The sequence below is a fragment of the Paenisporosarcina quisquiliarum genome (assembly GCF_027563315.1).
Classification (GTDB): domain Bacteria; phylum Bacillota; class Bacilli; order Bacillales_A; family Planococcaceae; genus Paenisporosarcina; species Paenisporosarcina quisquiliarum.
In genome coordinates this window covers 57672-115342 of sequence record NZ_JAMKBJ010000001.1, presented here as the reverse complement: position 1 = coordinate 115342, position 57671 = coordinate 57672, and the positions used below count along the sequence as shown (strand labels likewise).

Here is a 57671-nt window from a genome sequence, read left to right as displayed (position 1 = left end):
TGTTCGATATTCTCATGAATATTCTTTTGTTTTTTGGCACGTGCCTTGAAAGGAAATGCTTCTTTCAACTTGGCTGTCATTTCTTCTACATCCACGTCACCTACAACATAAATATCCAATTCATCTTCTTCAAGCATTTTTTTGTAGGCATTAAATAATGATTCCTTGGTAATCGCCGAAACATCTTTTATCGTCCCATTCGCGCCAATGGAAGCCGGGTGGTCCGGACGCATTAATTCAACTAATCTTTGCTGGGCAAATCGGGTTTTATCATCGTATATCGATTCAATACGCTGAATGACAGAATCTTTTTCGCGTTTTACAATGGATTCTTTAAATGTCCCCTGCTCCAAATTTGGACGGAAAAGAATCGTTTGCATCAGATTAATAACCTGGTCCAAAACCCCGCCAGTAGTTAAATATTGATCATTTACTGATTCAGCAAGCAAAGTGATTGAATGATCACTGCCTTTTTTGCTTGAATCCAAGTACATGATCGTCCCGTAAAGTTCATCCAAATGACTTCGGAATGCCGGGTTGGAAGGAAAAAGTTCATTGCTGTGCAACAATACATTGGCAAGTACAGAACGCTCTGAAGCAGCTTGATTACTTAATTTTTGTTTAAATTTGAATGAAAAGTTTACAGTTTTAAATTGATCCGTTGGCCGAATATGTAGATGGATGCCTTGTTGTAACTCGATTGTTTGAAACATCGAAATCCCTCCTATTTCATTAATATGCCATACCATATCTTTCACTATACATGGTGCTGGTAAATGATTGCAAATAGGGTGTATAAAATAACAGTTTAAAATGCAACTTCGGATAGATATGGTGCATTAACAACTAATACGAATGTCTTTTTCTCATATCATGTCTTTCATTCAAAGGCTGGGATTTTCTAAATTTTAGCTATTAAAAAAGGACCAGGCATAATGCCTGATCCTTCCATAATCAACCTTATCGTTTCCCTTTAATATAAGGTGTACCCAATGCTTTTGGTGCATTTGCTTTACCAATAAATCCTGCTAAAGCTAGGATTGTTAATACATAAGGTAAAATTAGCAAGAATACACTTGGGATTTCACTGATTACTGGCAATGAGCCACCGACAATACTCAACGCTTGAGCAAATCCGAAGAACAGAGCTGCTCCCATCGCGCCAAGTGGATGCCATTTACCAAAAATCATCGCAGCCAAAGCCATAAATCCTTGACCATTAATTGTAGAGTGACTGAAGTCTAATGAAATTGATTGTGAATAAATTGCTCCACCGATACCTGCTAAACCACCAGAGATCATGACAGCGATATAACGCATACGTGTTACATTGATCCCCATTGTATCAGCCGCCATTGGATGTTCACCAACAGCACGAAGACGCAGACCGAATGGAGTGTAATATAAAACAATCCATGCAAGAACAGCTATACCGATTGCTAATGTTGAAGTCCAATAGAAATTCTGGAAAAACAAAGGACCGAAAAATGGGATTTTTTCTAATATAGGAAAGTCTGTGCGTAAGAAACGTTCTTGAACGAAGTCAGTTTGACCTTTTCCGTAAATCATTTTTACAAGGAACAAACATAACGCCACAGCCAATAAGTTAATCGCTACACCCGATACAACCTGGTCCGCACGAAATGATACAGAAGCCACGGCATGAAGTAGTGAAAATAATGCAGCGACAACCATAGCCGCAAGCAGTGCCATCCACTCAGTACCAGCTCCGAATACATTGACAAAAGTTAAGTTGAATAATATACCGATGAAAGCACCCATAACCATGAGACCTTCCAAACCGATGTTAACTACACCCGAACGCTCAGAGAATACCCCTCCGATCGCCGTTAATATTAGAGGCGCTGCATAAGCAATTGCGGCAGGAACTAGAAAATATAATACTTCCAAGAAACTCATGTTACTTCGCCTCCTTTTTCTTGCTGAAGCGTTCAACAAATAATCGAATGACGTAGCCTGATGCTACGAAGAAAATGATAATTGCAATGACAATAGATACGATTTCTGTAGGAATGCCAGCTTCGTTTGGCATATTCAATGCACCATATTTTAAAGATCCAAATAATGCTGCCCCGAAGATAACCCCAAGTGGCGTATTAGCACCAAGTAGTGCGACCGCAATCCCATCAAAACCGATCCCAGTAAAGCCACCTTTTACAGAAGCGTACTCAAACGTACCAAGTGCTTCCATCGCTCCGCCTAAACCTGCAAAAGCACCAGAAATGACCATTGCTAGAATGATATTTTTATTGACGTTCATACCCGAATATTCTGAAGCATTGTGGTTTAAACCTACTGCTTTCAATTCAAATCCGCGCGTTGTTTTCTCTAAAATCAACCACATCACAAAAACCATTGCAAGTGCAATAAGAATACCGTAATGAAGACGAGAGAAATCCGTCATGTTCTCAAGGAATTCCGAACGAAGTGATGCAGAAGGATTAATTGGTCCCGTATTATCTCCACCATCAGAAAACGTTTTGATTAAAGCATTTGTAGTATGAAGAGCGATATAGTTCATCATAATTGTGACAATTACTTCATGCACTTTAAAGCGAGCTTTCAGGAGACCAGGAATGAAGCCCCATAGCGCTCCTGCACCAGCTGCAGCAATTAATGCAAGTGGCAAATGGATGTACTTCGGAAAGTCAAAGGCAACACCAACATATGCTGCTGCGAACCAGCCAACAATTAACTGTCCCTCAACACCAATATTGAATAGGCCTGTACGGAATGCAAATGCAACCGCTAAACCAGCTAAAATGTATGGAGTAATTTGTCTGATGGTTTCGCCAATTGTATAAACATCACCAAAAATACCGTTCCATAATGCAGCATAACCAGCCACTGGATCATATCCACTGACTAACATAACAATTGCCCCAACAATTAATCCCAAAATTACGGAAATAACAGGGACAAGAATATTTACTAAACGATTAGACATGAGAGCTGCCCTCCCCTTCCGCTTGATTTGTCATAGCGCCTTTTTTGGTTTGACCCGCCATTAACAATCCAAGTTCTTGTTCGTTGGTTTGAAGAGGATCCAAAGTATCCACGATCTGACCATCATAGATTACTGCGATACGGTCAGAAACGTTCATGACTTCATCTAATTCAAATGAAATTAACAAGACCGCTTTTCCTTTGTCGCGTTGTTCAATTAAACGTTGGTGAATAAATTCAATCGCACCTACATCCAATCCACGAGTAGGCAGAGCTGCAATCAGTAAATCTGGATCCCGATCAATTTCACGACCAATAATTGCTTTTTGTTGATTACCGCCTGATAAAGCACGTGCTGGTTCATGATCACCTTGAGTACGTACATCGTATTTTTGAATGATTTCGTTTGCTTTTTTCGAAATGGTTGAATAATTCATAAAACCATTTTTTGAAATAGGGCCTGTATAGTATGTTTGCAACGCAATGTTATGTCCAATAGGGAAATCAAGTACAAGACCATGCTTATGACGATCTTGAGGAATGTGACCTACGCCTGATTCTGTAATCTTGCGTGGGCGTTTGCCCGTAATATCTTGACCATTTATAAAGACTTGACCACTTTTTACTTTTCGCAAACCTGTGATGGCCTCAATCAGTTCTGACTGCCCATTTCCGTCAATACCGGCAATTCCGACAATTTCACCTCTACGGACATTTAAGTTAAGACCTCTTACTTTTTCTATTCCACGGTAATCAGTGACTACTAAATCTTTCACGTCAAGAACATCTGTCGTTGGGTTAGCAGCTCCTTTGACAGTTTTGAATTCCACTTGACGTCCGACCATTAATGAAGCCAGTTCATTTGGATTTGTCTCCGCAGTTACAACTGTACCGATTCCTTGTCCTTTACGAATTACCGTCACACGGTCGGAAACATCCATAATTTCTTTTAATTTGTGAGTAATTAAGATGATGGATTTTCCTTCTTCAATTAAACGACGCATAATTTGAATTAATTCAGTAATCTCTTGAGGCGTTAAGGAAGCAGTTGGCTCATCAAAAATTAAAATTTCAGCACCACGATATAATGTTTTCAAAATTTCTACACGTTGTTGCATTCCTACTGAAATATCTTCTATTTTTGCATAAGGGTCTACGTCTAATCCATAAAGTTCAGATAGTTCTTGTACTTTTTTTGCAGCTGTTTTCACCGAAATCATTCCGACTGAAGTTGGCTCACTACCTAAAATAATATTTTCTGTAACAGAAAAATCTTCAACTAACATGAAATGTTGGTGAACCATCCCGATTCCAAGATTATTCGCAACATTTGGATCCGTAATCTTGACTTCCTGACCACGAACACGGATTTCTCCACCCTCTGGCTGGTAAAGACCAAAGAGTACGTTCATCAACGTCGATTTCCCTGCACCGTTCTCACCGAGAAGGGCATGAATTTCGCCTTGTTTAAGTTGAAGGGTAATGTTGTCGTTAGCAACGAAATTTCCGAACTCTTTACGGATATTCAGCATTTCAATAACATGTTCCAATCTATTCACTCCCTTAGGCACTTTTTAAATGTAAATTAACACAGGAAAGGCTTTATCTATAAAACCTTTCATCTATTAACTTATTAAGGGCAATAAAAACATCATAAAGACCGGATTTCCGGTCTTTATGATGACTTATTAAAGTGTTTAATTACTCAACAGTTTCAGGAACTGTTACTTCGCCATCAGCGATTTTCTTAGCATATTCATCGATTTGAGCCATAACATCGTCCGGAATCGCTCCACGAGAATCCGCTAAGCCAACACCTTCTTCAGCTAAACCGTATACAGTAGTTTCGCCACCTGGGAATTTGTCTTCTGCAGCCAATTTAGAGATGTTTTGTACAGCAACGTCAACGCGTTTTAACATAGAAGTTAAAGTAACGTTCGTATCGCCAACAGCACCTTCTTCATATTGGTCAGAGTCAACACCAATTACCCAAACGTAAGCATCTGGATCTTTAGTTTTCAATTCTTTAGCTTCTGCAAATACACCATTACCAGTACCACCAGCAGCGTGGAAAATAATATCTACGCCTGAAGAGTACATACGGTTAGCTGTTGTTTTACCAAGTTCAGCTTTGTCAAATGCACCAGTGTACTGAACATCAACTTTGATACTTGGATCTACAGCTTTAACGCCTTCAAGGAATCCAGCTTCAAAACGCTCGATTACAGGGATATCCATACCGCCAACGAAACCGATTTTTTTCGATTTAGTCATTAATGCAGCAGCAACACCTGCAAGGTAAGAACCTTCTTGCTCTTTAAACAGTACTGAAGCAACATTTGGTTGTTCTACAACTGCGTCAATAATAGCAAGATGATTATCAGGTTTTTGAGATGCGATTTCATCTACAGCAGCTTGCATTAAGAATCCAATTCCGAATACTAAATCAAAGTCACGGCGAATTAAGTTATTTAAGTTAGTGTTGTAGTCAGCGTCAGATGCTGATTGTAAGTAATCAAAGCCACCCTCGCCTTTTGTAAGACCATTTTCTTTACCAAATGCTTGTAGACCTTCCCAAGCAGATTGGTTGAAAGATTTGTCGTCTACTCCACCAACGTCAGTTACCATTGCTACTGAGAAATCAATTGCTTCTTTTTCTCCAGCAGAACCGTTACCATTTTTCTCTTCTTTGTCTGTACCACAAGCTCCTAGAATTGTACTAGCAGCTAAAACCATCGATAAAGCTAGACCAAATTTACGCTTTGTCAACTTGAGACCCCCCAAAATGTTTTTTCATATTAGCAGGAAGTTTGGTGTTTTACACCCGTTTACGCACTACATGGAAACTGAATTTGTCAGCTCTAAAATAGTTTTTTGAATATAACACTACTTGATCGTCTTCATTATAATGTAGCTGTTTCAGAACTAGTAACGCCGTTTCAGGTTCACACTCTAAAATCGGTGATGCCACTTCGTGGTAACCAGTTGGATCGATAAAAGCAACTGCATAAGAAACGCGGATTTGACCGGATTCTTCAATTGCAGTAAATATCGAACCTTCTTGCCTGCTCAAAAAATCTGAGGGCAAATATTTTGTAGGAACTTTGTCCACACAATATACAACCGGTTCACCATTCGCTGTTCTTACACGTTCGATCATAATGATAGACTCGTCCTCTTCGCAATGAAAGCGTTTTATATCTTCCTCAGACGGATGCGATTCCGAAGAACTTAAATAAATAGTTCCCGGTTCCATACCCGCCTTACGAATCATGGAAGATACACTTGCTAAATGTTCAATCCCCGAAGTGAATACAGGTTTTGGGTTCACAAATGTACCAACACCATGTCGTCTGACGATGACATTTTCTTCTTCCAACAGTCTAAGTGCTTCACGAAGTGTAGCACGACTGACTCCAAGTGATTTGGCGAGTTCAAATTCTGAAGGAAGTTTTTCCTTCTCCTGAAACACGCCTTTTGCAATATCGTCTTTGAGACGATCGATCACTTGAAGATACAAATGACGATGATCTGTTTTTATTGTCATACATATCACCACCAACAGCAGAGATCAGACATCTGATGTAAAACTTTCCTACTAATCAGACATACTATACCACTTTTATTTGTTTAAATAAATAGATTTTTGGGTAATAACTAAAAGTTTCGTAAAATTTTTAATTTATTTGTAATGCTTTTGTCATATTAAAGCTTAAAGATTATCTTCATGCTTTGCTTGAAGTACCTGACGTGGCTTACTTCCTTCATATGCTCCAACTACACCGCGCATTTCCATTTGATCAATAATTCGTGCAGCTCTGGAATAGCCGATGCGGAATCTTCTTTGCAATAAAGAAACTGAAGCAGTTTGCATATCGGTCACCAGTTGTACGGCTTCATCATACAAATCGTCCGTTTGTTCATCAACCGACACTTCTTCAATTTCCGTTGGAATCATTTCTTCCTGATATTGTGCTTTTTGCTGAGCAATTGCGAAATCAACTACTTTTTCTACTTCCTGGTCCGATAAAAATGCGCCTTGCACACGAACAGGTTTCGATGCGCCAGCTGCTAAAAATAGCATGTCACCTCGGCCTAGTAGTTTCTCAGCGCCACCCATATCTAAAATGGTACGTGAATCGATGGAAGAAGATACAGCGAACGCAATACGGGAAGGGATATTCGCTTTAATAACCCCTGTAATAACATCGACACTTGGACGTTGAGTAGCAATAATTAAATGAATTCCGGCAGCACGAGCCATTTGGGCAAGTCGTGTAATTGAATCTTCGACGTCATTGGAAGCTACCATCATTAAATCAGCCAATTCGTCTACTATGACGACAATATAAGGCAATTGTGGATGCTTCTCTTCATTCTCTTCATTCCACTTACGAATATGATCGTTATAGCCTTCAATATTTCGAGTTCCTGTATGAGAAAACAGATCATAACGACGTTCCATTTCCGACACGACTTTTTTAAGTGCCTGAGATGCTTTTCGTGGATCTGTTACAACAGGTGCTAACAAATGAGGGATTCCATTATAAACATTTAATTCCACCATTTTTGGGTCAATCATCATCATTTTCACTTCATGTGGTTTCGCACGCATAATGATACTGACAATAATTCCGTTAATACAGACACTTTTCCCGCTTCCCGTCGAACCGGCAACGAGTAAATGGGGCATCTTGTTTAACTCCGCAAGAACTGCTTGACCGGTAATATCACGACCTAGACCGATCATCAATTTCGCATCCGGTTTATTGTTTTCTTTGGCTTCCAGCACTTCTCGTAAACTTACAATGGCTACTTCCTGATTTGGAACTTCAATACCTATTGCCGATTTGCCAGGGATTGGGGCTTCAATTCGAATATCTCGAGCTGCGAGCGCCAATGCCAAGTCATCACTGAGACTGACAATTTTACTTACTTTCACTCCCGTATCAGGCAATACTTCATATTTGGTGACTGCAGGGCCAAGGTGCACTTGTGTCACACGTGCTTTAACTCCAAAGCTACTAAACGTTTGCTCGAGTTTTTTTGCATTGGCTTGAATGATTGAATATTCACCACTTTGGTCACTATGAGGTGGAGAATTCAATAAAGAAGCTGCAGGCAGTTGATAATCTTTGTTTTCCATTACCGCTTCAGAAACTGCATCAAAAACCTTTTCATTCAATTCTTCGTTTTGTTCAATTTCCGGCACCGGAGCTATTTCAACGACTTTCTCTGCCCGTTCCGTAAAAGCTGAAATAATTGGAGATGTATGAACGGTTTCCACTTCAGGTTCACGGAGAGTGGTTGCAACTTCCAGGTCTTGAGCGGCTGGAGGCAAACTTTCAACATTTTTACGCTTGTCACTTCGTCGTTGCACTCTCGGGGTGGTAGCTTTTGTCTTTTTCTTTTGTTCTCTCGAGACCAGCCATCTGTCTCTCCATAGAGGTGCTTGGGTAGCTAAAAAAGGAACAAGTGCTTTTCCAGATAACAGAATAAACCCAATCATGACTAACAGCCATGCCGCAATGGTCGCTCCGCCTGAATCAAATAAAACATGGAATGTGGCGAAAAGAAATGCGCCCATCATCCCCCCGCCTAATGATTGATCACGATTAACAATTCCTTCACTTTCAATCAATATTCGCCATGTCTCACGGAGAACAGAATCACTTATCAGCGCTCCACCTTGAAACAATTGTTCAAAAAGAGCGAGATGACTGAATAATGTCAAGCTGGCTAAAATACTTAATAGTCCCATTACAATCCGATTATTCATACCTGGAACTGCTCGCTTAATCATCATCATCAAGGCAATCACAATACACAATAATGGAACTGCGAAATGCCAATTCCCAAAGAAGAAGCGGGCAATGGAAGACAGACTGAATCCAACAGCGCCTAATTCGAAAAAGGTGATGATGCCGAGTCCAATTAATAATAAGCCAGCTATTTCATACATGAGTGGATGTATCGGTGTGGGCTTTTTCTTTTTTACAACTTTTTTCTTTCTTCTTGTCACTTCGTTCACCTACTTTGGTCAGTTAATTAGTGAAAAGCGATTTTATGTAGATTAATATTTCTTTATTTCCCTCTGAGAGGCTTGAATTCGCTTTCATCTTTTGTGAAAGAAAAAGGATTTCCTGCCGCTTCATATGGCGAGGAAATCCTTCCGCTTTTACACCTTAATATTCCATAATAATCGGGATGATCATCGGACGTCTTTTCGTTTTTTGGTATAAGTACGAATTTAAGGTATCACGAATTTCTTGTTTAATGTTTGTCCATTCAAACGTTTCTTTGCTGACATATTTCTCAACAATTTTCTTTACAAGCTCAGCTGACTCATCCATAAGTTGTTCAGACTCACGTACATAGACAAATCCACGGGATAAGATTTCAGGACCAGATGCGATTTTCTTTTGTGCACGGTTTAAAGTAACGACTACGATAAAAATACCATCTTGTGAAAGAAGTTTCCGGTCACGCAATACAATGTTCCCTACGTCACCCACACCAATTCCGTCTATTAACACATTACCAGCTTGTACACGACCGCTCATACGCATTTTACCGGCTTTATATTCGACGATATCCCCTTTGTCTGCAATAAAGATTTGGGACTTGGCCAAACCAGTAGACTGGGCAAGTTTCGAGTGCGCCATCAACATACGGTACTCCCCTTGAATCGGGATAAAGAATTTAGGTTTCATTAAGTTAAGCATCATTTTCAAATCTTCTTGACTACCATGTCCGGAAACATGCACTTTTTTACTGGCTGTTAACACTCTTGCACCAGTTTTCGCTAAGTGATTCATTGTTTTGAACATCGCTACTTCCATACCAGGTGATGGTGTGAACGTAATTAATACAGTGTCAGTATCTTTGATTTTCACATCTTTATGATGTTTTCTAACCATCTTTTCAAGAGCCTCTAGAGGTTCCCCTTGGTTACCTGAAACGATAATGACCACTTCATCATCAGCATAATTCCCAATTTCTTTGATTGAAATTAACGTCTCTTCATCAATTTTCAAATATTCAAGACGCTTACCTACCTCAAAGACGTTTTCCAAAGTTTTACCCACTACCGCTACTTTGCGTTTTGACTCAATCGCTGTGTCAAACACTTGTTGGATACGAATAAAGTTGGAAGAATACAAGGAAACGAGAATACGGCCTTTTGCTCCGTGGAATGTTTCCGAAAGTTGTTCTTCAATCACTGATTCGGATGTAGTATAACCAGGTCTTTCCGCTTCAGTTGAATCAGACATTAAAATAAAGACGCCTTCTTCACCAAGTCCAGCCATTTTAGCAATATCCGGACGATAGCTTCCTTTTGCAGATTGGTCGAATTTAAATTCGCCAGTATGCACAATGGCACCTTCAGATGTATGGAATACAATCCCTAAAGAATCGGGAATACTATGTGTTGTATGGAAAAACGTGACATGAGTCGATTTGAAGTTCATACGACTTTTATTTGTCACTTCAAAGAATTTAACTGGTTGTGCAGCCGGCAGTTCTTTCAAATGCTCTTTAGCTAAAGCAATCGTCAAACGAGAACCGTAAACTGGAGCATGAATCTTATTTAACAAGTAAGAAATGGATCCGATTGCATCTTCGTGTCCGTGTGTTAAAAAGATCCCTTTTACTCGCGCTTTGTTTTCTTCTAAGTACGTCACATCTGGAATGACAATATCTATTCCAAGCATTTCATCTTCAGGGAACATAAGTCCACTGTCTACTACAAAGATTTCTTCATCAATTTCTACTACATACATTGCTTTTCCGATTTCCCCAACTCCACCAAGGGGAATAATACGGATGGTTTCATTTATTGTTTTAGTCACTTGCTTTCCTCCTAAAAATTACCCGATCAACATCCACTAGTAATCATTATACGGGACGTATGACAACAGTACAAACAAAAAAAGGTCAGTTGAACACTGACCTTTCAAAATTTATTTAAAACTTTTTCTTTTTCCTTCATATTTGGCCCATGCTTGATCGAAATCCTGCTTCTCTTCATCTGTCATATCAACAAGTGGCAGGCGAACAGATCCCACATCTAAACCAAGTTTAGTTAAAGCATATTTCACTGGCACTGGATTCGGTTTTGCAAAAAGTGCACGAATGAGTGGTAACATCGCATGGTGAATTTCCGCTGCATCTGTGTGTCTGCCTTCTTCAAAGGCACGAATTAATTTTTGCATATCTTCTCCTACAATATGGGATGCCACAGATACTACCCCTGCCCCACCGATTGAAAGCAATGGCAACGTTAATCCATCATCTCCGCTGTACACTGCAAAATCAGCCTGGCATTCGGAAATAATATCAGACATTTGCTCCAAATTTCCGCCAGCTTCTTTGATTGCTTGAATGTTAGGGATCTTACTTAGTTTCAGAACCGTTTCAGGCAGCATGTTCACTACTGAACGACCTGGGATATTGTAAAGAAGCACAGGCAACTTTGTTTCATTGGCAATTGTTTTGAAATGTTCGTACATTCCACGCTGATCAGGCTTATTGTAATACGGAGTTACGAGCATAATCCCGTCGACTCCTGCCTGTTCTGCTAGTTTAGTCAATTCAATCGATGCTTTCGTGCTATTACTACCTGTGCCTGCGTATACAGGAATTCGGTTATTGACAGATTCTACAGTAAATCTAATTAAATCAGCTTTTTCCTGATTCGTCAGTGTTGGGGATTCCCCGGTAGTTCCACAGACCACAATTGAATCAGTTCCAGTTGCGATTAAATGTTCGATAAGTTTTGCGACCATTTCAAAATGTATAGAGCCATCTGGCAAAAATGGCGTGACCATCGCAGTAGATACGCGACCGATATTCATTTGAATCTCCCCTTTTAAATAATTCCGTCTTCAATCATTGCTTCTGCTATTTGAATCGAGTTCAGTGCTGCACCTTTTAATAAATTATCTGCAACAATCCACATATGGAACCCTTTATCATTGGATAGATCTTTTCTTATGCGGCCAACGAATACTGCATCTTGCCCTTCAGCATATAAAGGCATAGGATACTGTTGTTTTGCGGGGTTATCAAGAACTTCAATCCCTTGTGCTGCTTCTAAAATCGAGCGGAGTTCCGTAACGCTTACGCCTTCTTTATCCACTTCAATGAAAACTGATTCAGAATGGCCGGAAACTACCGGCAATCGTACACACGTTGCAGCAACCGATAGGTCCGGGGTGTGCATGATTTTCTTCGTTTCATTAATCATTTTCATTTCTTCCAAAGTAAAGCCATTATCATCAAACATATCAATTTGCGGAATGGCATTGAAGGCGATTGGATAATGTGTCTCTGCACTCTTAACTGGCAATACTTGAGCGACTGCATTTTTTGTGTCACCAAAAGTGGCACTTTGTGCTTCTAACTCATTTATGGCAACAGCGCCAGCACCTGAAACAGCTTGATAAGTGGATACGATTACTTTGTTCAATCCAAACGCTTCTTTAATTGGTTGCAATGCACAAACCATTTGAATCGTTGAACAGTTTGGATTCGCGATGATGCCGTTGTGTGATTTCAGATCTTGACGGTTTACTTCCGGTACAACAAGTGGAATGTCTTTATCCATTCGAAATGCACTTGTGTTGTCAATTACGACAGCCCCACGTTTCGCGGCTTCTGGCGCAAGTAACTTAGAAACTGAGCCTCCTGCGCTGAATAATGCGATATCTACACCATCAAATGCTTCAGGAGTAGCTTCTTCTACAAGATAAGATTGCCCTTTAAACTCAATGTTTTTCCCTGCTGAACGCTTGGAAGCAAGGAATTTTATATGTTGAATAGGAAAATTTCGTTTTTCGAGCTGTTCCATCATTTTTTCTCCGACTGCACCGGTTGCACCGACAACAGCTACGGTATAGCTTTTTGCCATGACACTCACTCCCTCTAGCCAACTAATTAGTCATAATGACGGTATTGTATCATAATCTTGCGTGAATGTGCATGAAAATTAATCCGATTGACCGTGTTGGATTAATAGGGGTTGAAGTTGTTGGTGTTCAAGAGCTTTGACAATCGTTGGTAAAATCAGATTGAAATCGGAGATGAGGGAGTTTGGTTTTTTCAATGGATCATCCTGACCGAAAGGAATGAAGTAAATGTGTTTGGAGTTTAATAATCTCATGACGTTTACCCCATTTAATCCAAGTGCATCATTGGTCGAGATACCAAGAACGACTGGTCGACCGATCCGCATGGTTGCTTTGGCAGCCATCAGAACTGGTGAATCCGTTATCGCATTTGCTAAACGACTGATTGAATTACCCGTTATCGGCGCAATCACCATGCAATCAAGTGGTGCTTTTGGTCCTAGAGGTTCCGCATCGGCTATAGTGGAAATTACTTTTGCTCCAGCAGCTTCCTCTATTTTTCTTACCCATTCATCTCCAGTTCCAAAGCGAGTGGCAGCCACTAGCACGGAATGTGAAACGACAGGTACAACCACTGCACCCTGTTCTCTTAAATAATTGATTTTCGGCACCACTTCTTCATACGTACAATGTGATGCTGTTATACCGAAACCTATTCGTTTACCTGTTAGCACACCGTTCCTCCTTATAAATCTTTTGCTGATTCTGTCAAACATTGAAATAAAATCTTAGAAGCGTCTTCTTTTAGAAACTGCCCTGGCAAAGACGTATAAAGTCGGTAGCATTCAGAATAATCGCCTTCCAACTCTAAACAACCTGGGGCGGAAGCAATATCATAAAACCGTTTGCTGGTTTTTAATAACGACTGATAATCATCGGTTAACCATTTTGCAGGAATTGTGTTGATGAATATTGCTTGATTACACGAAATTCCTTTTTCTAATTTTCTTACCTCATACCCCATCGCTTGAGCTTCAGCTAACTGGACTGGTGAGCGTACCACTATCAACGGATGTGCATCCATTCGTTTTAGCTGAGTCGCCAGCAACTTCGCTACACGACCAAAACCTGAAATCATAAATTGTTTGCCTGCCACGGTTTCGTGTTCTTCTAGATAATAGGCAGCAATAAATCCTTCCGCCGTTAACTTTGCATTCAACCAAATAAATTGCTCATTTTCAAGGTAAGCTTCGGTATTCAGTTCACTCGCTTCAAAAAAGCGTGTCCACTCTGGAGATAATTTTCCGATGAAGCATTTTTTAACGCTTTGAAAAAATTCCATTCCGATTGAATCGGTTACAATTTCAAGTGGCTGAATAGGAAAAACCATGATTTCTGGTTGAAACGCCAGCAAATCTCGTTCCACTTGATAACTCCATGCTTTGGTTGGAATGTATAACACTTGCTCATCGATGTTTTTTAATAGCGCTGCAAGTTTTTCCATGCGAGGATCAGTCCCAATGACACACCACTTTCGTTGGGTCATATGGTTTGTTCCGCATGCAAATGAGACGTCTTTGTAAAGAGTATTCGATGTTCACCGATAAGGACAATATCTTCCCAAGCAATGTAGACATTTTGATGAGTTGATTTCGATTTAAATGGCCGACTACCTTGCTCTTTTAGTATGAGAAATCCAATGATTTTTCCACTTGTTGGTTCAAAGAGCAATTCAGTATCAGCAAGTATTCCAAACCGTTTACCATCTTCTACTTGAATTAATTCTTTCACCGCCAATTCTGATAGCAACATATGACTCCTCCTCCATGTTCATCTCCTTAAATATATGCAAAGAAAGAATCACATGTTCATAGAAAAGTGTATTGCGCCGATTTAGCTAGATGCCAAAAACCTTTTGTCCAATCATCAACGGTTTTCGTCCAGGTAGAATCATTTTTTATCCAGTCGCATGCCCTTTTTGTCCATTCAACTCCCACTTCTGTCCAATCGCTATAAAACATCTTTTTAGAGCTCCGAATACTCCTTCTAATTTGAACAAAAAAAGACAATCGCAAAGGATTGTCTTTCAGACTTTAGAGAACCAATATAATGAGTTAATACACTGCATACTCTTGAAAAAGTGCAAATGCACGAAAATGTTGATTTCCGTTGCGGCGGACGCGTTTCGCGGGCATGGCTTTAGTCTCCTCGTCACTACGTGACTCCGGGGCCTTCAGCTCATGCTGTTCCCGCTGAAGTCGCCGCCTCCACTCCAATCAACAGAACGCGCTCTGTCAACGATTTTCTTCAAACTATTTAAGTAAGAAAGCGGTCGGGTATTTCTGAAGACTCCTGCGGAAAAAACGGAACAAGCTAGACCCCACAGGCTCAGCTGTCATAGACAGCTGAGCTGAGGAGGCTGGGGTTTCGTCAGTGGAAAGCGAAAGAAATAGCCGACCACCTTCTTTATTGATCGAGTGTAAAAATAATAGAAATGTATCTTAAAATTGACATATTAATATAAATTCTTTTGTCATAAGTCTAAAAGACAATCACAAAGGATTGTCTTTTGGTGTGATGATCGAGATAGCAGGTTTAATGGTGAATATATCCGTTACAAGTTTTTGTACTTGGTGAATGTTCACTTCATCAATCGATTGCAATACTTCGTCATACGTTTTATGTTCATTGAAAACTAATTCATTTTTCCCATTACGGTTCATACGAGCATTGGTGCTCTCTAAACCAAGCATTAAATTCCCTTTTAATTGCTCTTTCGCATTGTTTACTTCTGTATCGGTAACCCCTTCATCTACCACTTTTTGAATGGTTTCATAAATGGTTTCCTGGAGTTTCTGCAATTGATTGCTGGAAGTGCCTCCATAAATCGCAACCGATCCCGAGTCTTCATAAGAAGAATGATACGAATAAATGGAGTAGGCCAATGCTTTTTCTTCTCGGACTTCCTGGAACAAACGGGAAGACATATTTCCACCTAGAATATTATTCAATACTACGAGGTCATAAATATGTTTATCTTTTACGCTTAGACCTGGATAGCCAAGACAAATATGTCCTTGTTCTGTTTCACGAGATTTACGTGAATCACCCGGATTGAAAACCGGCATTTCAAACGGAGGACGTTCCGACCTAGTAGAACTTGAACTGAATTGACCGAATAAAGAATCGGTGTAATCGATAAAGCCTTCTGGAATATTCCCAGCTATTGAGATTACGATATGTTCAGGTCGATAATGATGATCCATAAATTGTTGAATCGAATCCTTATTGAATGTTGCGAGTGATTCCTTTGTCCCTAAAATGGATGCACCAAGCGGTTGGTTCGGATACATCACATTCCACAATTGTTCGTGGACATCATCATCTGGTGTATCTTCTACCATCAATATTTCTTCCAGCACGACTTGACGTTCTTTTTCCAACTCCACTTCATCAAACTGGGAATGGAAAAACATATCAGCCAACACCGAAATGGCATGTTTCGCATGGTGATCCAATACTTTTGCGTAATAGCAAGTTTGTTCCTTCGATGTAAATGCATTGACATGCCCACCAATGCGATCGAATTCTTCAGCTATCTGACGCGCTGAACGAGTAGCAGTCCCTTTGAAAAGCATATGTTCAATAAAATGAGTTAAACCATTTTCTTCAGGCGTTTCATGCCTTGATCCAACATTGACCCAAACACCAACAGCAACTGAACGTACGTGTGGAATGTGCTCATAGACAATACGCACACCATTTTGACTTGTTCTTTTTTGTAACACAGTAAAAGCCCCCAAACTTTCGAGAAAAAAGGTTGCCATACATTGATTGGCAACCTTTTTTCTTTCTTTATGATTAAGCTTGCTCTTTTTCTGCCGCTTCTTTTTCTTCTTTTACGACAATTTTACGAGACAAGTTCACGCGACCTTGGTTATCGATTTCAATAACTTTGACGTACATTTCATCGCCAAGTTTCAATACATCTTCAACCGCTTTCGTACGCTCTTCCTGGATTTCAGAAATATGAAGAAGTCCATCTTTACCTGGGAAGATTTCAAGGAAAGCACCGAATTTTTCAATGCGCTTCACTTTAGCCATATAGTATTCACCAACAGCCGCTTCGCGCACAATATTTTCGATGATTTCTTTCGCACGTGCATTCATTTCTTCGTCAATAGAAGAAATGTAAATCGTACCATCTTGCTCTGTATCGATTTTCACGCCGGTTTCATCAATGATTTTGTTGATTTGTTTACCACCCGGTCCAATAACGTCACGGATTTTATCAGGATTGATTTTAACCATGATAATTTTCGGAGCATATTTAGACAATTTCGTGCGTGGTTCAGAAATCGTAGCCATCATGCTATCTAAAATATGCATGCGCCCGATTTTTGCCTGTGTCAACGCCTCTTCTAAAATGCTGCGTGACAAACCATCAATTTTAATATCCATTTGTAATGCCGTAACACCTTTAGCAGTACCAGCTACCTTAAAGTCCATATCGCCTAAGTGATCTTCCATCCCTTGAATATCCGAAAGAACAGAATAATGTTCACCACGTTTGATAAGACCCATTGCAATACCAGCTACTGGTGCTTTAATTGGAACACCGGCATCCATCATAGCAAGAGTTGATGCACAAATACTTGCTTGAGAAGTAGAACCATTCGATTCCAATACTTCTGAAACTAAACGAATTGTGTATGGGAAATCTTTTTCATCAGGAATAACGGCAACAAGTGCACGTTCACCTAAAGCACCATGACCGATTTCACGGCGACCTGGTCCACGGATTGGTCCAGTTTCCCCAACACTGAATTGTGGGAAATTATAATGATGCATGAAACGTTTAGATTCTTCAATTCCCAGGCCATCAATGATTTGAACATCGCCTAAAGCACCTAAAGTAGCAATGCTCAGTGCCTGAGTTTGTCCACGAGTAAACAATCCAGAACCATGCGTACGTGGTAGGACACCTGTTTCAGATGATAACGGGCGGATCTCGTCTAATTTACGACCATCAGGACGGACTTTATCTTCAGTTATTAAACGGCGAACTTCTTCTTTCACCATTTTATCTAAAATTTGGCGAACTTGTTTAAGTGTCGCTTCATCTGCTTCACGTTCAACATATGTCGCGATAACTTCTTCTTTAACTTCGCTAATCGCTAATTCACGTGCATGTTTTTCATACACTTGAATTGCATTGTTTAATTTAGTTTCACAAACGGCTTTGATTTCAGCAGAAAGGTCAGCATCTAGCTCATAAAGTTGGATGTCTGTTTTTTCTTTACCCATTACCGCGACTACTTCTTCTTGGAAAGCAATCAATTTTTTGATTTCTTCATGTCCGAACATAATTGCTTCCAACATAACTTCCTCAGGAACTTCAAGTGCTCCTGCCTCAACCATGTTGATTGCATCTTTTGTACCGGCAACGATTAAATCAATTGTGCTTAATGCCAATTGTGCTTGAGTCGGGTTAATGATAAATTGACCATCAATTAATCCTACTTGTACGCCTGCAATCGGGCCATCGAAAGGAATATCAGAAACTGATAGTGCTAAAGATGATCCTAGCATTGCTGCCATTTCAGTTGTGCAATCTTGGTCTACAGACATAACGATTGAGATAACTTGTACTTCATTACGGAATCCATCAGGGAATAATGGACGGATTGGACGGTCAATTAGACGACTCGTCAATACGGCATTTTCAGATGGACGACCTTCACGTTTAATGAAGCCACCAGGAATTTTACCTGCTGCATATAGGCGTTCTTCATAGTTACATGTAAGTGGGAAGAAATCTAATGGCTTCGGGTGTTTTGAAGCCGTTGCTGTTGAAAGGACTGTGGAATCTCCGTAACGGACCATAACGGCACCGTTTGCTTGTTTTGCATATTTGCCTACTTCTACTTGCAATGGACGACCTGCCCATTCGAAATTAAAAACTTGTTTTTCTGTCATTGAATGAACTCCTCTCGAACTGAAAATCCTATTAAATTTAGTTGTATGTATCATTAGTAGTGTATCAAAAAAGCGCTTATCATGCGATAAATTATAAATTAGTCATTGAGAGTGGATTTCTTATATAGAAAACTTTTTGAACATAAAGAAAAAGCGGGACGAATCCCGCTTTCACTAAAATGCATCTTATCGACGTAAACCAAGTTTAGCGATCAAGTCACGGTAACGTGATACTTCGTTTTCACGTAAGTATTTTAACAAGTTACGACGACGTCCTACCATTTTGAATAGGCCACGACGTGAGTGGTGATCTTTCTTGTGTGTACGTAAATGTTCGTTCAAATTGTTAATCTCTTCTGTTAACACAGCGATTTGAATGTCTGCAGAACCAGTGTCGCTTTCATGAGTACGATACTCAGCGATAAGTTCGTTTTTACGTTCTTGTGTAATTGCCATCCGGTTCACCTCCAATACTCTCATAATATCCCCTATTACCGAGCAAGCGTTGGTGAATCGCCTTGCCAAGCAACGGTTAAGCATATCTCTATGCACTTAAAAATAGTAGCACAGTTCAGATGGATATGCAACTGTTACTTCTACTCTTGAAAAAACGCAATGGCCGTTTGTTTATCTTTTTCAATTTGTTGTTTCAAGGAATCAATGCCATCAAATTTGCGTTCATCCCGAATATGATGATACCAATCCACGGACACTTCTTCCCCGTAAATGTTTTTATCAAAATTAAATAAATGGACTTCAATGGTTAGTGTTTTTTCATCCGGATTTTTGAATGTCGGTTTATACCCAACGTTGCAAACACCATCTACCCATTCATCTTGAATGAGCATTCGTACGGCGTATACACCTGTTGCAGGAATGTACGATCCTTCTTTTGCCTGGATATTTGCGGTAGGGAATCCGATTGTACGACCCCTTTTATCCCCATGAACGACTACACCTGGGATTTGGAAGGGTCTCCCTAGCAACTCATGGACTTTCTCCATATCGCCTTCAGTCAGTGCTTGGCGAATCCGAGTGGAACTGATCTTTTCATATTCGTCTGATTTCTTTTCAACAACCGATACGTTGAAATCGTCATTGGCTAATTGACGCATCACGTTCATATTACCCTTGCCGAATGCACCAAACGTAAAATCAAAACCGGCAGTAACATGTTTTACATGCAATTGACGTATGAACGTTTCTACGAATTTTTCAGGTGTCAGTTGGGCGAAATCAGATGTAAACCGAACTACAAAAGTTGTGTCGACACCCATTGATTCAAGCAATTCCATTTTCTGATCCAATGGCGTTATATAAAATACTTTCTCATTGCGTTTCCCAAGTACGATTGAAGGGTGTGGATCAAACGTCATGACCGCTAATTTCAATCCTGCTTCACTCGCGATTTGTTTTGCATGTCCGATTACTTCCCTATGACCTAAATGAACGCCATCAAAAAATCCAATCGCTAAAGAAAAAGGGCCGGATATTACTGAATCATTGGTGTGATGTGGATAAGATAAGTGCACTATATTCATTCCGTATCTCCTCCTTCTGATCGATTAAACATTTTTTCGGGTTTCATCTTACCTTCTTTTGTTGGATGGTTAATATAAACGGCAACAGCCTGTTCCTCCATGGTAAAAACAACTCGTTCATGATCATTCAATGCATCAATGGCATCTAATACCTGTCCATTTTGGATGGATTTCACCAAGAATGGTGGTACTTCAAATTTCGGCATATCTTGAAGCGCATAATCCAATCCATACAATTTATCTCTTAATGAATCACTTTCGACCAGTTGCTGAACTTCACTCAGAGTAAGACAATCTTTTGCCGTGAATGAACCAGAGGCAGTACGCACCAGTTTTGACATATGTGCAGGAAATCCTAATTTTTCACCGATTTGGACGGCAAGCGTTCTTATATACGTTCCTTTGCTGCAGGATACACGAATATTGAAAGAAATAAGTTCTCCAGAAAAGATATCCTCTTTACTAAGAAGTGTTAGTTCATAAATATTCACTTGTCTGGTAGGTCTTTCAATGGTCTGTCCAGCTCTTGCGTATTCATAAAGTTTTTTTCCATTAACTTTTACAGCTGAATACATGGGAGGTGTTTGATCAATTGTACCGGTTAGAGAAAGTAGCGCATCAAGGATTCCCTGTCTGGTGAAATGCTTGATGGATGCATCCGTTTCCACCACTTCACCATCTGCGTCTTCAGTGGTGGTTGATGTACCAATTGTTACTTCTGCTTCGTAAGTTTTCCCTGCGTTTGTAAGATACTCCGCTACTTTGGTTGACTCTCCTAAACAGATGGGCAAGACTCCTTCCACACTTGGATCGAGAGTCCCTGTATGACCGATGCGTTTCATTCTCAATATTTTTCGCAACTTAAAGACGCAATCGTGTGATGTCATCCCTTGTTCTTTCCATAGCGGAAGAATGCCATTTTGCATTCGTTCCCACTCCTTTTACATATGTAATTTAGAAAAAGCCTGCTTATAAAAAGCAGACTTCTTTTTGTTACTCAGTTTCTTCAGTTGTATCGTTAATCTGTCTTAGTAAAGTGTCAATTTTATTACCGTAAGCAGATGACTCATCAAATTCAAACATAAGCTCTGGTGTCTTACGCAATCGAATTCGTTGGCCAATTTCTGTACGGATAAATCCTTTAGCTTTAGCTAAACCTTTTAACGTTTCTTGACGTTTTCTATCATCACCTAGAACAGTAATATAGACCGTTGCTTGTTGTAGATCACCAGTAACTTCGACGTCTGTTACAGTGACAAACCCAATGCGGGGATCTTTAAGTCTGCGCGCAATAATTTCGCCAAGTTCTTTTTTCATTTGTTCTGCTACTCGATTTGAGCGATTCGCCATGATGGCTTCACCTCTGTTCTATCTATAAATGTTCACGGATGGTTTCCGTTCGTTCCCATTCCGGATTTGATTCCAGGTAGTGAATGGCGTGGGTCAGCTCACGGTCGCTTGCATCAATGGATGATGCAACACAAACAATCGCAATGCGAGTCCTTTGCCATAAATCCTGGTGATCAATCTCAGAAATCGATACATTAAACTTTTGCTTCGTTCGAGTAAGCATGCTCTGCAGAACAGCGCGCTTCTCTTTTAACGAATGCGACGTCGGAATGATAAACTCGCATTCCGCGTAGGCAATCATTTACGTTTAATTTCTTCCATTACGAATGCTTCAATAATGTCGCCTTCTTTGACATCATTGTAGTTTTTCACAGTGATCCCACATTCATACCCACGAGCAACTTCTTTCACATCATCTTTGAAGCGTTTTAGGGACTCTAATTCACCTTCAAAGACGACAATGCTGTCACGGATAACACGTACGCCACTATCTCGGCTGATTTTACCTTCAGTTACATAACTTCCGGCAATCGTACCAATTTTCGTAACTTTGAACGTTTCGCGTACTTCAGCTTGACCGATAATTTTTTCTTGGAATTCAGGATCAAGTAAGCCAGTCATTGCCGCTTCAATTTCCTCAATTACTTTATAAATTACTCGGTGCAGACGAATGTCTACGCCTTCAGCTTCAGCCGCACGTTTTGCATTTGTATCAGGTCGAACGTTGAAACCAATAACAATTGCGTTGGAAGCTGCAGCAAGTGAAATATCTGATTCAGTAATTGCACCGGCACCAGTATGAATGATGCGCACATTTACGCCTTCTACGTCTAACTTCATCAAAGATGCCGCCATTGCTTCAACAGAACCTTGTACGTCTGCTTTGACAATTAGGTTTAATTCTTTCATTTCGCCTTGTTTCATTTGATCAAACAGGTTATCAAGCGTTACTCGTGTTTTCTCAGAGCGTTGAGCTTGAAGTGCAGTAGATGCACGTGATTCTCCAACTTGACGGGCTGTTTTCTCATCTTCAAATACGACAAAACGGTCACCAGCTTGAGGTACATCATTTAATCCTGTAATTTCAACAGGTGTACTTGGACCTGCTTCTTTTACACGACGACCTAAATCGTTGACCATCGCACGAACACGACCATACGTATGACCCACTACAATTGGATCTCCAACTTTAAGTGTTCCATCTTGTACTAGAAGTGTAGCAACTGAACCGCGGCCTTTATCAAGCTGAGCTTCAATTACTGTTCCGATTGCACGACGCTTAGAATCAGCTTTAAGTTCAGCAACTTCTGAAACCAATAGAACCATTTCAAGCAAGTTGTCAATTCCATCGCCTTTTAATGCTGAGATTGGTGCGAAGATCGTATCGCCGCCCCATTCTTCAGATACTAAACCGTGTTCAGTCAATTCTTGCATGACACGTTCAGGATTAGCAGATGGTTTATCCATTTTATTCACTGCAACGATAATTGGCACTTCAGCCGCTTTGGCATGATTGATTGCTTCAATTGTTTGAGGCATTACACCATCATCTGCTGCAACAACTAAAATCGTAATATCCGTTACTCTCGCACCACGCGCACGCATTGTTGTGAAAGCTGCGTGACCAGGAGTATCCAGGAACGTAATTTTCTTGCCGTTTTCAACAACTTGGTAAGCACCAATATGTTGTGTAATCCCGCCAGCTTCGCCAGCTGTAACTTTTGTATTACGGATTGAATCCAGAAGTGTTGTTTTACCATGGTCAACGTGTCCCATGATTGTAACAACTGGTGGACGTTCTTTTTGAACACCTTGTTCTTCTGCTTCACCTTCGAAATAGCCTTCTAAATCCGAAATATCAACGCGGATTTCTTCTTCTACTTCAACACCATAATCCGTACAGATTAATTCGATTGCATCTTTATCTAATTCTTGGTTGATTGTTGCCATCACACCAAGCAAGAATAATTTTTTGATGATTTCTGAAGGCTCTCTGCCTAATTTTTTTGCCAGTTCTGCCACTGTCAATGATTCGTAGAAAGTGATTTTTTCCGGCAATTCTTTTTCTTTTCTTGGTACTGGAGGAGCTACTGGTTGACGATTTTGTTTCCCTTTGTTTCTTCCAGCGCGATTACCAGTTCCCGGACGGTGATTCCCACCGCCACCTGGACGTCCACCAAACCCTGAACCAGCAGGACGGTTTTGTCCAAAGACTTTCTTTTCTTTCGATTGAGCACCTTGTTCTTGCTTACGGCTGTCTCCTGAAGTTGCTGCTGCAGGTTTTTGCTTGTCACGAGATGGTGTATTCGTCATACCACGACTTTGACCTGATGATGGTTTAGCAGCAGGTGTACTTGGCTTATTCCCTTGATAACCACTGCCAGCAGGACGATCCCCTTGTGAACGGTTGCCTTGAGATCCGCTACCTTGTGGGCGATTCCCTTGATATCCACTACCTTGTGGGCGGCTGCCTTGAGAACCAGACCCTTGTGGACGATTTCCTTGAGGACGGTCACTTTGTGGACGGTTGCCTTGAGAACCAGAACCCTGTGGGCGATTTCCTTGATAACCAGAACTTTGTGGACGGCTGTTTTGAGAACCAGAACCCTGTGGACGATTGTTGCTTGATGTTGCAGGTTTTTGAGCAGGAGCAGACGATTTCTTGTAGACAGAGTCCAACTTAGAAACAGCGTCTCCTTCTAATGTCGACATATGATTCGTCACTTGTACATTCAACTTGCTTAATTGCTCAATAACTTCTTTACTTGTTTTATTTATTTGCTTCGCATATTCATGGACGCGTAATTTGGTCATTTGGTCACCCCCGGTTAAATTCGTTGAGTAGTCCTGACAGTTTTTTTGCAAAACCGTCGTCAGTTATTGCGAGTACCACACGGGCCTCTTTTCCTGTAGCATGTCCAAGATCAGAGCGATCTCCGAAAACATGTAACTCAACGTTGTAAGTGTTGCATTTGTCTTGAATCTTTTTCATTGTATTCTCAGATGCATCTGATGAGATAATTACTAGTTTCGCACGGTTAGCACGAATATCTTTGACTACCAGTTCCTCACCAGATATTAACATTCTTGCACGCACGGCCAAACCGATTAGTTGTAAGATCCGTTGCTGTGTATTCATGTAATTTGCTCTCTTTCAATCACAGTCAACAATTCTTCAAAAATACTTTCTGGTATTTTTGCTTCTAATTGGCTGTCCAGCACTTTGCGTTTTTTTGCGATTTCAACTGCTTGCTTGGTTTTGGATACATATGCTCCGCGACCAGACTTTTTGCCAGTTAAATCTACCGAAACTTCGCCTTCTTTTGAGCGAACAACACGAATCATTTCTTTTTTAGGAAACATTTCGCCAGTAGCAACGCATTTTCGTAAAGGTATTTTCTTTTGATTAGACATCAAAATTCACCCTCTTTGTTTATTCTTCGTCATCTTTGTATAAATCAAAGTTGTCTTCGATATTTTCTTCGTAATCTTCATCTTCGATGTCATAGTTTTCTGAAGCATTAGCAGATGGGTAAATACCTAGCTCGCGAGCGTCGGTTTCACTCTTGATATCGATTTTCCATCCTGTCAATTTAGCAGCCAAACGTGCATTTTGCCCACGTTTACCAATTGCCAAAGATAATTGATAGTCAGGAACAACCACTGTCGTAGATTTCTCTTCTTCATGAACTTGAACATCCAATACTTTTGATGGGCTCAGTGCGTTGGCAACGAAAATCACTGGATCTTCAGACCATTCAACAATATCAATTTTTTCACCATTCAGCTCATTAACGATTGTTTGAACGCGGGAACCTTTAGCGCCTACACAAGAACCAACTGGATCTACATCATCATTGTGCGCAACAACTGATATTTTTGATCGATCGCCAGCTTCACGAGCAATTGATTTAATTTCAACGATGCCATCATAAATTTCAGGTACTTCCATTTCAAACAGACGACGAAGCAATCCTGGATGAGTACGTGATACAAATACTTGCGGTCCGCGTGTTGTACGTTCCACTTTCGTGATATACACTTTGATGCGCTCATGCGGACGGTACGTTTCCGTTTGAATTTGTTCATTCACCGGTAATACCGCTTCTACTTTGCCAAGTCCCACATAAATATTGCGTGCATCCAAACGTTCAACTACACCATTTACGATGTCTTCTTCGCGATCTACATATTCTTCGTAAATCAATCCGCGTTCCGCTTCACGAACACGTTGTGTAACCACTTGTTTAGCAGTTTGTGCCGCAATACGGCCGAAGTTTCTAGGTGTTACTTCTTGTTCCACAATATCTCCCAGTTCAAACGCAGGATTTACTTGTTTTGCGTCTTCTAATGAAATATGTAGACGGTCATCCAAAACTTCTTCCATTACATCTTTACGTGAATAGACACGCATCGATCCATTATCCAAGTTTAGGTCAACACGTACGTTTTGTGCTTGATTAAAATTGCGTTTATACGCTGTAACAAGCGCCGCTTCAATCGCTTCAATTAGTACATCTCGTGAAATTCCTTTTTGTTTTTCAAGAGCTATTAAAGCATCCAGCAACTCATTTGCCATTATTTTTCACTCCTACATTCACATTATGCAGAGAAATTAATCGCTAACCGCGCGAATGCAATTTTCTCTTTTGCAAGTTGAACTTTTATTTTTCTCGTTTTAATTCGAACATCCATTTCTAAGCCATTTTCATTATAAGCAGTCAAAAAACCTTCAAATTCTTTTTCTTTCAAGCCATTCACCAGCTCGTATGTTTTCACATGAATAAATTGACCGACTGCACGTTCGAAGTCGCTTTCTTTTTTCAATGGACGTTCTGCCCCAGGTGAAGAAACTTCTAAAAAGTAGTTTTGCTCAATTGGATCTTTTGCATCTAGCACTTCACTTATACGTTCACTTACAAGCGCACAATGTTCGATGTCAATGCCACCTTGAGGAGTATCTACATAAATACGTAAAAACCAATTACGTCCTTCTTTTACAAACTCCGTATCAACGAGCTCCAAATTCAACTCTTCAACAATGGGCGTCACAAGCTTTTCTACTTCGGTTAATATTTTGCTCATATATGCCTCCCGCTGCAACTTATTTTCGACATAACAAACAGAAAAGAGCGGGAAATCCCACTCTTTTGCCGTAAATCTATCAACAACTTGTTATACAAATGATACCATACCAATGCTCTCAGTGCAAATCAGGCCTAGAACAATGACAATTGGTTAGCATCCGGCATGCCTTCCAAACAACCAAGTTGGTCCATATATTCAAGCAAGGTTTTTGAAACACGACCGCGCTGTCCTAAATCTTCTTTAGATAGGAACTCGCCATTTTTACGTGCTTCCACAATTGTTTTAGCAACGTTTGTTCCAAGACCCGGAATCGCATTGAATGGTGGAATCAATGCTTTTCCATCAATAATGAATTCAGCGGCTTTTGATTTATAAAGATCCACTTTCTTGAAGTGATAACCGCGTTCACACATTTCCAAAGCAATTTCCAGAACCGTTAACAAGCTTTTTTCCTTAGGCGCGGCATCCAATCCCTTGGCGTTGATTTCATCTATTTTAGCGCGAATCGATGCAGAGCCTTTCGTCATCGCATGCAAATCAAAGTCTGCTGCACGTACTGTGAAATAGGCTGCATAGTAAAGGATAGGGAAATGTACTTTGAAATAAGCGATCCGAACGGCCATCAATACATAAGCGGCTGCATGGGCTTTCGGGAACATGTATTTGATCTTTTTACATGCTTCGATATACCAGGCTGGAACACCATTTGATTTCATGTCTTCTTCAAATTCCGGGGTTAACCCTTTTCCTTTTCGTACGGATTCCATAATTTTAAAGGCTAGTGAAGGTTCGAGACCCTGGTAAATTAAATACACCATGATATCATCCCGGCACCCAATAACATCAGAAAGCTGACAGGTTCCATTTTGAATAAGTTCCTGGGCATTTCCTAACCATACGTCAGTACCATGAGACAGTCCAGAAATCTGAACAAGCTCCGAAAATGTCGATGGCTTCGTTTCTTCTAACATTTGACGCACGAAACGTGTACCAAATTCAGGAATTCCTAGCGTACCGGTCTTACAACCAATCTGTTGCTGCGTTACTCCCAATGATTCTGTACCACTGAAAATCTTCATCACTTCAGGATCATCTGTTGGAATAGTCTTTGGGTCGATCCCTGATAAGTCCTGTAACATACGGATGGCTGTCGGGTCATCGTGTCCGAGTATATCCAGTTTTAATAAGTTGTCATGAATAGAATGGAAGTCAAAGTGAGTCGTTTTCCATTCGGAGTCCTGTGCATCTGCAGGGAATTGAATCGGTGAAAAATCAAAAATATCCATGTAATCCGGAACAACAATGATCCCACCTGGATGTTGACCTGTCGACCTCTTCACTCCCGTACACCCTTGAACCAGACGGTCAATTTCAGCTCCACGAATCGTCAAATTATGGTCATTTGCATAACCTCGGACGTATCCATAAGCTGTCTTCTCTGCAACTGTTCCAATAGTGCCAGCACGATAAACATTGTCTTCACCAAATAGCACTTTCGTGTAATTATGGGCAACCGGCTGGTATTCACCACTGAAGTTCAAATCGATATCGGGTACTTTATCCCCTTTAAATCCAAGGAACGTTTCAAACGGAATATCTTGTCCATCTTTTTTGTATGGCGTTTCACAGTGCGGGCACACTTTGTTCGGCAAATCAAAGCCTGAACTGACGGAACCATCATCAAAGAATTCAGCGTGTTGACAAGAAGGACAAATATAATGTGGCGGCAATGGATTCACTTCCGTAATTTCCATCAAAGTTGCCACAAGCGAGGATCCTACCGAACCACGAGAACCTACTAAATATCCATCATCCAAAGATTTCTTAACCAACTTATGGGAAATTAAATAAATGACGGCAAATCCGTGTCCGATAATGGAAGTAAGTTCTTTTTCTATGCGGGCTTCCACAATTTCCGGAAGTGTATCTCCGTAAATCTGTCTTGCCATCGCATAGCTCAATTCCCGAACCTCTTCATCAGAACCTTCGATCTTAGGAGTATATAAATCATCTTTAATCGGTTTGATTTCTTCAATTCTCTCCGAAATTTTATGACTATTTTCCACAACAATTTGTTTAGCTGTTTCTTCACCCAGGAAAGAAAAAGCATCTAACATTTCATTTGTTGTGCGGAAATGCACCTTTGGTAATTTATGTCGATTAAGCGGATTGGCTCCGCCTTGTCCACCGATTAAAATCTGTCTGAAAATCGCATCATTCTCATTGACATAATGAACATTTCCGGTCGCTACGACTGGTCGGGCTATTTTTTTGCCGAGTTTGATCATTTTACGAATGATATCTTCCAAATTCCATTCATCCCGAACTAATTCAAGTTCAATTAAATGAGAATAGACTTCCTTTGGATGAACCTCCAGGTAATCATAGAATTTCGCGATTTCTTCCACTTCTTCTGGAGATTTTTGCATTAAGCCTTCAAATACTTCACCCTTGTCGCACCCTGAACCAATCAGCAACCCTTTCCGGTGTTTAACGAGAACAGAGCGTGGAATACGGGGTACTCGGAAAAAGGTGTTCATATGGGAATACGAGACCAGTTTAAACAAGTTTTTTAAACCGTCTTCATCTGTCGCAAGAAGTGTGCAATGAGATGGCCGTGCTCTCTTGTACGATTCTGTATTCCCTGTTTGATGATTAAATTCATCGTGGTAGTGTATTCCTTTTTGTTCAGCTTCTTTAAGTAGATTTAAAAGCAAGTAGCCCGTTGCTTCCGTATCATAGATGGCCCGGTGATGTTGTGTAAGCTCGATATTGAATTTTTTGGCCATCGTGTTTAATCGATGGTTTTTCATTTCCGGATGAAGGAAGCGGGATAATTCCAGCGTATCGATGACAGGATGGACGGTTTTTTCTAAACCGACTTTCTTATAGCCAACGTACAAGAACCCCATATCGAACGAGGCATTATGCGCAACCATGATGCTGTCGCCGATCCAATCGTGGAAGCGTTTGATGACGTCTTCAATATCCGGTGCATCCCGCACCATATCATCAGTAATGCCCGTCAAATCGATGGTAGTTGCCGACAATGGATGATGTGGATTGGCAAAGCTTTCGAATTTATCGATGACCTGACCATCTTTAATTTTTACTGCAGCAAGCTCGATGATGGTATCGTAAACCGCGGATAAACCTGTCGTCTCCACATCGAATACGACATAAGTGGCGTCCGCTAATGCTCGATGTTCCTCTTCATAAGCAATATTCACACCGTCATTGACCATGTAAATTTCCAAACCATAAATAATTTTAATGCCATGTTTTTTTCCCGCTGCATACGCATCCGGGAAAGATTGAACGACTGCATGATCCGTAATAGCTACTGCCGGGTGTCCCCATTTGGCCGCTTGTCCGACCAAAGCATCTACTGAAGAAACAGCATCCATTTGACTCATTGGAGTGTGTAAATGAAGTTCGATTCTTTTCTCACCTTCAGGAGACGTATCTTTTCTTGAATCTACTTTAATCTCCATAATATCCTGCGCCATTATAATTAAGTCTCGGACAAACGTATCGTTCTGTACGGAACCACGGACTTTTAACCAAGTGCCTTTTTTCAACAGCCCCATAAGCTCAGCATCTTCTTTGTCTCGAGAAAACATTTTCACAAGAATGGAATCTGTATAATCCGTAACTTTAACAGTCAATAAAGAACGACCGCTTCGAAGTTCTTTCACTTCGACATCAAACACGAATCCTTCAATTGTGATGCGTCTTTCTTCATCCTGTATTTGTTTAATTTCCATAATCGGCTCGTCCGCTTTAATCGGGATACCCAATTGGAATGGTCCACTCAAAGTAGCACCTGGATTCGATGCACGATCTTTATCACGTTTCTGCATATCTGCTAAAGCTTTCTTACCAAGCTCTTCTTCTTCTATTCTTCTTTGTTCCATAAACGCTTGTTGAGCTGCTGCGAGTTCTGCTTCCTGCTCGACTAATTTAAAATCAATCGGTAAAACCGGGAAACCGTAGGAAGCATAGACATCTGCAATTTTAGGAGCATATTTACTTTTCAAAGTGCGGAATTCTATTTCCTGAGCACAGGTAAAGTGGACAGTCTGACCATTAAAAGATGGAATTTGTGTATGCAATCGATTTCTTAATGGCGGCGACATATCATCTATTTCCTGTAATACAAATGGCCAATATGAAGCGATTAACTCAGCTTCAACCTGTGGATTTTCACAAGTCAGTGATAACTTGATATCCGCAATGCCCGCAAACTTTTCACGTAAACGCATGTGGAATAATTGAAACATGTTGTAAGGCAATAATTTCTCTACTTCTATCGTAAAACGCCATACACGCTCTTTTTTATGTACCGTCATACGACTTAAAGAAGCCGATTCAAAATGAGTCATGTTTTCATCAGCGGTAAGTTCCAATTGTTGTAATAATAGTTGCAATCTTTGTTTGGCATCTTGTTCGTTACTCATTCTCAATGCCTCCTTCCATTCATAAGAAAAAGAAAGGAAGACCCGATTTCAAGGTCTTCCTTTTGACTAATCGTTTAATGACGAAAAGAAAGATTGAAGATGGTCCATTACCTCTTCTTTTTTCCATTCAAATGTTTCGCCAGTTTTTCGTATTTTCACTTCTACTAGACCTTCTGATGCTTTTTTACCGACAGTAATACGAATCGGCAATCCAATCAAATCTGAATCTGCAAACTTCACGCCTGCACGTTCAGCACGGTCATCGTATAGCACATCATAGCGATATGCTTTCATTAATTTATATAATTCATCAGAAAGAGCTACTTGTGCTTCGTCTTTCGTATTTACTGGCACTAAATGAACATTATACGGAGCAATAGCACTTGGCCAAATAAAACCTTTTTCGTCTTGGAATTGTTCAGCAACAGCTGCCATTACACGTGAAACCCCTATACCATAACAACCCATGATATAAGGCTGAGAACGGCCATTATCATCCAGGAATGTTCCGTTCATCGGTTCAGAATACGTAGTCCCAAGTTTAAAGACATGTCCTACTTCAATCCCTTTTGCAAAAACAATTGTTCCCTTTCCATCTGGAGAAGGATCGCCTTCCATAATAAAGCGCAAATCTTCATATTGGTCTACTGCAAAGTCACGTTCTGGATTCACATTAGTTAAATGGTACCCAGCAACATTAGCTCCACATACACCATTTCTTATTGCCGCTACAGCATGGTCTGCGATTACTTTCACACCAACAGGAATTTTCACAGGACCTAGTGATCCAACTTCACACTGTAGTAAGTTTTGAACTTCTTCTTCAGTTGCAAATTCAACGACTTTTGCCTGTAAAGCATTTTTCACCTTAATGTCATTAATTTCATGGTCTCCGCGAGCCAGTACTAAAACTAATTCTTCATCCACGTTAAAGACGAGTGTCTTTATACATTTTTGAACATCAACATTTAAGAAACTTGCTACTTGGTCAATTGTTTTTTGGTCTGGAGTCGCTACTTTTTCGACATCTTTCAAGTCTTCTGTTGATGATTCATATGAAACTTTGACTTCAGCCATTTCAATATTAGCTGCAAAGTCTGACGCGTCAGAATAAGCGATTGTGTCTTCTCCGATTTCTGAAAGAACCATAAATTCATGTGTATCTTTCCCACCGATTGCACCTGAATCCGCTATAACTGCACGGAAGTTTAATCCTAAACGAGAGAAGATATTAGAATAGGCTTGAACCATATCATCATATGTTTGATCTAAACTTTCGCGAGTTGCATGGAAAGAGTAGGCATCTTTCATAAGGAATTCACGACCGCGAAGCAAACCAAAACGAGGGCGCTTTTCGTCACGGAATTTTGTTTGAATTTGATAAAGTGTCAATGGCAATTTTTTATATGACTTGATTTCATCACGAAGCAAAGAAGTAATGACTTCTTCATGAGTAGCTCCTAAAGCAAAATCGCGATTATGTCGATCTTTTAGTCGCATTAATTCTGGTCCATATGAATACCAACGGCCAGTTTCCTGCCAAAGTTCTGCTTGCTGCATCGCAGGCATCAGCACTTCAACACCATTAATCGCATCCATCTCTTCACGAACAATACTCTCGACTTTTTGAAGAACACGTTTTCCAAGAGGTAAGAACGAATAAATGCCACTAGTATTTTGACGAATAAACCCTGCACGAAGGAGCAGCTGATGCGACTTAACATCGGCATCAGCTGGAGTTTCACGAAGTGTAGGGATGAATGTAAGACTTTGTTTCATAAGTTAAAAGCTCCTCATACCATCCGTAGATTAAATTTTAAAAGAAAAATCTTTGTATATCATTCCATGTTACAACAACCATAAGTACCATCAATAACATGATCCCGACAAAATGGACCATTCCTTCTTTTTGACGGTCCACTGGCTTTCCTCGAATCGCTTCGAATAGGAAGAACAACAATCGTCCACCATCCAATGCCGGTAGTGGCAGTAGATTCATGATTCCTAAGTTAATACTTAGAATAGCAGCCCAGTTCATTAAATTGAATACACCATATTGAGCCATTTCTTCAGTAGCTTTATAAATACCTACAGGGCCTGATAATGCATCAATTGTAAACTGCCCAGTAACCAACATACCAAGGAGTTCAAAAATCTTCACAATCCAAGATATCGTCTGTTCTGCGCCGAAACCAACTGCTTTCAGAGGATTTTTTTCAACTGGACTTTCATAGAGTACACCGATTTGACCATACTCTCGACCATCCTGTTCAACGGCTTTTGGAGTAATAGTTGAATTGATTGTCTCACCATCACGTACATATTCAAACGTTAATTCTTCGCCCGCGCTAGCTTGTACCTTAGCAGCGAGATCTTGCCATTTATTAATGGGCTGACCATTAATTTTAGTAACTAAATCCCCATCCTGCATACCTGCTGCAAGTGCAGGACTATCATCAGACACTCCCGAGATAACAGGTTCGTAAGTCGGAACACCTTGTAGCAGTCCGATTGCCAAGAAGATAAAGAAAGATAAAATAAAGTTGAATAATGGTCCCGCAAAGATGGTCATTGCACGTTTACCAAGTGTTTTTGAACCAAATTGACGGTCGTATGGCGCGATTATCGTTTCTTTGCCATTTTCCACAATTACAGCATCACGGGAAACGTTATAACGTACTAATCGTTCTTCTTCATCGTAACCTTCTATCCATAAATCTTTTTCAAGATCAGAACGTTCGGTTTCTAAAAACAGCATGTCTTGTTGCTGTTTGTTATGATTCAGAACAATTTTTTTAACTTCTTCTTTAGAGTTCAGAATCAGTCCGACACGGAATCCAGGTTGTAACTCAACCGAATCCATATCTTCTCCAGCCATTCGAACATATCCACCAAGAGGAAGTAGTCTTAGTGTATAAAGAGTTTCACCTTTAGTGATTCCAAGTATTTTCGGACCAAAGCCGATGGCAAATTCACGTACCATGATTCCTGCACGTTTTGCAAAAATAAAATGCCCCAGTTCATGAAAAAATACAAGTGAACCGAATATCAGGATAAAAGCAATGGTTGTCTCCATATAGTCCCACCTTTTTTACAGCATTTCGCTGTCATCAATCTTTCATCATTTTACCATGTTTCGAACAGCTTTTCTCGTTATTGCATCCACATGCAAAATCGTTTCCAAATCAGGTGAACTGATAACCGAATGTTTGTCCATAACACGTTCAATGCATTCCTCTATCTGAAGGAAACGAATCTCCCCATTTAAAAACAAGGCAACAGCAGCTTCGTTTGCTGCATTCAGAACTGTGGTCATCGTACCACCTGCACGACCAGCATCGTAGGCAAGTTTTAAGGCATGAAAACGTTCAAAATTCATTTCTTCAAAATGCAGTTTGCCTATTTCTACTAAATTTAATCGTTTGGCATTGTTTCTTGGCAGCCTGTCTGGATAAGAAAGAGCATATTGAATCGGCACACGCATATCAGGTGTCCCTAATTGAGCCATGACACTTGTATCGTGGAATTCCACCATTGAATGAATGATACTTTCCCTGTGTAGCACAACTTCGATATCATCGTAAGGCATGTCGAATAGAACTTGCGCTTCAATCACTTCTAAACCTTTGTTCATCATAGTTGCGGAATCAATTGTAATTTTCGCACCCATTGACCAGTTGGGATGGTTCAGTGCATCCTGAATCGTTACGTTCTCCAAATCTTCCCGTGTACGATCACGGAAGCTACCGCCTGATGCTGTTAAAATCAACTTGCTTACTTGGCTTCTTTTTTCACCATTCATCGATTGGAAAAGAGCGGAATGTTCACTATCAACCGGTAATATAGGCGCATTATATTTCTGTGCCGCTGCCATCACCAGATGTCCAGCAGTGACGAGTGTTTCTTTATTTGCCAAAGCAATTGTTTTTTGTTGTTTGATTGCCTCTAAGGTTGCTTCCAGTCCAACACTTCCAAGAACAGCATTTACTAGGATCGAAGCGTCTGGATGAGTCGCAACTTCGATCAACCCTTTGCTACCATATGCAAGTTCGATGCTCGGAAATTCCTTTTTAAGTGAAATTGCATCAACTTCTTCTTGAACTGATACAAGTGTAGGTTTGAACTCACGAATGATTTCTTTCGTCTTTTCAAGATTGCGTCCAGCAGAAAAAGCCACTAGTTTAAATTGCTGTGGATGTTCTCTTATGATGTCAATCGTTTGAATACCGATAGAGCCTGTTGCTCCCAATAAACTAATAAGCTTTGTCATTAACGTCAAATCCCCTTAACCGGCAAAATGCAAAAAGTGTAACAATGGTAAAACAAATAATAAACTATCAAATCTGTCTAGAACGCCGCCATGACCAGGCAATAAATTCCCTGAGTCCTTAACATTGTAATGACGTTTAAGTGCTGACTCGACCAAATCCCCCATTTGACCCAAGATGGAAGCAAATATTGTGACAAAGATCAGCATCGTATACGAAGAACTGATTGGATAAATCCATTGGAAAAGTACAGCAAAAATAACAGCCGTTGCGATTCCTCCGACAAATCCTTCAATGGTCTTATTAGGAGAAATATCAGGCCACAATTTCTTTTTACCAAATTTTTTCCCAGTAAAATATGCACCAGAATCGGTGGTCCAAATAATTACCAGTGCAAAAATGACATATTCAATGCCAGCCATTCTCGTTTCGATAAAATAGAAGAATCCAATCCCGATATAGAGAACGCCCATAATCGAGAAAGCGGCATCTTCGAATGTATATCGGTTTTTAACAACAACGGTGTATATAAGTAATAAAAGTACAGCGATAAGTGCTAAATCTATTTTGGTATAACCCGTTGTTTCCATCAATGGAATGGACCATTTATTTGGTAATAAAAAAATAAACAAGGCAATTAGCGTAATCGCACCGTGAACGGAAAAAATCGAGTGCCCCTTCATGCGCAAAATCTCAAATAAGCCAACTGCTGCCATTGCATATACCAGCAATGTAAAAGGAAGGCCACCAAGCCATACAATCGGAATAAATAGAGCGGCTCCAATTACAGCCGTAATGATGCGTTGTTTCAATTTGATTCTTCTCCCTTCAATCCCCCGTAACGGCGATTTCGGTTTTGGTAACTTTCAACTGCGTCAAGTAAGCAGTTTTCATCAAAATCCGGCCAAAGTGTTTCTGTAAACCAAAACTCAGTGTAAGCCAGTTGCCAAAGCATGAAATTACTTAAACGGACTTCTCCGCTTGTGCGAATAAGCAAATCTGGTTCAGGGAGCTCACAAGTCATTAAATGCTGAGAAATCAGGTCTTCTGTCACTTCACTAGAACTTAAAGAACCTTCCTCAACGAGTTGTGCGATTTTTTGCATTGCTTGCGCAATCTCTGCACGGCTACCATAGTTCAATGCAAAGTTTAAAATTAATCCCGTATTATTTTTTGTAGCTTCCATTGCTTTTCGAACTGCTTCCTGTGTATGTCGAGGTAATGTATCATTTTCACCCATCATGACGACACGCACATTTTGTTCAATCAGCTCAGGCAGATAAGTACCTAAAAACTCTTCGGGTAGTCGCATAATAAAATCAACTTCAAGTTTTGGACGTTTCCAGTTTTCAGTTGAAAATGCATACACGGTTAAAGCCCCTACGCCAAGATCATTGGCAAGACGAGTAATTTTACGAACCGTTTTCATACCTTCATGATGACCGGCTACTCGAGGTAGAGCTCTTTTCTTTGCCCATCTTCCATTGCCATCCATTATAATCGCAATGTGTTCAGGGATTTGATCTTTCTTAGTATGCGAAATACGCTCCGCCAGCGATTGGTTTTGTCGTTCGGGTTTTCTCCGAATGAGTTTATGTAACATGCTGAATCCTCCACTTTACGCACTTATCGGAATGTCGTCTTTCCTATCATATCAAAAATTGATGGGTTTTTCTTCTTTCCCACAAAAAAAGACGTCCTATTGAATAGGAACGTCTTAACTGTAGAAAAGTTCAAAAGCTTAAACTTCCAGAATTTCTTTCTCTTTGTCTTTAGCAACTTGATCAATTTTAACGATATAGTCATCCGTTAATTTTTGAACGTCATCAGAGAATCCACGTAAATCATCTTCTGTGATTTCGCTTTTCTTCTCCAGTTTTTTCAATTCATCGTTCGCATCACGGCGGATATTACGAATACCGACTTTTGCTTCTTCCGCTTCTTTTTTGACCAATTTAACTAAGTCTTTACGACGTTCTTCAGTCAAAGCAGGAATAGCAATACGAATCACAGTACCATCATTTGATGGAGAAATACCTAAATCCGATTTTTGAATCGCTTTTTCGATATCCCCAAGAGCAGACTTGTCATAAGGTTGAATTGTCAGCAATCGAGCTTCAGGCGTCGCAACTCCAGCGATTTGATTGATTGGCGTTGGTGAGCCGTAGTAATCTACTGTAATTTTATCCAATAATGAAGCACTTGCACGACCCGCACGAATTGTTGAAAGTTCACGACTTAAAGCTTGAATTGCTTTTGTCATTCTTTCTTTCGTTTGATCAATGACTTGTTTTGACATTACGTATTCCTCCTAACGATTGTACCGATTGTTTCACCTAAAACGGCACGTTTAATATTTCCATTCTCCATAATTGAGAATACTATGAGCGGGATGTCGTTGTCCATACATAGTGTCGATGCAGTAGAATCCATTACTTGCAGGCCTTGTTGAATGACTTCCAAGAATGAAAGTGTCTCATATTTGACGGCTTCACTGTTTGTTTTTGGATCGTCTGAATAAACGCCATCCACATTGTTTTTGCCCATTAAAATGACATCTGCTTCAATTTCTGCTGCACGAAGAGCCGCTGTTGTATCTGTAGAGAAGTAAGGGTTACCTGTACCAGCTGCAAAAATAACGACTCTTTTTTTCTCAAGGTGTCGAATCGCTTTTCTGCGAATATAAGGTTCAGCTACTTGACGCATTTCAATTGATGATTGAACACGTGTTTCAATGCCTGACTTTTCAAGTGAATCTTGTAGTGCTAAAGAATTCATGACAGTAGCTAACATGCCCATATAGTCCGCAGTTGCACGGTCCATACCCATCTCACTACCTACTTTGCCACGCCAGATGTTTCCGCCGCCAACAACGACAGCCACTTCCACACCCAACTCTACAACTTCTTTCACTTGCTCAGCTACGGATTTAATAATTTGAGGAGAAAGTCCGAAACCTTGTTCTCCTGCCAAAGCTTCTCCACTTAATTTTAAAACGACTCGATTGTATTTAGTTTCGCTCATGGGTAGCCTCCATTACACTTTTTTCTCGAAAAATAGGGAACACAAAATCGTGCTCCCCGGAGTAATCATATATTCTTTTGAAATTAACCTTTGTTAACTTGGCTCATTACTTCTTCAGCAAAGTTATCTTGGCGTTTTTCGATTCCTTCACCAACGCTGTAACGTACGAATTCAGTAACAGTACCGCCCGTTGATTTCACGAATTCACGAACTTTTTGATCTGAATTTTTAACGAATGATTGGTCAAGTAAACAAACGTCTTCGAAATATTTACCAAGGCGGCCTTCAACCATTTTAGCTACAATGTTTTCTGGTTTGCCTTCGTTTAAAGCTTGCTCAGTTAATACTTTACGCTCGCGGTCAACTTCTTCTTCAGAAACTTCGTCACGAGAGATATAAGTAGGGTTTAAAGCTGCAACGTGCATTGCAACGTCTTTAGCTGCTTGAGAATCAGAAGACCCTTCAAGTGTTACAAGAACACCAATACGGCCACCCATGTGTAGGTATGAACCAAAAGCATCGTTGTCCGTTTTTGTACGAACTACAAAACGACGCAATGTGATTTTTTCACCGATTTTAGCAATTGCATTTGAAATGTGGTCTGCAACAGTCAATCCGTTAGACATTGTAGAAGCAGTTGCTTCTTCCACTGTTTCAGGTTTAGTCGCAAGTAAGTGCTCAGCCAATTCTTTAACTAAAATTTGGAAACCTTCGTTTTTAGCAACGAAATCAGTTTCAGCATTTACTTCAAGAAGTACTGCATCATTACCTTCTTCTAAAATGTAAGTAGTACCTTCTGCAGCGATACGGTCAGCTTTTTTAGCTGCGCTAGAAAGACCTTTTTCACGTAAAAAGTCTACTGCTGCATCAATATCACCATTTACTTCTACTAACGCTTTTTTACAGTCCATCATACCTGCGCCTGTTTTTTCGCGTAATTCTTTAACCATTTGTGCTGTAACTGCCATTGTTGTTTCCTCCTATTCAAGTATCAACTCTGTGTCATTTCTCAAAAAAAGGTGATAAGGGGTTTAGCCGCTTATCACCTGTAACATACGTGGGGATTACTCAGCAGCTTCAGCTGGAGATAGATCTTCACCTTGTTTTGACTCAAGTAACGCATCCGCCATTTTACCAGTTAATAATTTAACGGCACGAATAGCATCGTCGTTTGCAGGAATTACGTAGTCGATTTCATCTGGATCACAGTTTGTATCAACGATTCCTACTAGAGGGATGTTCAATTTAATAGCTTCCGCAACAGCAATACGCTCTTTACGTGGGTCTACTACGAACATAACGTCCGGTACACCTTTCATGTCGCGAATACCGCCTAAGAATTTAACAAGACGTTCGTGTTCTTTTTTAAGTTGAACAACTTCTTTTTTAGGAAGTACAGAGAAAGTTCCGTCTTCTTCCATTTTTTCGATCGCTTTCAAACGGTTTACACGTTTTTGGATCGTACCGAAGTTAGTTAATGTACCACCCAACCAACGTTGGTTTACATAGTACATACCTGAACGTTCTGCTTCTTCTTTGATTGCTTCTTGTGCTTGTTTTTTCGTACCAACGAAAAGAACTTTACCACCGTCTGCTCCAACTTGGCGCATGAAGTCATATGCTTCTTCTAACTTCTTAACCGTTTTTTGTAGATCGATGATGTAGATTCCGTTACGTTCCACAAAAATGTATTTCTTCATTTTTGGGTTCCAACGGCGAGTTTGGTGACCGAAGTGTACACCAGCTTCAAGTAATTGTTTCATAGAAATTACTGACATGTTTTGTTTCCTCCTGATATGGTTTTTTTCCTCCGCATTCTTCAACTAGAGCTCAAGACCTTAACTTTGTTAAGGACCACTTGTCACTATCCAAATGCGTGTGTGATAACACCATTTGATAATATACCATATCTAGACTAACCTCGCAAGTGTTTATAACAAAAATCAACAAAAGATCGAAATTCAGCTTTGAGATTGTGAAATTTGGTGGACTCGAAACCCGTTGATTTCAGCTACGGTGGACGCTTTTCGCGGGCATGGCTTCAGTCACCTCATCACTGCAAAGACATGTGCTCCTGCGGATACTCGTCGCAAAGATTCTGGCTCTTGGCCAGAATCTTTCCTGCGGGGCCTTCAGCTCATGCACCTGCCACTTCGCTTTCGGTGCAGAAAAATCTGCTATTCCCGCAGAAGTCGCCACCTGCGCTCCAATCAACTATAGATCGCAACTTCGAGTACAGGTTGGTATTAACCTAATATAATCTAATTATGTCTTAGCAATAAACTATGTTTAATCTTCTTAGTTACTCCTTAATTCATTGATTGTAGTTCGCTGAATTATGTAACTGAAAATTATTTACTTTCTTATTCTTAAAAAACGACCACAATGAAAGAGTCATTGTGGTCGTCAGCTTGTTCTTATTTAAGTTTTAGTTGAGCTAATTCGTTTAAGAATTTGTCATTTAGTACTTTGATGTAAGTTCCCTTCATTCCTAAAGAACGAGATTCAATAACACCAGCACTTTCCAGTTTACGTAGGGCATTAACGATTACTGAACGAGTGATACCTACGCGGTCAGCAATTTTAGAAGCGACTAGCAAGCCTTCGTTTCCATCAAGCTCTTCGAAAATGTGTTCGATAGCTTCTAATTCACTGTAAGACAGCGAGTTGATCGCCATTTGTACAACCGCTTTGCTACGTGCTTCTACTTCAATTTGTTCTGATTTCTCACGTAAAATTTCCATTCCTACAACCGTCGCACCGTATTCACCAAGAATTAAATCGTCATCATGGAACTCATCTTTCAAACGTCCAAGAATTAATGTACCAAGACGTTCACCACCACCGATGATTGGAACGATTGTCGTTAAACCTTCTTTGAATAACTCACGATTTTCTACTGGAAATACTGTGTGCTCGCTGTACACATCCAAGTTAGAAGATGTTTCATTTACGTTGAAAAGGTTTTTTGTATACTCTTCAGGGAATTGACGCTCTTCCATCATTTTAATCATACGCTCATTCTCGATTTGTTGATTGATGTCGAATCCTAGAAGTTTACCTTTACGGCTAACGATGAAGACGTTACATTCGATTACGTTACTTAGTGTTGTTGCCATTTCTTTAAAGTTAACCGGCTTACCTGCTGACGCTTGAAGCATCGAGTTAATCTTTCTTGTTTTTCCTAATAAATTCATTAATGTGGCCTCCTATATTGGGTACAGCTATTTATTAAATATTCTAAAGGTTTTTAATTGTTTTTGGAATAGATATATCTTACATTACAATATAAATTGTGACAAATCTTTGTTTTTTACGATATTTCCAAGCTTCTGGTCGACATATGCAGGTGTAATGTCGATATGTGCAGGAGCAATGTCAGAAGCCTCATATGAAAGTTCTTCTAGTAGCTTCTCCAAAATCGTATGCAATCGTCGTGCTCCGATATTATCGGTCTCTTGATTTACTTCTGTTGCAATTTCAGCAATGCGCTCAATTGCACTGTCCGTGAATTCAAGAGTCACACCTTCTGTTTCGAGCAATGACTTGTATTGACGTATTAACGAATGATCTGGTTCTTTCAATATGCGAACAAAATCTTCTTTTGATAATTTCTCAAGTTCCACACGGACTGGGAAACGTCCTTGCAGTTCCGGGATTAAATCAGAAGGTTTTGCTGTATGGAATGCACCTGCTGCGATGAACAACATGTAATCTGTTTTCACAGCTCCATATTTAGTTTGGACGGTTGATCCTTCAACAATTGGTAATACATCACGTTGCACACCTTCACGTGAAACATCTGCTGACGATCCGTTGCCACCCTTACTTGCAATCTTATCGATTTCATCAATGAAAATGATACCCGTTTGCTCGGCACGTTCAATAGATTTTTGAGCAACTTCCTCAGAATCGATAAGCTTGTGAGCTTCCTCAAGCGTTAACACCCTGCGTGCGTCCTTCACTTGCAAGCGGCGCTTTTTCTTTTTCTTCGGCATTAAATTAGATAATGCATCTTGCATATTCTGCCCCATACTTTCCATCCCAGAGCCTTGGAAAGCATCAAACATGGACGGAGCCTGTTCTGTTACTTCCACGTTCACCCACTCATCTTCCAACTTACCGTCTCTTAAATCTTCGGCAATTTGGGAGCGTTTTAAACGAATATCTGTATCTTCAGTTGAAGTCTCTTCCTGTTCTGCTTTTTGACCAAATAACATTTCAAATGGATTTTGAGCATTATGTTTCTTTTTCAAGGATGGCACGAGCAGACGCACAATCGCATCATTAGCTAAACGTTCAGCCTGAGCTTTTACGCCTTCAGTCATTTCTTCTTTGACAATTCGTACGGCTGCTTCTGTCAAATCGCGAACCATTGATTCGACGTCACGTCCGACATAACCAACTTCGGTAAACTTGGTGGCTTCTACTTTGATAAACGGAGCGTTGGTAAGTTTGGCGATTCTTCTTGCAATCTCCGTTTTACCTACTCCAGTAGGACCAATCATCAATATATTTTTCGGTATAACTTCATTTTTCATTTCGTCAGACAACAAACTTCTTCGATAGCGATTTCGCAATGCAACCGCTACTGATTTCTTGGCTTCTTTTTGTCCGACAATAAAGCGGTCCAAATGCTCAGTTATTTGTTTTGGGGTTAACTGTTGTTTATTCATTCACTTAACGCCTCCACAATAATTTGATGATTTGTAAATACACAGATATCGGCCGCGGTTGTAAGTGCTGCCTTGGCAATTTCGGTTGCATTCATGGTTTCTCCAGCATATTGTTTTAGAGCACGCCCTGCTGCTAAAGCAAAATTCCCGCCCGAACCAATTGCTAAAATGCCATCATCGGGTTCGATTACTTCTCCTGTACCAGAAACCAATAAAAGTGTCTCTTCATTCATCACGAGCAACATCGCTTCAAGTCTTCGTAACATTTTGTCGCCTCTCCATTGTTGGGCAAGTTCGACTGCAGCTCGTTGTAAGTTGCCATCGTATTCCATCAATTTCGCTTCAAACATTTCAAATAACGTAAAAGCATCTGCCACGGATCCAGCAAAACCTGCAAGCACTTTCCCGTTGTATAAGCGTCTTACTTTTTTTGCTGTATGTTTCATGACAACTTGATTTCCTAAAGTAACTTGACCATCGCCAGACATTGCAGACTTTCCTTTATGCTGAATCGCAAATATCGTGGTTGCATGTATTTCTCCCATGATGTTCACCTCTCGTTTAGCTCATCCATCATTATGCTCTAGGATGCGCATTCATATAAGTTTTTCGCAAATGTTCTTTGGTTACGTGTGTATAAACTTGTGTCGAAGACAAATGACTATGTCCCAGTAATTCCTGGACTGTTCTCAAGTCTGCCCCATTGTTCAGTAAGTGTGTCGCAAATGTATGCCGCAACATATGCGGATAGATTTTAGTATGCAATGATGCTTTTTCCACTAAGTCGCTCAGTATATATCTAACACCACGTGGAGTCAAAGGTTGACCACGCATATTTGTAAAAACAAAATTGTGTTTTGCTTGTTTCATTAGTTTAAGACGCGCGTTGTCCATATAGAGTTCCAACGCATCTTGAGCAAACTGACCAAACGGTACATATCTCTCTTTTCGGCCTTTACCCATTACCCGCATGATGCCGAGACGCATATCAATATCCCGTTCTTCTAATGATGTCAATTCACTTACACGAATTCCGGTTGCATACAACATTTCAAGTATAGCCCGGTTTCGAAGAATCATAGGTTCTTCGCCTTCAGTAGCTAGAAACAACTGTTGCAATTCTTCTTCATAAAAAAAATGAGGAAGACGTTCCTCTTTTTTGGGATGATATAACGAGCGAAAGGCATCTTCTTTTAAACCGAATTCCCTGTTACCAAATTTAAAAAATGAACGGATCGCCGATATCTTTCTGGAAATTGAGGTACGTGAAAGTGATTCATCGTACAGTTTTGTCACATAAAGTCGGGCATGGATATATTCAACATCATGTAAGCTAGTAATTCCTTCTGATTGTAAAAAATCAAAAAAGTAGAGTAGGTCTGATTCATATTCTCGAACAGTGTGTTCTGAATAGTTCTTTTCAAGCTGTATATAACTTTTAAATTGAGACAAAGCTTCTAACGGAGTCATAGGTGTCTGCACCTCCAAATAGTTAAAGAGCCAGGAACCGTCCAGTCTTGAAACAGCCGGAGCAGGTGGATGGCAAAACACGCGAAAAATGAAATGTATACGAATTAATAAATTTGACAAAGTAAAAAGCCTCTAAATTATAACAATAATTAGAGGCTTTCAGCAATTAAATCGAAAGTGAATTCATAAAATTTTGAATTGTGCCTAGCGCTCGTTCAGCTTGCTTCTCACCGCGTTTTTCTTTCGTTTTGTATCGCTGCGGCAATGCAGGGAATAAACCAAAGTTAACGTTCATCGGCTGGAAGTTTTTAGGGTCGGCTTCAGTAATGTATCGAGCCAAACTTCCTAATGCTGTTGCTTCAGGGAACACGAGCAATTCTTCTCCTAAAGCCATTCTAGCAGCGTTTATGCCTGCTATTAAGCCACTTCCCGCGGATTCCACATAACCTTCTACACCTGTCATTTGACCTGCAAAGAATATCATATCATTTGTTTTCAATTGATAAGTAGGTTTTAAAACTCTTGGGGAATTAATGAACGTATTGCGGTGCATAACGCCATAGCGAACGATTTCCACGTTTTCCAAACCTGGAATTAACTGCAAAACTTGTTTTTGTGGACCCCATTTCAAATGTGTCTGAAATCCGACAATGTTGTACAAAGTGCCCGCTGCATCATCTTGACGCAACTGAACAACTGCATATGGAATCTTACCAGTTTTCGGATCTTCAAGACCAACTGGCTTCATCGGGCCGAATAATATAGTCTTTTTCCCACGTTCAGCCATCACTTCAAATGGCATACAACCTTCGAAATAAATCTCTTTTTCAAATTCTTTCAAAGGCACCACTTCAGCTGAAATCAATGCTTCATAAAAACGGTCAAACTCTTCTTCAGTCATCGGGCAATTGATGTATGCCGCTTCCCCTTTGTCGTAGCGGGATTTCACATAAACTTTGTCCATATCGATACTTTCTTTTTCCACAATGGGAGCAGCTGCATCATAAAAGTATAAATAATCCTGACCGGTCAATTGTTGAATCTTTTCAGCCAAAGCTTGAGAAGTTAAAGGTCCTGTGGCGATAATCGTAATACCTTCAGGAATTTCCGTTACTTCTTCATTGATTACTTCAACAAGAGGATGATTTTTCACTTTATCCGTTACGTAGCCTGCAAATTCGTGACGGTCTACCGCAAGAGCACCGCCTGCAGGCACAGAACATTGATCTGCAGCTCCCATAATAACGGAATCCAGCATTCTCATTTCTTCTTTAATTACGCCGACTGCATTAGTCAATGTGTTAGCACGTAAAGAGTTTGAACACACCAGTTCAGCGAATTTATCCGTATGATGAGCAGCCGTTTGTTTAACTGGACGCATTTCGTATAAGCGAACCCGGACACCTCTTTTAGCGATTTGCCACGCCGCTTCACTTCCTGCAAGACCTGCTCCTATAACATTGACGATTGTCAATTTCTACACCAACCTTTTCTAAAAATCTCAGAAAGCATACACTTTCGCAGATTATTAATTTCAATCTTTTTTTACTATGTACAAATTCAAACGTCAGTCCAGAAGACCCTATTACGGTCCAACTCGACTGACGCTTTGTGCGTTTCATTTTTTATGCTTGTGCGTCTTCCTTATAATCACAAGATGTACACTGAATTTGTATACCTTTTTTCAGTTTTTTCTCTACTAGCAATTCGCTACATTTTGGACATGGACGACTGATCGGTTTGTCCCATGATACGAATTCACATGTTGGATAGCGGTCACATCCATAAAAAATTCGTTTCGTTTTACTTTTACGTTCAACGACTTCGCCTTCTTTACAGCTTGGACACGTCACACCGATATTTTTAACAATTGCTTTTGTATTACGACAATCCGGGAAGTTGCTGCATGCCATGAATTTCCCATATCTGCCTAATTTAAAGACCATTGCAGAACCACATTTTTCACAATCTTCTCCTGCAGGCTCATCCTTGATTACAACTTTCTCCATTTCTTTGTCTGCATGTGTTACATGCTTTTCAAAGTCTTTGTAGAATTTATCAATGATATGAACCCATTTTTCCTGACCTTCTTCAACGCTGTCCAAATCTTTTTCCATTTGGGCAGTAAACTCTATGTCGATGATGTCTGGGAAAAACTCCAACACAAGCTGATGAACAATGCCACCAAGTTCAGTCGGCACAAATCGTTTTGCATCGAGTGAAACATACCCTCGCTTTTGTATTGTATCAAGCGTTGGCGCATAAGTCGATGGTCGACCTATACCTAATTCTTCAAGCGTTTTAACTAATCGGGCCTCTGAATAACGTGGAGGTGGTTGTGTGAAATGTTGCTTTGGCTCGATTTCAAGCTTCTTCACAAAGTCGCCTTTTTCCATTTCGGGTAAAATGCGATCTTTTTCTTCTACTTGATCATCGTTACCTTCTACATACAATTTCATGAAACCAGGGAATTTCACTTGTGAACCATTTGCACGGAAAACAACATTCTCATTTGTTAAGTCAATCGTAACCGTATCCAAAACAGCCGGTGACATCTGGCTTGCCAAGAAGCGTTCCCAAATCAATTTGTATAGTTTTAATAAATCTTTTGAAAGAATCGATTTCAGCTGATCAGGAGATCTAAGTACACTCGTTGGACGAATCGCTTCATGGGCATCTTGAGACTTACTTGATTGTTTAGCTGGTCCTGTCGAAGTGGTGACATATTCTTTGCCATATTCACTTTCAATATAACTGTGTGCATCTTTTTTCGCAGTATCTGAAATTCGCGTAGAATCTGTACGCATATACGTAATCAACCCGACTGTGCCTTCTTTTCCAACATTCAATCCTTCATAAAGCTGCTGAGCGAGCATCATTGTTTTTCTTGCTCGGAAGTTTAATTTACGTGCCGCTTCCTGTTGAAGAGATGATGTAGTAAACGATGGTGCAGGGTTACGTTTACGTTCTTTTTTTACAACACTTGTGACTTCAAACTTGTCACCTTTAAGTTGTTTTAAGATTTCTTTTACTTGGGCTTCGTTTGTCAGTTTTACTTTTTCGGCCCCGTTTCCGAAGTACATAGCATCAAAAGATTTTTTGCCTTTTTCAAAGCTACCTTCGATTGACCAATATTCTTCAGGCTGGAAGTTCTTTATTTCGTTCTCACGATCAATAATCAGTCTCAACGCAACGGATTGTACACGTCCTGCTGATAGACCTTTTTTGACTTTCTTCCATAGAATCGGGCTGATGTTATATCCAACGAGCCTGTCCAATATACGTCGTGCTTGTTGTGCGTCCACTAGATCCATATCAATGGGACGTGGGTTTTTAAATGATTCTTTTATTGCGTCTTTTGTAATTTCATTAAATACAACGCGACAATCTGATTCAATATCAATGTTCAATGAATTCGCGAGATGCCAAGCAATTGCTTCACCTTCGCGATCGGGGTCAGCCGCGAGATAAATTTTCTTCGCTTTTTTGGCTGCTGATTTTAAATCTTGCATAACTGGGCCTTTGCCACGAATCGTAATGTACTTAGGCGTGTATTCATTTTCTACATCCACACCCATTTGACTACGTGGTAAATCACGAACATGACCAAGTGATGCTTTCACTTTATATTTTTTGCCAAGATAACGTTCAATCGTTTTCGCTTTGGCTGGCGATTCCACAATCACTAAAAAATCCGACATGTATGTGCCTCCTCATAGAGGTTCCTAATAAATCAATAAAAGAAATACCTGTTGCAAAATGTATAACAGATTCTAGTATATTGCAACCATTTTTCATTACGCAATTTATTTTTGAAACGACAAGTCCTGAAAATCTTCTACAATTTGATACCCATTCCAGACCGGTTTTGCCCCTTCTAACAACGACTGATTCGGTCCAAGCGATAAAATGGACGTTATGGGACCTGGGACACAATAAACATCTTTCCCATTGTCCAAAGCATGCTGAAGTGTAATAACTGTACCGCTTTTTTCTTTTGCTTCTGTAACAACCAACGCATCGCAAAGGCCACTGATTAAGCGGTTACGCATAGGGAAATACCACTTTTGTGGTGTAATGTACGGTGGATATTCAGATAAGGTTAAATGATGCTGTTCCATAATTGTATATAACTGATCATTCTCTTTTGGGTAACGGGTATAGTGACCATGACCGAGAATTCCGATGGTTTTTCCACCAAGGTTATGAGTTGCTTGATGGGCCATGGCATCAGCACCTTTCGCCATGCCACTGACAATCACGATTCCATTTTGTACAAGGGGAGGAAGAATAAAAGACATAGCATCCTTCGAATAGTTTGTAGCATCTCTCGCTCCAATTACAGACACGTAATTTTTCATGGTTAAATAATCAATATTGCCTTTCGCGTAAAGGATTGTAGGCGGGTCATACAGAGTTTTTAATTGTTTGGGATAATAGGGATGGTTAAAAGGGATTGGGGTAATATTATTCGTGTTATATGCTTGTACAAGGGGGGTTCCAAGCACTTTGTTATATGCTTCTTTAAATTTCCTGGCACGTTCAGGCGTTAACCTTAACAATCTTGAGAGCTGATAGGAACTCATTCCCTCACATGCGGTTAAATCGTTATCTTCTTGAAGTAGGGGCTCCAAGCGATTAAGAGGGATTGGCAAAACGTAGTGAAGAGCCAACAATCGTTGATAAAATGTTTGTTTGATCATGCATTTCCTCCTTTTTATAACACAACAATACATCGGATGATGGGCCGACATCTTTTATAATAATCTGTTTCTTCTAAATTGACCAGTTTTCGACCGGTTTCGACTCTATTATGTAATAAATTATATTTTGAGTTTCTTCTATATAATAACCTTATCTATTTTAGAATCTTGCTTTTATTCAATTCATCACTTAAAACAATCTGTCTTAATATTAAAATAGTGAATGAATGCAAAAAGAATGAATGCAAGAGAGAATTATCACTAAGTTGATATTCCGCAAAGCAGCTACGCTTTCCGCGGACTTGCGCCGAATTAACACGCACTGATCGTTCGTGTGGATTTCAAACACTTCGCTTTTCCCGCTGGAGTCTCCGCTGTTTTCCTCCATATCATACATCAAGAAGAAAAAGCTAAAAAATACTTAATTTTCATCGCTATTTAAGACCAGTAAAAATCGAATCTACATGTAATTTCATTTGATGAAACTTTTACTAGAAAAAAAGCCAGAAACGTTGATTACACAACGTTTCTGGCTTTCATTTTAATTAATGAGTTTTACATTGATCGTACAAGCCTTTTTCTTTAATCACTTTGATTAAAGTTTCACCAATAACAGATGGAGTAGCTGCAACTTCCATGCCAGCTTCGTTCATTGCTTTGATTTTGTCAGCTGCTGTACCTTTACCGCCAGAAATAATCGCGCCGGCATGACCCATACGCTTGCCTTCTGGAGCTGTTTGTCCACCAATGAAACCTACAACAGGTTTAGTCATGTTAGCTTTGATCCACTCAGCAGCTTCTTCTTCAGCTGTTCCGCCGATCTCACCAATCATAACTACTGCGTAAGTATCTGGATCTTCATTGAATGCAGATAATGCATCGATGAAGTCAGTTCCGTTTACTGGGTCTCCACCAATACCTACAGCTGTACTTTGTCCAATACCTTCTTGAGAAAGTTGGTGTACCGCTTCATAAGTTAGTGTACCAGAACGTGAAACTACGCCTACATGGCCTTTTTTGTGAATGTATCCTGGCATAATACCAATTTTACATTCTTCAGGTGTAATTACACCTGGGCAGTTCGGTCCGACTAAACGCGTTTTCTTGCCTTCCATATAGCGTTTAACTTTGACCATATCAAGAACAGGAATATGTTCAGTAATACAAATCGCCATATCCAATTCAGCATCTACTGCTTCAAGAATAGCATCTGCAGCGAATGGAGCTGGAACATAAATAACGGACACGTTAGCGCCAGTTGCTTTCACAGCTTCTTCTACTGTATTGAAAACGGGTACGCCTTCAGCTTCAGTTCCGCCTTTACCTGGAGTTACACCAGCGACGATTTTTGTACCATATTCAAGCATTTGCTTTGTATGGAAAAGAGCTGTTGATCCCGTAATACCTTGCACGAGTACTTTCGTATCTTTGTTAATATAAACGCTCATCTTTTGTCCCTGCCTTTCTTAGCCTACAAGTTCAACAATTTTTTGCGCGCCATCAGCCATAGAGCCAGCCGCAATAATGTTTAAGCCAGATTCATTCAATAGTTTCTTCCCAAGTTCTACGTTTGTACCTTCCAAACGAACAACTAAAGGTACTTGCAATCCAACTTCTTTCGCAGCTGTGATTACGCCTTCAGCGATAACGTCACACTTCATGATTCCACCAAAGATGTTAACGAAAATACCTTTAACATTTTTGTCTGAAAGAATGATTTTAAATGCTTCCGTTACTTTCTCAGCTGTCGCACCGCCCCCAACGTCAAGGAAGTTAGCGGGTGATCCGCCGTAATAGCTAATCGTATCCATTGTTGCCATAGCTAGTCCAGCACCGTTAACCATACATCCGATGTTGCCATCTAATGAAATATAGCTTAGGTCATATTTAGACGCTTCGATTTCTTTTGCATCTTCTTCATCGAAGTCGCGTAATTCTAAAATGTCTTTGTGACGGTATAAAGCATTAGCGTCGAAGTTGAACTTCGCGTCAAGTGCCATAACGTCTCCTCCACCTGTTACAACTAGTGGATTGATTTCAACGATTGCCGCATCTTTTTCAACAAATACTTGGTAAAGACCAAGCATGAATTTCACAGCTTTGTTAACTAAGTTAGCTGGAATGTTCATGTTGAAAGCCATACGACGAGCTTGGAAGCCAGTTAATCCAACAACTGGATCAATTACTTCTTTGAAGATTTTTTCAGGAGTTGCTTCTGCAACTTCTTCAATGTCCATTCCGCCTTCTTCAGAACCCATAAGAGTTACACGTGAAGTTGCACGGTCAAGAACTAAACCTAAGTAGTACTCTTTTTTAATGTCGCAACCTTCTTCAACAAGAAGACGCTTAATTTCTTTTCCTTCAGGACCTGTCTGATGAGTGACAAGGACTTTACCTAGAAGTTCTTTCGCGTATGTACGAACTTCATCCAAGTTCTTCGCGATTTTAACACCGCCAGCTTTACCACGTCCACCTGCGTGGATTTGAGCTTTCACCACGACAACTTCTGTGCCTAGTTCTTTTGCAGCTTTTACTGCTTCTTCCGGAGAAAAAGCAACTAAACCGTTCGATACTGCGACACCATATTGTCTGAGGAGTTGTTTACCTTGATATTCATGGATATTCATTTTACATCCTCCAATCAAACTTCTGTCAAGTAATTTACTACCTTAACCATTGTATTAAACCTGTCAAACAATGTCCACACTTGTCCTTTATATTCCTTAAACTGCGAATATTCTGTTCTTTTTGTCGAAAAAAAGTTTTTCTTACCTTTTCAAACCATGAGATTGGTCGATACGGTAAATGAATGCAAAAACTTCCGCTACCGCTTGGTACAACTCCTCGGGTATTGATTCATTAATATCCAATTGCCCGAGCAACGCAACTAAACTTGGATCTTCTTGTATTGGAATCTGGTGTTCTTGTGCTATTTTGATTAGATTTTCAGCTATTACACCTTTGCCTTTTGCAATGACTGTTGGGGCATTTTCTAAATTCTGTTTGTAAGTTAAGGCGACAACTTCTTTAATTTTCTTGTTTTCTTCGCTCATACCAGAATATCCACTCCCCACTTACTAACTTGCGTTTTCGTCAATATTGGAGGAGGCTCAGGTTGCTTCGAATAGCTTTTCATAAATACACCAGATAATTGATAATTTAATGAGTTGAGACCTGTTTTAAGCGCTTCTCTGAACTGATCTGCGTAAGGCATTAATGCCTCGCTTTCGTTATATACATTAATCGTGATAATCCGATTTTGAATTTGCATATCAATTACCGTCTCTTTCAAAGAAGATAAATCCAGATAAAACATGACCCGAGCATAATTCGAATCAATTTTTCCATCATCTTTCATTTGTCCGTTCCATTGTAATGAAGCATCCATACGTTTCCCGAAAAAATCCAGTGGAACTTGCATAAGTAACTGATGCTGAGGACCATTATCACCTGATAAGATTTGCATCCCATTTAAACGGGATACAATCGTTTCTGCTGTTTCCTTCAACTGCGCAGATATTTCGGAATTTTGGAGTAATGCCAGTAATTGTGGTTTAAGCGATTCACTTATTTGGCTTAAATTACTTCCTTGCGCCAGCTTTGATTCGTAGTCAAACCCGATATTACTAAGTATTTGTTTCATTGCTTGTTCAATCGTTACACCGTTCATTCCAGATTGAATGTTAGCTTCAGCCATAGCTAACGCTTGCTGAACAACTAGATTATTAGATTTTCTGGATAGCATCGTCAGTTGTTCAAATACTTTGGCGTCCAACTCTTTTCTGTTCATTGAAGTTAATAGGGACATCACGTGATCCGCCGCCGGTGTAGGCAATTTCTGATTCGTTTCAGATGGTTGGAAATGTCTCGCTTCTGAACTTAACCAGTTGGCAAGTGTCGCTTGCTTCGGTACAAGTCCGACCTCTTTCAACAAATTAAGCAATGTCAGCTTGTCGCTTTCACTTGTATTCTCTGACAGTAAACGATCAATCACCTGTCCAAGAATTGCCCCGCCAAATTCATTTAAAAAAGGTTGAGTTATTTGCATCAATACTTTTTCGATACTTCCTTTTTGACTCGTTGGAATGGACGTATCATTTTTCAAAGCGAGTTTAAATGCATCCAATAGTTGATGTAAGCCATTTTTATCTTGTCCACTGATTAACATGGTAAAGTTTTCATTCGTAAATGTTAGTTTGAGCTCACTTAATTTCTGGATTGCCATCAAACCTTCTGACAATTTAACTTGCGGAGGGATTTCCTTCAGCCATTGTTCTGCTAAGAGTAACTGTTCTTTAGAAAGAGGAATTTTCTCTTTGATCATTTGCTGTACAATACTCTGCATTTCAGTTGTTTTGGGCAATTGAAGAGAGTCCATTAACTGCCTAGTTTGATTAGATGTGGTTATGGAGGGGTTAAGAGCATCTGTCACTACTTTTAACTGCAAAGTTTCTTGATTACCTAGCACTTGAAAGTAATGAGCATCCCCTGCTTTTAAAGGGACTTCTAATTTAGCCATCATTTTGTGATTCCCAATTTGAACTTCAGCTCTTTGGTCAGGAAATATTTTATTCACACTCGCATGAACGACTTGACCGTGTCTTAACGATATTACCTGTTCATTAGTCACAGCGGTACGTATAGATGGCTGTATAGTGGGTGACATGCTCTAACCTCCTTTAGGAAATCATGGACTTGATCGGCTCAAATGACCTTCTGTGAATAGGCGTTGGACCAAACTTATTTAAAGCTTCTATATGTAAAGCTGTCCCGTACCCAGCATTTTTTGCAAAATGATATTCTGGATACATTTTATCGAACTCATCCATTAGTTCATCACGCGTTGTTTTGGCCAATATTGATGCTGCAGCGATGGCCAGACTCTTTGCATCCCCTTTAATAATTGAGTGTTGTGTTGTTGATGTAGGGAGTTTCATGGCGTCGACCAATAAGACTTGTGGTTCAATCGACAGGCTGTCAACAGCTCTCATCATGGATAATCGAGTTGCTTCGTAAATATTTAAAGTATCAATTTGATCAACTGCTTGAATATGTATGGAATAACAATAAGCATGTTTTTTAATGATTTCAGCGAAATGCTGTCTTTTACTGCGCGATAGTTGTTTGGAGTCGTTAATTCCGAAAAGTTCATTTGGGTAATCTTTGAAGATAACTGCAGCGGTTACGACAGGACCAGCAAGAGGACCTCTGCCTGCTTCATCTATGCCGGCAACCAAATCACTCGTTGTTTGCTTATGACTATTATCAAATTGAATCTTCTCTTCATGTTCAAGTTTAATTTTATTCTGCGCTTCGAGTCTTTTTAGCCAGGAAGTAACTAATTTTTGAACTCCCGACCGTTGATCGTTCATGAGTTCATTCGTCCACTCATTGGGCTCTGTTGTACTACTCAGTTGCTCTGAAATTGCCTTTATGGTTAGCATTACGCTTCACCTCTTTTTTTGTATTTTGGTATGCATAGATGAATGTTGAGGGCAAATGCTACTGTATTATTTGGCTCTGTTAAATTTTGCTGTTGATATCCCACAAAACAGTTACGCTTACCTAGGTTGAGCGTCGTGTATCCTCGGCACTTCGCCTTTTTTGCTGTTGACTCATACGGAACACGCGGCCAGCGCAAATATTCATAAACACTCGTACTTGTCCTACATTGTCTGGGTTACAAAAAAACCTTTTCTACCCGAAGGTAAAAAAGGTTACTTTTCGGGTTCTGAAACCAACTCATCCACAATATCAAACGTCAATTTACCTAGATGTTGTCCACGGATGTCCCGCACAATAAGTTGCGCAACTTGATCATAATCAATTTCTCCGCCACCTGCATAGGCACGGCGAAGTTTGCCGATATGGTCAAATGTGACAACTAAGTCCTCATCTACCTCAGACAATTTATAGCGTTCTTCCATACGTTTCGGATAATGTGTAGCTAAAAAATTCAGACCATAAACAGCCAAGTCTTCCATATTGGTAATGGTGTCTTTGATTGCCCCCGTTAACGCCAATTTGTATCCTACAGCCTGGTCTTCAAACTTCGGCCACAGGATTCCTGGTGTATCTAAAAGCTCCAGTTCTTTTCCTACTTTTATCCACTGTTGCGCTTTTGTGATACCTGGTGTATTCCCTGTTTTCGCAAGATTTTTCTTAGCCAGACGGTTAATCAGCGTCGATTTTCCTACGTTCGGAATTCCAACAATCATTGCACGGATGGCACGAGGTTTGATTCCACGCAGACGCATGCGCTCCCATTTTTCGAATAACAATTCGCTTGCAGCCTTGGTTACCACTTGTAACCCTTTGCCTTCAAGTGAATTGATGGCTACCGCACGATGTCCTCGCTCTTCAAAATACTGAATCCACTTTTTTGTTTGAAGATCATCTGCCATATCCATTTTATTTAAAATTAACAACCGCGTCTTTTGTCCAATCACTTCGTCAATCATTGGATTTCTTGAAGATAGCGGCAATCTTGCATCAATCAATTCAAAAATAATATCAACTAATTTTAATTTTTCCGTAACTTCACGACGAGCTTTCGCCATATGACCCGGAAACCATTGAATGGTCATTTTCTATCTCCTCCTGTGTTACTCAACCAGTCCCATTTCAGTTGGTGGCCAGAAAATAACATTCGTACTGCCTATTATTTCTTCCATTGACACCACACCGATAATTCGACTGTCTTTACTGTATCTTCGATTGTCACCCATTACAAAAACATATCCTTCCGGAACGACTTCCAATTGAGTCAGTTCTTCAAGAGTGAAATCTTCAGTTAACGTACCTTCATTTATTTCTTTTTTGTAAGGCTCTAAGTATGGCTCGGGAAGCGGTTCACCATTTATATAAAGTTGATCATTTTTGTAAGCAACATGATCTCCCGGTAATCCGATAACACGTTTAATGTAATCCTTTTGCTCAGGTGCATGGAACACTACAATATCGAAACGGTCTGGTTCCCCTACTTCGTAGCCGATTTTGTTTACGATCATCCGGTCTCCATCTTCGAGTGTCGGCATCATCGATTCCCCATCCACTACGATAGGTGTAAATAAAAAATAACGAATGAGCCAGGCTAGTCCAAATGCGATAAGCAAAGCTTTCGACCATTCCCATAACTCATTTTTTTCTTTTTTGGTTTGTTCCATTTTTTTGTTGCCCCCTTGCTTCAATTACATATATTGTACAAGTATTTTTAATGACAAGCAAAAAGAAAGAGAGCTTGATAGCCAAGCTCCCTTTCTGATTTGATAATTATCGAATTTCTTTAATACGAGCTGCTTTACCACGTAATTCACGTAGGTAGAACAATTTCGCACGACGTACTTTACCACGGCGAAGAACTTCTAGACGAGCAATCTTTGGCGTGTGTACTGGGAATATACGTTCAACACCAACACCATAAGAAATTTTACGTACAGTGAAAGTTTCGCTTACTCCGCCACCACGGCGAGCGATAACGATACCTTCATACATTTGGATACGTTCGCGAGTTCCCTCTACGACCTTAACGTGTACACGTACAGTGTCACCAGGACGGAATTCAGGAAGATCCGTACGAAGTTGTTCTTTAGTGATTTCAGTAATAATGTTTTGCATGGTTTTCTCTCCTTAGACAGATGCTCATGCCAGCGACTATGGCTGCAGCGGAACACCGTAATTCAGCACTTCACATAGAAGTACAGAATAGATGATACCACAATTCATGGAAGCTAGCAAGGCAAATTAGTTGTTTTTTACATTCTCCCACTTGGTCATGAGCTTTTGTTCAGCAGGTGATAAGTCCATATTGACCAACAGGTCCGGACGTCTGCTCCAAGTCCGGTATAAAGACTGTTCACGACGCCATTGTTCTATGTTTGCATGATTACCAGAAAGTAATACATCTGGAACTTTCAACCCTCTAAAATCGGCAGGTCTCGTGTATTGAGGATGTTCAAGTAATCCCGTTGAAAATGAATCCTGCACTGGTGATTCGCCATTGCCAAGTACTCCCGGCAATAAACGGACAACACTATCGATTACTGTCATCGCACCAAGTTCTCCACCAGTTAATACAAAATCCCCAATCGAGATTTCATCGGTCACCAAATGTTCCCGAATCCGTTCATCATATCCTTCGTAATGACCGCATAAAAAAACTAACTCTTCTTCAAGAGCCAATTCTTCTGCCTTTGCTTGCGTAAAGCGTTCACCTTGAGGACACATCAATATAATACGAGGTTTTTTAGAATTAGCGGTTATCGCTTCCACAGCTTGAAATAAAGGCTCTGGCT

51 protein-coding genes (2 of these 51 cut by a window edge) are annotated in these 57671 nt (G+C 40.1%); all 51 read right to left on the bottom strand.

Annotated elements, in window-relative coordinates; all coding sequences use genetic code 11:
- On the bottom strand, positions 1 to 713 hold the 5' portion of the coding sequence (gene yfmF, locus M9R32_RS00540; protein WP_269924792.1) for an EF-P 5-aminopentanol modification-associated protein YfmF. 580 nt of this gene lie to the left of the window's left edge; the window shows 713 of its 1293 coding nt (coding positions 1–713); it begins with the start codon at positions 711 to 713; its stop codon lies off the left edge, out of view.
- A 247-nt stretch (positions 714 to 960) separates the two neighbouring features.
- Positions 961 to 1920, bottom strand: coding sequence for an ABC transporter permease (locus tag M9R32_RS00535; protein ID WP_269924791.1), 960 nt, complete (start codon positions 1918 to 1920; stop codon positions 961 to 963).
- A 1-nt stretch (position 1921) separates the two neighbouring features.
- Entirely contained in the window at positions 1922 to 2968 is a 1047-nt protein-coding gene (locus M9R32_RS00530) for an ABC transporter permease (RefSeq protein WP_269924790.1), read from the bottom strand.
- Entirely contained in the window at positions 2961 to 4517 is a 1557-nt protein-coding gene (locus M9R32_RS00525) for an ABC transporter ATP-binding protein (RefSeq protein WP_269924789.1), read from the bottom strand. The genes M9R32_RS00530 and M9R32_RS00525 overlap by 8 nt, the downstream gene beginning before the upstream one ends.
- A gap of 151 nt (positions 4518 to 4668) precedes the next feature.
- Complete coding sequence (locus tag M9R32_RS00520; protein WP_269924788.1) at positions 4669 to 5736, bottom strand: BMP family lipoprotein; 1068 nt, start codon at positions 5734 to 5736, stop codon at positions 4669 to 4671.
- A gap of 49 nt (positions 5737 to 5785) precedes the next feature.
- Positions 5786 to 6514 carry a GntR family transcriptional regulator gene (locus tag M9R32_RS00515; protein ID WP_269924787.1) on the bottom strand — a complete coding sequence of 243 codons (729 nt, stop codon included), beginning with the start codon at positions 6512 to 6514 and terminating at the stop codon, positions 5786 to 5788.
- Positions 6515 to 6679: 165 nt separating this feature from the next.
- Positions 6680 to 8929, bottom strand: a complete 2250-nt coding sequence (locus M9R32_RS00510) for an FtsK/SpoIIIE family DNA translocase (protein ID WP_269925102.1) — start codon at positions 8927 to 8929, stop codon at positions 6680 to 6682.
- Between the two features lie 223 nt (positions 8930 to 9152).
- Positions 9153 to 10820, bottom strand: coding sequence for a ribonuclease J (locus tag M9R32_RS00505; RefSeq protein WP_269924786.1), 1668 nt, complete (start codon positions 10818 to 10820; stop codon positions 9153 to 9155).
- A 111-nt stretch (positions 10821 to 10931) separates the two neighbouring features.
- Entirely contained in the window at positions 10932 to 11825 is an 894-nt protein-coding gene (gene dapA, locus M9R32_RS00500) for a 4-hydroxy-tetrahydrodipicolinate synthase (RefSeq protein ID WP_269924785.1), read from the bottom strand.
- A gap of 14 nt (positions 11826 to 11839) precedes the next feature.
- On the bottom strand, positions 11840 to 12880 hold the full coding sequence (locus M9R32_RS00495) for an aspartate-semialdehyde dehydrogenase (protein WP_269924784.1): 1041 nt from the start codon (positions 12878 to 12880) through the stop codon (positions 11840 to 11842).
- Positions 12881 to 12958: 78 nt separating this feature from the next.
- Positions 12959 to 13552, bottom strand: coding sequence for a dipicolinate synthase subunit B (locus M9R32_RS00490; protein ID WP_269924783.1), 594 nt, complete (start codon positions 13550 to 13552; stop codon positions 12959 to 12961).
- Between the two features lie 11 nt (positions 13553 to 13563).
- Positions 13564 to 14322 (bottom strand): hypothetical protein, encoded by a 759-nt coding sequence (locus tag M9R32_RS00485; protein ID WP_269924782.1) that lies wholly within the window; start codon positions 14320 to 14322, stop codon positions 13564 to 13566.
- A 38-nt stretch (positions 14323 to 14360) separates the two neighbouring features.
- Positions 14361 to 14630 (bottom strand): YlmC/YmxH family sporulation protein, encoded by a 270-nt coding sequence (locus M9R32_RS00480; protein ID WP_269924781.1) that lies wholly within the window; start codon positions 14628 to 14630, stop codon positions 14361 to 14363.
- Between the two features lie 740 nt (positions 14631 to 15370).
- Positions 15371 to 16606 carry a M16 family metallopeptidase gene (locus M9R32_RS00475; RefSeq protein ID WP_269924780.1) on the bottom strand — a complete coding sequence of 412 codons (1236 nt, stop codon included), beginning with the start codon at positions 16604 to 16606 and terminating at the stop codon, positions 15371 to 15373.
- Between the two features lie 73 nt (positions 16607 to 16679).
- A complete protein-coding gene (gene pnp / locus M9R32_RS00470) occupies positions 16680 to 18797 on the bottom strand; it encodes a polyribonucleotide nucleotidyltransferase (RefSeq protein ID WP_269924779.1) in 2118 nt (705 codons plus the stop codon).
- 186 nt (positions 18798 to 18983) lie between these two features.
- Positions 18984 to 19253 (bottom strand): 30S ribosomal protein S15, encoded by a 270-nt coding sequence (rpsO, locus tag M9R32_RS00465; protein WP_016427593.1) that lies wholly within the window; start codon positions 19251 to 19253, stop codon positions 18984 to 18986.
- Positions 19254 to 19393: 140 nt separating this feature from the next.
- Positions 19394 to 20338 carry a riboflavin biosynthesis protein RibF gene (gene ribF / locus M9R32_RS00460; protein ID WP_269924778.1) on the bottom strand — a complete coding sequence of 315 codons (945 nt, stop codon included), beginning with the start codon at positions 20336 to 20338 and terminating at the stop codon, positions 19394 to 19396.
- Positions 20335 to 21264 (bottom strand): tRNA pseudouridine(55) synthase TruB, encoded by a 930-nt coding sequence (truB, locus tag M9R32_RS00455; RefSeq protein ID WP_269924777.1) that lies wholly within the window; start codon positions 21262 to 21264, stop codon positions 20335 to 20337. Before truB ends, ribF begins: the two co-directional genes overlap by 4 nt.
- Before the next feature lie 67 nt (positions 21265 to 21331).
- The gene (gene rbfA, locus M9R32_RS00450; protein ID WP_269924776.1) at positions 21332 to 21688 is read right to left on the bottom strand and encodes a 30S ribosome-binding factor RbfA; all 357 of its coding nucleotides are present in this window, start codon (positions 21686 to 21688) and stop codon (positions 21332 to 21334) included.
- Positions 21689 to 21710: 22 nt separating this feature from the next.
- On the bottom strand, positions 21711 to 21989 hold the full coding sequence (locus M9R32_RS00445) for a DUF503 domain-containing protein (RefSeq protein ID WP_269924775.1): 279 nt from the start codon (positions 21987 to 21989) through the stop codon (positions 21711 to 21713).
- Complete coding sequence (gene infB / locus M9R32_RS00440) at positions 21986 to 24502, bottom strand: translation initiation factor IF-2 (RefSeq protein WP_269924774.1); 2517 nt, start codon at positions 24500 to 24502, stop codon at positions 21986 to 21988. The genes M9R32_RS00445 and infB overlap by 4 nt, the downstream gene beginning before the upstream one ends.
- A gap of 4 nt (positions 24503 to 24506) precedes the next feature.
- Entirely contained in the window at positions 24507 to 24827 is a 321-nt protein-coding gene (locus M9R32_RS00435) for a YlxQ family RNA-binding protein (RefSeq protein ID WP_269924773.1), read from the bottom strand.
- Entirely contained in the window at positions 24824 to 25102 is a 279-nt protein-coding gene (gene rnpM, locus M9R32_RS00430; RefSeq protein WP_269924772.1) for an RNase P modulator RnpM, read from the bottom strand. Before rnpM ends, M9R32_RS00435 begins: the two co-directional genes overlap by 4 nt.
- Before the next feature lie 19 nt (positions 25103 to 25121).
- Positions 25122 to 26267, bottom strand: coding sequence for a transcription termination factor NusA (gene nusA, locus M9R32_RS00425; RefSeq protein ID WP_269924771.1), 1146 nt, complete (start codon positions 26265 to 26267; stop codon positions 25122 to 25124).
- Between the two features lie 23 nt (positions 26268 to 26290).
- On the bottom strand, positions 26291 to 26773 hold the full coding sequence (gene rimP / locus M9R32_RS00420) for a ribosome maturation factor RimP (RefSeq protein ID WP_269924770.1): 483 nt from the start codon (positions 26771 to 26773) through the stop codon (positions 26291 to 26293).
- Between the two features lie 134 nt (positions 26774 to 26907).
- A complete protein-coding gene (locus tag M9R32_RS00415) occupies positions 26908 to 31236 on the bottom strand; it encodes a PolC-type DNA polymerase III (protein WP_269924769.1) in 4329 nt (1442 codons plus the stop codon).
- 66 nt (positions 31237 to 31302) lie between these two features.
- The gene (locus tag M9R32_RS00410) at positions 31303 to 33015 is read right to left on the bottom strand and encodes a proline--tRNA ligase (protein ID WP_269924768.1); all 1713 of its coding nucleotides are present in this window, start codon (positions 33013 to 33015) and stop codon (positions 31303 to 31305) included.
- A 37-nt stretch (positions 33016 to 33052) separates the two neighbouring features.
- A complete protein-coding gene (gene rseP, locus M9R32_RS00405) occupies positions 33053 to 34312 on the bottom strand; it encodes an RIP metalloprotease RseP (protein WP_269924767.1) in 1260 nt (419 codons plus the stop codon).
- Positions 34313 to 34357: 45 nt separating this feature from the next.
- Entirely contained in the window at positions 34358 to 35506 is a 1149-nt protein-coding gene (gene dxr / locus M9R32_RS00400) for a 1-deoxy-D-xylulose-5-phosphate reductoisomerase (RefSeq protein ID WP_269924766.1), read from the bottom strand.
- A 15-nt stretch (positions 35507 to 35521) separates the two neighbouring features.
- On the bottom strand, positions 35522 to 36316 hold the full coding sequence (locus tag M9R32_RS00395) for a phosphatidate cytidylyltransferase (protein ID WP_269924765.1): 795 nt from the start codon (positions 36314 to 36316) through the stop codon (positions 35522 to 35524).
- Entirely contained in the window at positions 36313 to 37107 is a 795-nt protein-coding gene (locus M9R32_RS00390) for an isoprenyl transferase (RefSeq protein ID WP_269924764.1), read from the bottom strand. Before M9R32_RS00390 ends, M9R32_RS00395 begins: the two co-directional genes overlap by 4 nt.
- A gap of 138 nt (positions 37108 to 37245) precedes the next feature.
- Positions 37246 to 37803, bottom strand: a complete 558-nt coding sequence (gene frr, locus M9R32_RS00385; RefSeq protein ID WP_269924763.1) for a ribosome recycling factor — start codon at positions 37801 to 37803, stop codon at positions 37246 to 37248.
- Positions 37803 to 38528 (bottom strand): UMP kinase, encoded by a 726-nt coding sequence (gene pyrH / locus M9R32_RS00380; RefSeq protein ID WP_269924762.1) that lies wholly within the window; start codon positions 38526 to 38528, stop codon positions 37803 to 37805. The genes frr and pyrH overlap by 1 nt, the downstream gene beginning before the upstream one ends.
- An 83-nt stretch (positions 38529 to 38611) precedes the next feature.
- The gene (tsf, locus tag M9R32_RS00375) at positions 38612 to 39496 is read right to left on the bottom strand and encodes a translation elongation factor Ts (RefSeq protein WP_269924761.1); all 885 of its coding nucleotides are present in this window, start codon (positions 39494 to 39496) and stop codon (positions 38612 to 38614) included.
- 96 nt (positions 39497 to 39592) lie between these two features.
- Positions 39593 to 40306: a 30S ribosomal protein S2 gene (gene rpsB / locus M9R32_RS00370; protein ID WP_269924760.1), complete on the bottom strand. Its 714-nt coding sequence runs from the start codon at positions 40304 to 40306 to the stop codon at positions 39593 to 39595.
- Between the two features lie 639 nt (positions 40307 to 40945).
- The gene (codY, locus tag M9R32_RS00365; protein ID WP_269924759.1) at positions 40946 to 41725 is read right to left on the bottom strand and encodes a GTP-sensing pleiotropic transcriptional regulator CodY; all 780 of its coding nucleotides are present in this window, start codon (positions 41723 to 41725) and stop codon (positions 40946 to 40948) included.
- An 84-nt stretch (positions 41726 to 41809) separates the two neighbouring features.
- Positions 41810 to 43204, bottom strand: a complete 1395-nt coding sequence (gene hslU / locus M9R32_RS00360; protein WP_269924758.1) for an ATP-dependent protease ATPase subunit HslU — start codon at positions 43202 to 43204, stop codon at positions 41810 to 41812.
- A complete protein-coding gene (gene hslV / locus M9R32_RS00355) occupies positions 43201 to 43749 on the bottom strand; it encodes an ATP-dependent protease subunit HslV (protein WP_269924757.1) in 549 nt (182 codons plus the stop codon). Before hslV ends, hslU begins: the two co-directional genes overlap by 4 nt.
- Before the next feature lie 31 nt (positions 43750 to 43780).
- On the bottom strand, positions 43781 to 44674 hold the full coding sequence (xerC, locus tag M9R32_RS00350) for a tyrosine recombinase XerC (protein ID WP_269924756.1): 894 nt from the start codon (positions 44672 to 44674) through the stop codon (positions 43781 to 43783).
- Between the two features lie 166 nt (positions 44675 to 44840).
- Complete coding sequence (gene trmFO, locus M9R32_RS00345; RefSeq protein ID WP_269924755.1) at positions 44841 to 46148, bottom strand: FADH(2)-oxidizing methylenetetrahydrofolate--tRNA-(uracil(54)-C(5))-methyltransferase TrmFO; 1308 nt, start codon at positions 46146 to 46148, stop codon at positions 44841 to 44843.
- A 151-nt stretch (positions 46149 to 46299) separates the two neighbouring features.
- Complete coding sequence (topA, locus tag M9R32_RS00340; RefSeq protein ID WP_269924754.1) at positions 46300 to 48375, bottom strand: type I DNA topoisomerase; 2076 nt, start codon at positions 48373 to 48375, stop codon at positions 46300 to 46302.
- A gap of 105 nt (positions 48376 to 48480) precedes the next feature.
- Positions 48481 to 49377 carry a DNA-processing protein DprA gene (gene dprA / locus M9R32_RS00335; protein WP_269924753.1) on the bottom strand — a complete coding sequence of 299 codons (897 nt, stop codon included), beginning with the start codon at positions 49375 to 49377 and terminating at the stop codon, positions 48481 to 48483.
- A gap of 545 nt (positions 49378 to 49922) precedes the next feature.
- The gene (sucD, locus tag M9R32_RS00330) at positions 49923 to 50825 is read right to left on the bottom strand and encodes a succinate--CoA ligase subunit alpha (RefSeq protein WP_269924752.1); all 903 of its coding nucleotides are present in this window, start codon (positions 50823 to 50825) and stop codon (positions 49923 to 49925) included.
- Positions 50826 to 50843: 18 nt separating this feature from the next.
- Positions 50844 to 52004 (bottom strand): ADP-forming succinate--CoA ligase subunit beta, encoded by a 1161-nt coding sequence (sucC, locus tag M9R32_RS00325; protein ID WP_269924751.1) that lies wholly within the window; start codon positions 52002 to 52004, stop codon positions 50844 to 50846.
- Between the two features lie 141 nt (positions 52005 to 52145).
- Positions 52146 to 52430 (bottom strand): EscU/YscU/HrcU family type III secretion system export apparatus switch protein, encoded by a 285-nt coding sequence (locus M9R32_RS00320; protein WP_269924750.1) that lies wholly within the window; start codon positions 52428 to 52430, stop codon positions 52146 to 52148.
- The gene (locus tag M9R32_RS00315; RefSeq protein ID WP_269924749.1) at positions 52427 to 54043 is read right to left on the bottom strand and encodes a hypothetical protein; all 1617 of its coding nucleotides are present in this window, start codon (positions 54041 to 54043) and stop codon (positions 52427 to 52429) included. The genes M9R32_RS00320 and M9R32_RS00315 overlap by 4 nt, the downstream gene beginning before the upstream one ends.
- A 13-nt stretch (positions 54044 to 54056) precedes the next feature.
- Positions 54057 to 54821 (bottom strand): ribonuclease HII, encoded by a 765-nt coding sequence (locus tag M9R32_RS00310; RefSeq protein WP_269924748.1) that lies wholly within the window; start codon positions 54819 to 54821, stop codon positions 54057 to 54059.
- A 273-nt stretch (positions 54822 to 55094) separates the two neighbouring features.
- The gene (gene ylqF / locus M9R32_RS00305; RefSeq protein WP_269924747.1) at positions 55095 to 55964 is read right to left on the bottom strand and encodes a ribosome biogenesis GTPase YlqF; all 870 of its coding nucleotides are present in this window, start codon (positions 55962 to 55964) and stop codon (positions 55095 to 55097) included.
- Positions 55965 to 55982: 18 nt separating this feature from the next.
- A complete protein-coding gene (lepB, locus tag M9R32_RS00300) occupies positions 55983 to 56543 on the bottom strand; it encodes a signal peptidase I (protein ID WP_269924746.1) in 561 nt (186 codons plus the stop codon).
- 106 nt (positions 56544 to 56649) lie between these two features.
- Positions 56650 to 56994, bottom strand: a complete 345-nt coding sequence (gene rplS / locus M9R32_RS00295) for a 50S ribosomal protein L19 (protein ID WP_269924745.1) — start codon at positions 56992 to 56994, stop codon at positions 56650 to 56652.
- A gap of 126 nt (positions 56995 to 57120) precedes the next feature.
- Positions 57121 to 57671 carry the 3' portion of a tRNA (guanosine(37)-N1)-methyltransferase TrmD gene (gene trmD / locus M9R32_RS00290; protein WP_269925101.1) on the bottom strand. The gene runs 187 nt beyond the window's last position, so only the last 551 of its 738 coding nucleotides appear in the window; its start codon lies beyond the right edge, outside the window; the stop codon is at positions 57121 to 57123.

Excerpts from the sequence above, each read along its gene's own strand:
- pnp (WP_269924779.1), bottom strand. The coding sequence starts at position 18,797 with ATGACAGAAAAACAAGTTTTTAATTTCGAATGGGCAGGTCGTCCATTG.
- M9R32_RS00495 (WP_269924784.1), bottom strand. The coding sequence starts at position 12,880 with ATGGCAAAAAGCTATACCGTAGCTGTTGTCGGTGCAACCGGTGCAGTC.
- dxr (WP_269924766.1), bottom strand. The coding sequence starts at position 35,506 with ATGACAAAGCTTATTAGTTTATTGGGAGCAACAGGCTCTATCGGTATT.
- M9R32_RS00480 (WP_269924781.1), bottom strand. The coding sequence starts at position 14,630 with ATGTTGCTATCAGAATTGGCGGTGAAAGAATTAATTCAAGTAGAAGAT.
- sucC (WP_269924751.1), bottom strand. The coding sequence starts at position 52,004 with ATGAATATCCATGAATATCAAGGTAAACAACTCCTCAGACAATATGGT.
- pyrH (WP_269924762.1), bottom strand. The coding sequence starts at position 38,528 with ATGAGCGAAACTAAATACAATCGAGTCGTTTTAAAATTAAGTGGAGAA.
- rseP (WP_269924767.1), bottom strand. The coding sequence starts at position 34,312 with ATGGAGACAACCATTGCTTTTATCCTGATATTCGGTTCACTTGTATTT.
- rimP (WP_269924770.1), bottom strand. The coding sequence starts at position 26,773 with ATGAGCAAAATATTAACCGAAGTAGAAAAGCTTGTGACGCCCATTGTT.
- infB (WP_269924774.1), bottom strand. The coding sequence starts at position 24,502 with ATGACCAAATTACGCGTCCATGAATATGCGAAGCAAATAAATAAAACA.
- M9R32_RS00535 (WP_269924791.1), bottom strand. The coding sequence starts at position 1,920 with ATGAGTTTCTTGGAAGTATTATATTTTCTAGTTCCTGCCGCAATTGCT.
- M9R32_RS00390 (WP_269924764.1), bottom strand. The coding sequence starts at position 37,107 with ATGTTACATAAACTCATTCGGAGAAAACCCGAACGACAAAACCAATCG.
- topA (WP_269924754.1), bottom strand. The coding sequence starts at position 48,375 with ATGTCGGATTTTTTAGTGATTGTGGAATCGCCAGCCAAAGCGAAAACG.
- rpsB (WP_269924760.1), bottom strand. The coding sequence starts at position 40,306 with ATGTCAGTAATTTCTATGAAACAATTACTTGAAGCTGGTGTACACTTC.
- rpsO (WP_016427593.1), bottom strand. The coding sequence starts at position 19,253 with ATGGCAATTACACAAGAACGTAAAAACGAACTTATCGCTGAGTATCGT.
- codY (WP_269924759.1), bottom strand. The coding sequence starts at position 41,725 with ATGAATTTATTAGGAAAAACAAGAAAGATTAACTCGATGCTTCAAGCG.
- lepB (WP_269924746.1), bottom strand. The coding sequence starts at position 56,543 with ATGGAACAAACCAAAAAAGAAAAAAATGAGTTATGGGAATGGTCGAAA.
- nusA (WP_269924771.1), bottom strand. The coding sequence starts at position 26,267 with ATGGCAAATGAGTTGCTGGATGCTTTAATAGCTCTTGAAAAACAAAAA.
- xerC (WP_269924756.1), bottom strand. The coding sequence starts at position 44,674 with ATGACTCCGTTAGAAGCTTTGTCTCAATTTAAAAGTTATATACAGCTT.
- M9R32_RS00435 (WP_269924773.1), bottom strand. The coding sequence starts at position 24,827 with ATGAATACACAGCAACGGATCTTACAACTAATCGGTTTGGCCGTGCGT.
- rbfA (WP_269924776.1), bottom strand. The coding sequence starts at position 21,688 with ATGGCGAATCGCTCAAATCGAGTAGCAGAACAAATGAAAAAAGAACTT.
- M9R32_RS00530 (WP_269924790.1), bottom strand. The coding sequence starts at position 2,968 with ATGTCTAATCGTTTAGTAAATATTCTTGTCCCTGTTATTTCCGTAATT.
- M9R32_RS00415 (WP_269924769.1), bottom strand. The coding sequence starts at position 31,236 with ATGAGTAACGAACAAGATGCCAAACAAAGATTGCAACTATTATTACAA.
- M9R32_RS00410 (WP_269924768.1), bottom strand. The coding sequence starts at position 33,015 with ATGAAACAAAGTCTTACATTCATCCCTACACTTCGTGAAACTCCAGCT.
- M9R32_RS00510 (WP_269925102.1), bottom strand. The coding sequence starts at position 8,929 with ATGTATGAAATAGCTGGCTTATTATTAATTGGACTCGGCATCATCACC.
- rnpM (WP_269924772.1), bottom strand. The coding sequence starts at position 25,102 with ATGTCTAATCAAAAGAAAATACCTTTACGAAAATGCGTTGCTACTGGC.
- M9R32_RS00320 (WP_269924750.1), bottom strand. The coding sequence starts at position 52,430 with ATGAGCGAAGAAAACAAGAAAATTAAAGAAGTTGTCGCCTTAACTTAC.
- ylqF (WP_269924747.1), bottom strand. The coding sequence starts at position 55,964 with ATGACCATTCAATGGTTTCCGGGTCATATGGCGAAAGCTCGTCGTGAA.
- M9R32_RS00315 (WP_269924749.1), bottom strand. The coding sequence starts at position 54,043 with ATGTCACCCACTATACAGCCATCTATACGTACCGCTGTGACTAATGAA.
- truB (WP_269924777.1), bottom strand. The coding sequence starts at position 21,264 with ATGCAAAATGGCATTCTTCCGCTATGGAAAGAACAAGGGATGACATCA.
- hslV (WP_269924757.1), bottom strand. The coding sequence starts at position 43,749 with ATGGGAGAAATACATGCAACCACGATATTTGCGATTCAGCATAAAGGA.
- M9R32_RS00485 (WP_269924782.1), bottom strand. The coding sequence starts at position 14,322 with ATGGAAAAACTTGCAGCGCTATTAAAAAACATCGATGAGCAAGTGTTA.
- M9R32_RS00310 (WP_269924748.1), bottom strand. The coding sequence starts at position 54,821 with ATGCTAACCATAAAGGCAATTTCAGAGCAACTGAGTAGTACAACAGAG.
- tsf (WP_269924761.1), bottom strand. The coding sequence starts at position 39,496 with ATGGCAGTTACAGCACAAATGGTTAAAGAATTACGCGAAAAAACAGGC.
- dapA (WP_269924785.1), bottom strand. The coding sequence starts at position 11,825 with ATGAATATCGGTCGCGTATCTACTGCGATGGTCACGCCATTTTTGCCA.
- hslU (WP_269924758.1), bottom strand. The coding sequence starts at position 43,204 with ATGAATAAACAACAGTTAACCCCAAAACAAATAACTGAGCATTTGGAC.
- sucD (WP_269924752.1), bottom strand. The coding sequence starts at position 50,825 with ATGAGCGTTTATATTAACAAAGATACGAAAGTACTCGTGCAAGGTATT.
- ribF (WP_269924778.1), bottom strand. The coding sequence starts at position 20,338 with ATGAATATAGTGCACTTATCTTATCCACATCACACCAATGATTCAGTA.
- M9R32_RS00445 (WP_269924775.1), bottom strand. The coding sequence starts at position 21,989 with ATGATTGCCTACGCGGAATGCGAGTTTATCATTCCGACGTCGCATTCG.
- frr (WP_269924763.1), bottom strand. The coding sequence starts at position 37,803 with ATGTCAAAACAAGTCATTGATCAAACGAAAGAAAGAATGACAAAAGCA.
- rplS (WP_269924745.1), bottom strand. The coding sequence starts at position 56,994 with ATGCAAAACATTATTACTGAAATCACTAAAGAACAACTTCGTACGGAT.
- M9R32_RS00515 (WP_269924787.1), bottom strand. The coding sequence starts at position 6,514 with ATGACAATAAAAACAGATCATCGTCATTTGTATCTTCAAGTGATCGAT.
- dprA (WP_269924753.1), bottom strand. The coding sequence starts at position 49,377 with ATGATCAAACAAACATTTTATCAACGATTGTTGGCTCTTCACTACGTT.